At 68.8% G+C, this 56,342-nt stretch carries 53 protein-coding genes (1 of these 53 running past the window's edge); 20 read left to right on the plus strand and 33 right to left on the minus strand.

What is annotated here, in order from left to right:
* Positions 1–136: 136 nt before the first annotated feature.
* Positions 137–1,123 carry a hypothetical protein gene (locus ACWGIC_RS11130; protein WP_452075740.1) on the plus strand — a complete coding sequence of 329 codons (987 nt, stop codon included), beginning with the start codon at positions 137–139 and terminating at the stop codon, positions 1,121–1,123.
* Positions 1,124–1,274: 151 nt separating this feature from the next.
* Here the strand turns inward: ACWGIC_RS11130 and ACWGIC_RS11135 are convergent, their stop codons facing one another.
* Positions 1,275–1,601 carry a hypothetical protein gene (locus ACWGIC_RS11135; RefSeq protein ID WP_452075741.1) on the minus strand — a complete coding sequence of 109 codons (327 nt, stop codon included), beginning with the start codon at positions 1,599–1,601 and terminating at the stop codon, positions 1,275–1,277.
* Between the two features lie 67 nt (positions 1,602–1,668).
* On the opposite strand from ACWGIC_RS11135, the gene ACWGIC_RS11140 reads away from it, so the two are divergent.
* A complete protein-coding gene (locus ACWGIC_RS11140) occupies positions 1,669–3,441 on the plus strand; it encodes an Hsp70 family protein (protein WP_452075742.1) in 1,773 nt (590 codons plus the stop codon).
* A gap of 3 nt (positions 3,442–3,444) precedes the next feature.
* Here the strand turns inward: ACWGIC_RS11140 and pcp are convergent, their stop codons facing one another.
* Together pcp and ACWGIC_RS11150 are read right to left on the minus strand one after the other, a co-directional pair.
* The gene (pcp, locus tag ACWGIC_RS11145; protein ID WP_452075743.1) at positions 3,445–4,050 is read right to left on the minus strand and encodes a pyroglutamyl-peptidase I; all 606 of its coding nucleotides are present in this window, start codon (positions 4,048–4,050) and stop codon (positions 3,445–3,447) included.
* The gene (locus tag ACWGIC_RS11150) at positions 4,047–5,495 is read right to left on the minus strand and encodes a M1 family metallopeptidase (protein ID WP_452075744.1); all 1,449 of its coding nucleotides are present in this window, start codon (positions 5,493–5,495) and stop codon (positions 4,047–4,049) included. Before ACWGIC_RS11150 ends, pcp begins: the two co-directional genes overlap by 4 nt.
* Before the next feature lie 145 nt (positions 5,496–5,640).
* Here ACWGIC_RS11150 and ACWGIC_RS11155 point away from each other — a divergent pair, with 145 nt between their 5' ends.
* Both ACWGIC_RS11155 and ACWGIC_RS11160 read left to right on the plus strand, forming a co-directional pair.
* Positions 5,641–8,805 (plus strand): BTAD domain-containing putative transcriptional regulator, encoded by a 3,165-nt coding sequence (locus tag ACWGIC_RS11155; RefSeq protein WP_452075862.1) that lies wholly within the window; start codon positions 5,641–5,643, stop codon positions 8,803–8,805.
* An 88-nt stretch (positions 8,806–8,893) separates the two neighbouring features.
* Positions 8,894–9,928 carry an amidohydrolase family protein gene (locus ACWGIC_RS11160; RefSeq protein ID WP_452075745.1) on the plus strand — a complete coding sequence of 345 codons (1,035 nt, stop codon included), beginning with the start codon at positions 8,894–8,896 and terminating at the stop codon, positions 9,926–9,928.
* A 56-nt stretch (positions 9,929–9,984) separates the two neighbouring features.
* Here the strand turns inward: ACWGIC_RS11160 and ACWGIC_RS11165 are convergent, their stop codons facing one another.
* From ACWGIC_RS11165 to ACWGIC_RS11175, 3 genes are all read right to left on the minus strand, one after another.
* Complete coding sequence (locus tag ACWGIC_RS11165; protein WP_452075746.1) at positions 9,985–10,245, minus strand: hypothetical protein; 261 nt, start codon at positions 10,243–10,245, stop codon at positions 9,985–9,987.
* 151 nt (positions 10,246–10,396) lie between these two features.
* Positions 10,397–11,197 carry an ABC transporter permease gene (locus ACWGIC_RS11170; RefSeq protein WP_452075747.1) on the minus strand — a complete coding sequence of 267 codons (801 nt, stop codon included), beginning with the start codon at positions 11,195–11,197 and terminating at the stop codon, positions 10,397–10,399.
* Entirely contained in the window at positions 11,194–12,171 is a 978-nt protein-coding gene (locus ACWGIC_RS11175; RefSeq protein ID WP_452075748.1) for an ATP-binding cassette domain-containing protein, read from the minus strand. Before ACWGIC_RS11175 ends, ACWGIC_RS11170 begins: the two co-directional genes overlap by 4 nt.
* Before the next feature lie 110 nt (positions 12,172–12,281).
* Here ACWGIC_RS11175 and ACWGIC_RS11180 point away from each other — a divergent pair, with 110 nt between their 5' ends.
* Together ACWGIC_RS11180 and ACWGIC_RS11185 are read left to right on the plus strand one after the other, a co-directional pair.
* Positions 12,282–13,235, plus strand: a complete 954-nt coding sequence (locus tag ACWGIC_RS11180) for an endonuclease/exonuclease/phosphatase family protein (RefSeq protein ID WP_452075749.1) — start codon at positions 12,282–12,284, stop codon at positions 13,233–13,235.
* On the plus strand, positions 13,232–13,666 hold the full coding sequence (locus ACWGIC_RS11185; RefSeq protein WP_452075750.1) for an acetyltransferase: 435 nt from the start codon (positions 13,232–13,234) through the stop codon (positions 13,664–13,666). Before ACWGIC_RS11180 ends, ACWGIC_RS11185 begins: the two co-directional genes overlap by 4 nt.
* Here the strand turns inward: ACWGIC_RS11185 and ACWGIC_RS11190 are convergent.
* Positions 13,653–14,456 (minus strand): SIR2 family NAD-dependent protein deacylase, encoded by an 804-nt coding sequence (locus ACWGIC_RS11190; protein WP_452075751.1) that lies wholly within the window; start codon positions 14,454–14,456, stop codon positions 13,653–13,655. The two genes, ACWGIC_RS11185 and ACWGIC_RS11190, sit on opposite strands and share 14 nt — an antisense overlap.
* Positions 14,449–14,757 carry an antibiotic biosynthesis monooxygenase family protein gene (locus ACWGIC_RS11195; protein WP_452075752.1) on the minus strand — a complete coding sequence of 103 codons (309 nt, stop codon included), beginning with the start codon at positions 14,755–14,757 and terminating at the stop codon, positions 14,449–14,451. The genes ACWGIC_RS11190 and ACWGIC_RS11195 overlap by 8 nt, the downstream gene beginning before the upstream one ends.
* Positions 14,758–15,015: 258 nt before the next feature.
* On the opposite strand from ACWGIC_RS11195, the gene ACWGIC_RS11200 reads away from it, so the two are divergent.
* Entirely contained in the window at positions 15,016–16,134 is a 1,119-nt protein-coding gene (locus ACWGIC_RS11200) for an AAA family ATPase (RefSeq protein WP_452075753.1), read from the plus strand.
* Here ACWGIC_RS11200 and ACWGIC_RS11205 read toward each other — a convergent pair.
* Complete coding sequence (locus ACWGIC_RS11205) at positions 16,110–17,534, minus strand: M1 family metallopeptidase (protein ID WP_452075754.1); 1,425 nt, start codon at positions 17,532–17,534, stop codon at positions 16,110–16,112. The genes ACWGIC_RS11200 and ACWGIC_RS11205 overlap by 25 nt on opposite strands.
* 57 nt (positions 17,535–17,591) lie before the next feature.
* Between ACWGIC_RS11205 and ACWGIC_RS11210 the strand changes: the two genes are divergently transcribed.
* Positions 17,592–18,344 (plus strand): alpha/beta fold hydrolase, encoded by a 753-nt coding sequence (locus tag ACWGIC_RS11210; RefSeq protein WP_452075755.1) that lies wholly within the window; start codon positions 17,592–17,594, stop codon positions 18,342–18,344.
* A gap of 46 nt (positions 18,345–18,390) precedes the next feature.
* Here the strand turns inward: ACWGIC_RS11210 and ACWGIC_RS11215 are convergent, their stop codons facing one another.
* The 4 genes from ACWGIC_RS11215 to ACWGIC_RS11230 all read right to left on the minus strand — a co-directional run bounded on the left by ACWGIC_RS11215 (position 18,391) and on the right by ACWGIC_RS11230 (position 22,089).
* Complete coding sequence (locus tag ACWGIC_RS11215; protein ID WP_452075756.1) at positions 18,391–19,344, minus strand: peptidoglycan recognition protein family protein; 954 nt, start codon at positions 19,342–19,344, stop codon at positions 18,391–18,393.
* Between the two features lie 90 nt (positions 19,345–19,434).
* A complete protein-coding gene (locus ACWGIC_RS11220) occupies positions 19,435–20,310 on the minus strand; it encodes an A/G-specific adenine glycosylase (RefSeq protein ID WP_452075757.1) in 876 nt (291 codons plus the stop codon).
* A gap of 23 nt (positions 20,311–20,333) precedes the next feature.
* Positions 20,334–20,825: a beta-class carbonic anhydrase gene (locus tag ACWGIC_RS11225; protein ID WP_452075758.1), complete on the minus strand. Its 492-nt coding sequence runs from the start codon at positions 20,823–20,825 to the stop codon at positions 20,334–20,336.
* Between the two features lie 163 nt (positions 20,826–20,988).
* Positions 20,989–22,089, minus strand: a complete 1,101-nt coding sequence (locus ACWGIC_RS11230; RefSeq protein WP_037809317.1) for a LacI family DNA-binding transcriptional regulator — start codon at positions 22,087–22,089, stop codon at positions 20,989–20,991.
* A 178-nt stretch (positions 22,090–22,267) separates the two neighbouring features.
* Here ACWGIC_RS11230 and ACWGIC_RS11235 point away from each other — a divergent pair, with 178 nt between their 5' ends.
* Genes ACWGIC_RS11235 through ACWGIC_RS11245 form a run of 3 tightly spaced genes read left to right on the plus strand, consistent with a single transcriptional unit; the run spans position 22,268 to position 24,906 of the window.
* Positions 22,268–23,182 carry a metal ABC transporter solute-binding protein, Zn/Mn family gene (locus ACWGIC_RS11235; protein WP_452075759.1) on the plus strand — a complete coding sequence of 305 codons (915 nt, stop codon included), beginning with the start codon at positions 22,268–22,270 and terminating at the stop codon, positions 23,180–23,182.
* Positions 23,182–24,018 (plus strand): metal ABC transporter ATP-binding protein, encoded by an 837-nt coding sequence (locus ACWGIC_RS11240; protein ID WP_452075760.1) that lies wholly within the window; start codon positions 23,182–23,184, stop codon positions 24,016–24,018. Before ACWGIC_RS11235 ends, ACWGIC_RS11240 begins: the two co-directional genes overlap by 1 nt.
* A gap of 3 nt (positions 24,019–24,021) precedes the next feature.
* Positions 24,022–24,906 (plus strand): metal ABC transporter permease, encoded by an 885-nt coding sequence (locus ACWGIC_RS11245; protein WP_452075761.1) that lies wholly within the window; start codon positions 24,022–24,024, stop codon positions 24,904–24,906.
* Here the strand turns inward: ACWGIC_RS11245 and ACWGIC_RS11250 are convergent.
* Complete coding sequence (locus ACWGIC_RS11250; RefSeq protein ID WP_452075762.1) at positions 24,903–25,583, minus strand: NAD(P)-dependent oxidoreductase; 681 nt, start codon at positions 25,581–25,583, stop codon at positions 24,903–24,905. The genes ACWGIC_RS11245 and ACWGIC_RS11250 overlap by 4 nt on opposite strands.
* A 58-nt stretch (positions 25,584–25,641) precedes the next feature.
* Between ACWGIC_RS11250 and ACWGIC_RS11255 the strand changes: the two genes are divergently transcribed.
* The gene (locus ACWGIC_RS11255) at positions 25,642–26,046 is read left to right on the plus strand and encodes a winged helix-turn-helix transcriptional regulator (protein ID WP_452075763.1); all 405 of its coding nucleotides are present in this window, start codon (positions 25,642–25,644) and stop codon (positions 26,044–26,046) included.
* On the opposite strand, the gene ACWGIC_RS11260 is transcribed toward ACWGIC_RS11255, so the two are convergent.
* The 4 genes from ACWGIC_RS11260 to ACWGIC_RS11275 all read right to left on the minus strand — a co-directional run bounded on the left by ACWGIC_RS11260 (position 26,000) and on the right by ACWGIC_RS11275 (position 31,167).
* Positions 26,000–27,316 carry an alginate O-acetyltransferase AlgX-related protein gene (locus ACWGIC_RS11260; protein WP_452075764.1) on the minus strand — a complete coding sequence of 439 codons (1,317 nt, stop codon included), beginning with the start codon at positions 27,314–27,316 and terminating at the stop codon, positions 26,000–26,002. The genes ACWGIC_RS11255 and ACWGIC_RS11260 overlap by 47 nt on opposite strands.
* Positions 27,317–27,369: 53 nt before the next feature.
* Positions 27,370–28,593 carry a DUF445 domain-containing protein gene (locus ACWGIC_RS11265; RefSeq protein ID WP_452075765.1) on the minus strand — a complete coding sequence of 408 codons (1,224 nt, stop codon included), beginning with the start codon at positions 28,591–28,593 and terminating at the stop codon, positions 27,370–27,372.
* An 87-nt stretch (positions 28,594–28,680) separates the two neighbouring features.
* On the minus strand, positions 28,681–29,856 hold the full coding sequence (locus ACWGIC_RS11270) for a DUF445 domain-containing protein (protein WP_452075863.1): 1,176 nt from the start codon (positions 29,854–29,856) through the stop codon (positions 28,681–28,683).
* An 81-nt stretch (positions 29,857–29,937) separates the two neighbouring features.
* Positions 29,938–31,167 (minus strand): DUF445 family protein, encoded by a 1,230-nt coding sequence (locus ACWGIC_RS11275; protein WP_452075766.1) that lies wholly within the window; start codon positions 31,165–31,167, stop codon positions 29,938–29,940.
* A gap of 130 nt (positions 31,168–31,297) precedes the next feature.
* Between ACWGIC_RS11275 and ACWGIC_RS11280 the strand changes: the two genes are divergently transcribed.
* Positions 31,298–33,004 (plus strand): hypothetical protein, encoded by a 1,707-nt coding sequence (locus ACWGIC_RS11280; protein WP_452075767.1) that lies wholly within the window; start codon positions 31,298–31,300, stop codon positions 33,002–33,004.
* A gap of 382 nt (positions 33,005–33,386) precedes the next feature.
* On the opposite strand, the gene ACWGIC_RS11285 is transcribed toward ACWGIC_RS11280, so the two are convergent.
* The 4 genes from ACWGIC_RS11285 to ACWGIC_RS11300 form a co-directional block, all read right to left on the minus strand.
* Positions 33,387–34,826, minus strand: coding sequence for an FGGY-family carbohydrate kinase (locus ACWGIC_RS11285; protein ID WP_452075768.1), 1,440 nt, complete (start codon positions 34,824–34,826; stop codon positions 33,387–33,389).
* Positions 34,823–36,154, minus strand: a complete 1,332-nt coding sequence (locus ACWGIC_RS11290; protein ID WP_452075769.1) for an MFS transporter — start codon at positions 36,152–36,154, stop codon at positions 34,823–34,825. The genes ACWGIC_RS11285 and ACWGIC_RS11290 overlap by 4 nt, the downstream gene beginning before the upstream one ends.
* A 76-nt stretch (positions 36,155–36,230) precedes the next feature.
* Positions 36,231–37,025 carry a DeoR/GlpR family DNA-binding transcription regulator gene (locus tag ACWGIC_RS11295; protein ID WP_452075770.1) on the minus strand — a complete coding sequence of 265 codons (795 nt, stop codon included), beginning with the start codon at positions 37,023–37,025 and terminating at the stop codon, positions 36,231–36,233.
* Between the two features lie 7 nt (positions 37,026–37,032).
* The gene (locus ACWGIC_RS11300; protein ID WP_452075771.1) at positions 37,033–37,644 is read right to left on the minus strand and encodes a histidine phosphatase family protein; all 612 of its coding nucleotides are present in this window, start codon (positions 37,642–37,644) and stop codon (positions 37,033–37,035) included.
* 126 nt (positions 37,645–37,770) lie between these two features.
* Between ACWGIC_RS11300 and ACWGIC_RS11305 the strand changes: the two genes are divergently transcribed.
* From ACWGIC_RS11305 to ACWGIC_RS11330, 6 genes are read left to right on the plus strand one after another with little or no spacing between them, the layout of a single operon-like run.
* Positions 37,771–38,454 (plus strand): HAD family hydrolase, encoded by a 684-nt coding sequence (locus tag ACWGIC_RS11305; RefSeq protein ID WP_452075772.1) that lies wholly within the window; start codon positions 37,771–37,773, stop codon positions 38,452–38,454.
* 3 nt (positions 38,455–38,457) lie between these two features.
* The gene (locus ACWGIC_RS11310) at positions 38,458–40,143 is read left to right on the plus strand and encodes a dihydroxyacetone kinase family protein (protein ID WP_452075773.1); all 1,686 of its coding nucleotides are present in this window, start codon (positions 38,458–38,460) and stop codon (positions 40,141–40,143) included.
* Entirely contained in the window at positions 40,143–40,598 is a 456-nt protein-coding gene (locus tag ACWGIC_RS11315; RefSeq protein ID WP_377871126.1) for a ribose-5-phosphate isomerase, read from the plus strand. The genes ACWGIC_RS11310 and ACWGIC_RS11315 overlap by 1 nt, the downstream gene beginning before the upstream one ends.
* Positions 40,599–40,651: 53 nt before the next feature.
* Positions 40,652–41,692, plus strand: coding sequence for a 2-hydroxyacid dehydrogenase (locus ACWGIC_RS11320; RefSeq protein ID WP_452075774.1), 1,041 nt, complete (start codon positions 40,652–40,654; stop codon positions 41,690–41,692).
* A complete protein-coding gene (locus ACWGIC_RS11325; RefSeq protein ID WP_452075775.1) occupies positions 41,689–43,137 on the plus strand; it encodes an FGGY family carbohydrate kinase in 1,449 nt (482 codons plus the stop codon). Before ACWGIC_RS11320 ends, ACWGIC_RS11325 begins: the two co-directional genes overlap by 4 nt.
* Entirely contained in the window at positions 43,138–43,788 is a 651-nt protein-coding gene (locus tag ACWGIC_RS11330) for a class II aldolase/adducin family protein (protein WP_452075776.1), read from the plus strand. It abuts the gene before it with no gap.
* A 5-nt stretch (positions 43,789–43,793) separates the two neighbouring features.
* Here the strand turns inward: ACWGIC_RS11330 and ACWGIC_RS11335 are convergent, their stop codons facing one another.
* From ACWGIC_RS11335 to ACWGIC_RS11385, 11 genes are all read right to left on the minus strand, one after another.
* Positions 43,794–44,159 carry a hypothetical protein gene (locus ACWGIC_RS11335; RefSeq protein WP_452075777.1) on the minus strand — a complete coding sequence of 122 codons (366 nt, stop codon included), beginning with the start codon at positions 44,157–44,159 and terminating at the stop codon, positions 43,794–43,796.
* A gap of 388 nt (positions 44,160–44,547) precedes the next feature.
* The gene (locus ACWGIC_RS11340; protein WP_452075778.1) at positions 44,548–45,981 is read right to left on the minus strand and encodes an MBOAT family O-acyltransferase; all 1,434 of its coding nucleotides are present in this window, start codon (positions 45,979–45,981) and stop codon (positions 44,548–44,550) included.
* Positions 45,982–46,432: 451 nt separating this feature from the next.
* Entirely contained in the window at positions 46,433–47,107 is a 675-nt protein-coding gene (locus ACWGIC_RS11345; protein WP_452075779.1) for a TetR/AcrR family transcriptional regulator, read from the minus strand.
* A gap of 36 nt (positions 47,108–47,143) precedes the next feature.
* Positions 47,144–48,100 (minus strand): 23S rRNA (guanosine(2251)-2'-O)-methyltransferase RlmB, encoded by a 957-nt coding sequence (gene rlmB / locus ACWGIC_RS11350; RefSeq protein ID WP_452075780.1) that lies wholly within the window; start codon positions 48,098–48,100, stop codon positions 47,144–47,146.
* A gap of 30 nt (positions 48,101–48,130) precedes the next feature.
* Positions 48,131–49,516, minus strand: a complete 1,386-nt coding sequence (gene cysS, locus ACWGIC_RS11355) for a cysteine--tRNA ligase (RefSeq protein WP_452075781.1) — start codon at positions 49,514–49,516, stop codon at positions 48,131–48,133.
* A 54-nt stretch (positions 49,517–49,570) separates the two neighbouring features.
* Positions 49,571–50,257: an HAD family hydrolase gene (locus ACWGIC_RS11360; protein WP_452075782.1), complete on the minus strand. Its 687-nt coding sequence runs from the start codon at positions 50,255–50,257 to the stop codon at positions 49,571–49,573.
* A 70-nt stretch (positions 50,258–50,327) separates the two neighbouring features.
* Positions 50,328–51,800, minus strand: a complete 1,473-nt coding sequence (locus ACWGIC_RS11365; RefSeq protein WP_452075783.1) for a hypothetical protein — start codon at positions 51,798–51,800, stop codon at positions 50,328–50,330.
* The gene (locus ACWGIC_RS11370; protein ID WP_452075784.1) at positions 51,797–53,794 is read right to left on the minus strand and encodes a hypothetical protein; all 1,998 of its coding nucleotides are present in this window, start codon (positions 53,792–53,794) and stop codon (positions 51,797–51,799) included. The genes ACWGIC_RS11365 and ACWGIC_RS11370 overlap by 4 nt, the downstream gene beginning before the upstream one ends.
* Before the next feature lie 201 nt (positions 53,795–53,995).
* Entirely contained in the window at positions 53,996–54,460 is a 465-nt protein-coding gene (gene ispF / locus ACWGIC_RS11375) for a 2-C-methyl-D-erythritol 2,4-cyclodiphosphate synthase (RefSeq protein ID WP_452075864.1), read from the minus strand.
* A 5-nt stretch (positions 54,461–54,465) separates the two neighbouring features.
* A complete protein-coding gene (locus ACWGIC_RS11380) occupies positions 54,466–55,122 on the minus strand; it encodes an IspD/TarI family cytidylyltransferase (RefSeq protein ID WP_452075785.1) in 657 nt (218 codons plus the stop codon).
* A 55-nt stretch (positions 55,123–55,177) separates the two neighbouring features.
* On the minus strand, positions 55,178–55,669 hold the full coding sequence (locus tag ACWGIC_RS11385; RefSeq protein ID WP_009084200.1) for a CarD family transcriptional regulator: 492 nt from the start codon (positions 55,667–55,669) through the stop codon (positions 55,178–55,180).
* Positions 55,670–55,943: 274 nt separating this feature from the next.
* Between ACWGIC_RS11385 and ACWGIC_RS11390 the strand changes: the two genes are divergently transcribed.
* Positions 55,944–56,342, plus strand: the 5' portion of a protein-coding gene (locus ACWGIC_RS11390; protein WP_452075786.1) for a hypothetical protein. Its footprint extends 282 nt past the window's final position; 399 of the gene's 681 nt are visible here — the first part of the coding sequence; its start codon is at positions 55,944–55,946; its stop codon lies off the right edge, out of view.

Below are 56,342 nucleotides of genomic sequence, written 5' to 3' on the forward strand. Positions count from 1 at the left end.
CCGACTGAGCGCGGTGCCCCCCCGCCGCTGTTTCAGCTTGGGGCGGGGGAAACCCCGGCCGCCGGCGCGCTTGTGGTAAAACGTGTGGAAGGGGCGGCTCCCACCCGGGAGCCGCCCTTTTCTCTATTGTCGGGTTATGGGGTCTTCGAGAATTTCGCGGCACGCGGCGGCGAGCACCGCGCTTTCGCTGCTGAGCGACCGTCAGCTGATTGAGCGGCTGGAGTCCGCCGAGGTGCTGTCCGAGGGAATCGGCGGCACCGGTGCCCGGCTGGACGTCGACGGGGTGCCGGTATTCGCGAAGCGGGTGCCGCTCACCGAGCTGGAGCGGCAGCATCCGCATTCCACTGCCAATCTCTATGGCCTGCCTGCCTTTTGCCATTACGGCTTGGGTTCGCCGGAGGGTTCGGCGTGGCGAGAGCTCGCGCTGCACGTCATGGCGAACGGCTGGGTCCTCAGTGGTGAGTGCGAGAACTTCCCGTTGCTGCACCACTGGCGAGTGCTGCCGGTCTTAGCGGGCCGGGTGCCGGATCGTCCTTTGGAGGAAGACGTCGAGTACTGGGGCGGCTCTGCTTCGGTTCGGCGGCGGCTCACGGAACTGCGGGACGCTTCGTCGAGCGTCGTTTTTTTCTGCGAGTATTTTCCGACTAATTTGCACCGTTGGCTGCCGGGGCATTTGCCGGAGGTTGAACGTGTGGTGGCGCAGATTGCCGATACGCTCTCGTTCCTTCGGGCACAGGGCGTCTTGCACTTCGACAACCACTTCGAAAACTTCCTGACCGACGGCGATCGGTTTGTGCTGACCGATTTCGGCCTGGCGTTCGCGCACCGGTTCGACCTGACTGAAGAGGAGCTGGCGTTCGCGGAGTTGAACGCGGAGCATGACCGGGCTTATGGGTCGATGTATTTGGTGAACTGGCTGGTGACCGAGGTATGCGGCACGCGGGACCGCGAGAGCCGGCTGGCCGCGGTACGCAAGGCGGCGGCCGGTGGGCTGGCGCTGCCCTCGCCGATCGCCGAGGTGGTGTCCCGGCACGCGTCGGCGGCGGTGGAGATGAACGGCTTTTACGGACGGCTACTGGAGGATCGGGAGACGCCGTTTCCGGCGGGGGTTTTCGCGGGGTAGGGCACGGCTATTCGAGGTCGAGGGCGATCTCGCGGCAGAGGCTGACAACGCAATCCATCGATCCGGTGACCGCCGCTGCGTGGATTTTGGTGAGCTCGGTTCCGGTGGGGCCAGGATTCCGCAAAGGTGCCGCAATGCGGTTCGATTCTGACTATTCCACGCCGAACCGGTCTTCGATCGCGAGCAGTTCGTTCAACGCGTCTCGTTGCTTGCGCAGCCGTTCCCGGCGGAAGGCGAGGACGTCGTCTGCCACGGTCGTGGTGATGATCTCCGGCATCGCGCCGACCGTCACCGTTCCGCCCTCGGCCACGATGGCGATGATCTGACGCAGCAGATCGCGGACCTCGTCTCCCAGTTCAACGCCGCCGAGGGTGACTTGGCCACCTGCTTCGGCGATCAGTTCCGCGGCGGCGTGGGCCTCCTGCTGTGCGCACCGGGTCGCGAACCGCGACGATCTCGCGGCGGTGGGCGGCGTCATGGTCTCTCCGCTATCTGTCACCAGCGCTCGTGAGACGATGCGACGGGGCTTTGGGGAGGGGAACTGCGTGGACGTCCTGTCGATCGACTTCGGCACTTCCAGCACCGTTGGCGTCTTGGCGGCCTTTGGGCGCGGGCCGCGGGCGATTGAGGTCGACGGGTCGGTCACGATGTCTTCCGCGGTTTACGCGGAGGAGGACGGGCGGCTCGTCGTCGGGCAGGACGCGGAGCGGCGGGCTCGGCTGGATCCCAGCCGGTTCGAGCCGAATCCCAAGCGGCGGATCGACGACGGCGAGCTTCTGCTCGGCGATCGGGCGGTGCCGGTGGTCGACGCTTTCGCCGCGGTGCTGCGGCGGATGGGCGAGGAGGCCGAGCGGCAGCTTTCCGGGGTGCCGGACGAGGTGCGGTTGTCGCATCCGGCCGGATGGGGCGCGCAGCGGCAGCAGACTCTTCGCGCGGCTGCGGGCAAAGCTGGGTTCGTCCAGGTGCGGCTGGTGCCGGAGCCGGTCGCGGCGGCCGCGCACTACGCGACTCTGCGTGAGCAGGGTGCGCCTGCCGGGCCGATCGCGGTGTACGACCTTGGCGCGGGCACGTTCGACTGCGCGGTCGTCGGGGCGGGCACCACTGTCCTGGCGGAGGACGGGTTGCCGGATCTCGGCAGCCTGGACATCGACCAAGCCCTTTTGGTCCATATTGGACGGTCGGTGTCGCACGCGGATCCGGCGCAGTGGCAACGGCTTCTCCGTCCGCAGACGACCAGCGACCGGCGGTTGCAGCGGGTGTTGCTCCAGGACGTCCGCGACGCCAAGGAGAGTCTTTCCCGGCATGCGCACACTGAGGTGCCGATGCCGGACCCGTTCGGCGACGTTCTGGTCACCCGTGCCGAATTGGAAGCGTTAGTCCGGCCGAATCTGTTGCGCAGTGCGGAAATGCTCGCGGCGACGATCGCGCGGGCCGGGCTTTCGCCGGATCGGCTCGGCGGTGTGTATCTGGTCGGCGGGCCCAGCCGGATGCCGTTGCTGGCCTCGCTGGTCGGGTCGACGCTTGGCGTGGTGCCGACCACGGAGGATCAGCCGGAGACGGCGGTCGCGTTCGGGTTGCATCACGTCCCGGTGGACGAGCGTCCGGCGGTGCCGAGGCCAGCGGCGCCAATGCCCGCACCGGCGGCGTGGCCGCCCGTCCAGCAACAGCCTGGCCCAGTTCAGCGGCCGCCTGCGCCAATGCCGCCGCCTGGATGGCAGCAACCGCAGAAGAAGAAGTCCCGCAAACCTGTCGTAATAGGTGCGATCGCCTTGACGGTGCTCGTTGTCGCCGGAATCGTGACTGCGGTCCTCGCCACTCGCGGCGACGACAAACCCGCGGCGAATCAGCCAGTAAACCCGCCTGGCACAACGGCCTGCGCCGATTCGCAGCCAGCGCTCCCCGGCGAAAACGGCCTCACGAAGTGCATCCGCCGCCTGGCCGGTCCGACCATCCAAACTCGCGCCACCTGCGCAGACGACCCGGAGCTGGCGAAAGCCCTAGGTGCGCTGCGCACGGCGCTGTGCCGCTTCCCGGACAAGACCACCGTCGCGTTCCACGAGGGGCTTACTCTCGCTCAGGTCGAGCCGGGTGCGCGCAAGGACATGACCGGCCGCATCGAGACCGACACCTGGCGCACCCGCACCGGGCTGAGCGGTCGTTACGTCGCGGGTGTCGGGCCGAAGCTGGGTCTGCTGATCTACCAGGCCTACGGCATCCCCGTGGTCGGCACGGTGATGGACACCAGCCCGTCGCATACGAGCCGCAAGCCGCGGGATCTCGTGCAGTTCTTCGAGCAGACCGTCCAGCCCGGCGAGTAAAGCTCAGTGCAGGGTCCCGGCCGAGGTCGCTGCGTCCTTGCGCACGGTCAGCGCGGTGTCCACCACGATCTCGAGCGCTCGCGCGGTCGAGTCCAGCGGCAGCCGGGCTTCCTCCGGAACGTGCACGAAACCGCCGCGCAGTCCGGGAAATTCCGTCGCGATCAGGTGCATCAGGCCGTAGAAGACTTGATTGCACACATACGTCCCGGCGGTGTACGACACGGCCGCGGGCAGGCCCGCCGACTCGATCGCCGCGACCGCCGCTTTCACCGGCAGCGTGGTGAAGTACGCGGACGGCCCGCCCGCGACCACTGGCACGTCGATGGGCTGCGCGCCGGCGTTGTCCGGGATCCGGGCGTCGATCAGGTTGATCGCCACTCGTTCCGGCGTGACGTGCTCGCGCCCGCCGGCCAGTCCGGCGCAGACGACCAGTTCCGGCCGGTGCGCGGAAATCGCGGCGCGCAGCGCCGGCAGCGACGCGTCGAACTCGCACGGCAGCTCTACCGCCACCGTGTCCGTCCGCCGCGCCGCTGCCAGCGAAGCTGCCTGCCAAGAAGGATTCGTCGCCGCTCCGGCGAACGGCGCGAACCCGGTCAGCAGAACTGTCACTTGGCGGCCGGCTTCAGGTCGCCCGGGTAGAGATATTCGTCAGACGGCTTGCCGTTGCCGTAGATCCACGCGTCGAAGAAGCCCTGCAAGTCCATGTTGGACACCTTCTCACAGTACTTCTGGAACTCCTGCATGCTCGCGTTTCCGTCGTGGTGCTCGGAGTTCCAGGTCTTCAGCACCTGGTCGAACGCGGCCTGTCCCATGTACTTGCTGAGCGCGTGCAGCATGACCGGGCCCTTCGAGTACACATAAGTGAACTCGTGGCCGGGACCCATGTCGTACAGCTTGCCGTTCCAGAACGCGTCGCTCGCCGACGCGACCTCGTTCAGGTAAGTGGCGTCGAGGTCTTCGCCGTTCTTCGCCTGACCCCACAGCCAGGTCGCGTAGGACGCGAAGCATTCGTTGAGGCACACGTCCTTCCAGTGGTCGACGGCCACGGTGTCGCCCCACCACTGGTGCGCGTTCTCGTGCACGATCGTGCCGATGTTTCCGGCGCGGCCGGAGTAGATCGGCCGGCTCATCGTCTCGAGCGAGAACCCGATCGGCTCAGTCAGGTAGATGCCGCCCGCGGCGTCCACCGGGTACTTGCCGAACTTCGATTCGAGAAAGTCGATGACCTCCGGCAACTGCGCGTCGGCCTGCTTCGTGGCGTCCGTGGTACCCGGCGCGTACGCGCTGACGATCGGGGTGCCGTCCGCGCGCTGGCGTTTGTTGAAGGTCCACTTGTCGATCGCGACCGTGGTCATGTACGACGCGGTCGGGGTTTCCTCCGCCCAGACGTGCGTGGTGCCCGCCCGCGTCCGGTACGAACCGACCTCGCGGCCGTTCGCGATTACGCCCCATTCGCTCGGGACGGTGATCGACAGCCGGAACCGCGCCTTGTTGCGCGGGGTGTCGTTGACCGGGTACCAGGTGGTGGCCGACCTCGGCTCGCCCGCCGCGAACGCGCCGCCGGACTTGGTGAACTGCCAGCCGTTCTTGCCGAGGTTCGGGTCGTTGATCGCCACCGGAACGCCGTGGTAGGCGACCTCGGCGGTGAACGGAAGGTCCTTCCACAGCGGCGACTTCGGCGTGATCACGAGTTCGTGGTCGCCGGTGCGGGTGAACTTCGCCGGCACGCCGTTGACCTTGACCGAGTCGACGGTGAGGCCGCGGAGGTCGAGGTCGAACGAACTGAGCGACTGGGTCGCCTTCGCGTGGACCGTCTGGAGGCCGGTGAGCTGGTGGCTGCCCGGCGCGTAGTTGATCTTGAGGTCGTAGTCGGAGACCTCGTACCCGCCGTTGCCGTCCTGCGGGTAGTAGCTGTCTCCGGCGCCGTCTGAACCGGGCGTTGGCTGATCCCAGCCGCCCGGTCCGGCCGACGCGATTCCCGTGCCGAGCGTCAATGCGGTGAGGGTGGCTGCGACGGTCACTGCCGGGCGACGCCAGCGGTGCAGTGCTCTCATGGGCGCTCCTGTGTCTGCGTGTGAATCCTCCGCAACGTAGCGCCGAGAAGGCACGCAGTAACCGCTAGGCGGCAGAATGTCCCAATAGTCCACACTTACGTCGGGCCCCGACACGAGCGGACTGTTGTCTGGAAAGCTGGACGTCATGCGCGTCGCGCTGCTGGGCCCGCTGCGGGCGGAGGGGGAGGACGGCACGCCGATCGACATCGGCGGAGCCCGCCTTCGCATGCTCCTTTCGCGGCTCGCGCTCGACGCCGGTCGCGCGGTTTCCGCCGAGGCGCTGATCGACGGTCTGTGGGGTGCTGAACCACCGGCGGACGCCGCGAATGCGCTTCAGTCGCTCGTCTCGCGGCTGCGTCGCGCGCTTCGGCCCGCGGGGGCGGAATTGGAGTCTGTCAACGGCGGTTACCGGCTCGCGGTGCCGCCGGAAGCGGTGGACCTCCACCGGTTCGAGCAGTTGTCCGCCGAGGGACGCCGGGAGCTTGCCGCTGGCCGGGACGGTACTGCCGTCGAATCGCTCGCTGCCGCGCTCGCGTTGTGGCGCGGACCGGCACTCGCGGACGTGCTGGACGCCCCGTTCGCTGCCGCGCCCGCGACGCTGCTGGAGGAGCGGCGCGCAGAAACCACCGAAGACTGGTTCGAAGCCGAGTTGCGGCTGGGCCGGCACGCGGACGTGCTCGCGGAACTCACCGCTGCCGCGCAGGCGAATCCGCTGCGGGAACGGTTGGCTGGCTTGCGAATCCGTGCGCTTTCCGCCGCTGGACGACAGGCTGACGCACTCGCCGCGTACTCCGCGATCCGTACGACGCTGGCCGACGAGCTGGGCGTGGACCCGTCGGCCGAACTGCAGGAAGTGCACCTGCGTGCGCTGCGCGGCGAGTACACGCCGGTCGCCGCGGTGGTCGACCGGCTGCCGCCGCGGCTGACCAGCTTCATCGGCCGCACCGACGAGCTGAAGCTGCTGGCCGAGTTGCTCGAAGGCTCCCGGCTGGTCACGCTCGTCGGTCCCGGCGGCGCTGGCAAGACGCGGCTGTCCACGGAAGCGGCTTCGCGGCACCCGGCGTACTCGCGCGGCCTGGTGTGGTTCGTGCCGCTGGCTGGCGTGCGGGACGCCGAAGACGTGTTGTCCGCGCTGCTCAACGCGTTGGAGGTGCGCGACCTCAGGACCACGGAAACCGAGGTCCGGCGTCGGCAGGTCGATCCGTTCGAGCACGCGGTCGAGGCGCTCAGCGGCGCGGAAGCGTTGCTGGTGCTGGACAATTGCGAGCACATTGTGGACACCGCTGCGGAGCTGGCCGAGAATTTGCTGCGTCGGCTGCCCGCGCTGCGAGTGCTCGCCACGAGCCGCGAACCGCTGGCGATCACCGGGGAAGCGTTGTGCCCGCTCGGTCCGTTGCCGGTGCCGGACGAAACCGCGTCGCCCGCGGACGTCGGCACGCTCGATTCCGTCCGGCTGTTCCTCGACCGCGCGACGGCGGTACGGCCGGGATTCCGGCTCGACGAGTCCACAGTGGACACGGTGCGGCAGATCTGCCGTCGGCTCGACGGAATGCCGCTCGCGCTCGAACTGGCCGCCGCGCGGTTGCGGTCGATGACCGCCGAGCAGATCGCCGAACGCCTCGACGACCGGTTCCGGCTGCTCACCTCCGGCAGCCGGACGGCGTTGCCCCGGCAGCGCACGCTGCGTGCCGTGGTGGAGTGGAGCTGGGACCTGCTGAGCGAGGCCGAGGTCCGGCTCGCTCGCAGGCTCGCGGTGTTCGCGGCGAGTTTTTCCGAGGAGGCGGTGGAAAACGTCTGCGCGGACGACGAGCTGGCAGCCGGTGACATCGTCTACGTGCTGGGATCGCTGGTCGAGAAGTCCATTGTGGACGTAGTAGGCACGCGGTACCGCCTGCTGGAAACCTTGCGCGCCTACGCGAGCGAGCGGCTCGCCGAATCCGGCGAGCGGGAGCGGATGCGGGCGGCGATGGTCGCCTATTACGCGGAACTGGCCGTCCGCAACGAACCGCTGCTGCGCGGGCGGGATCAGCTCCAGGCGATCGATGTCTACGAGCAGGACAGCGACAACTTCACCTCCGCGTTGCGGGCGGCGATCGAGACGGAGGCCGCGGAATCGGCGGCGCGGCTGCTGTTCGGGCTGTTCTGGTATCTCAACATCGTCGGCTTGAACGAGCGTGCCGCACTGTTCGTGGACGAGGTGCTCGAACTGGGCGGCAAACTGCCGCCGGACACGGCGGCGAGCCTGCGGTTGAGCCAGGTGCTGATGCTGGCCATGTCCGGTCCGCGCGAGAAGGTGAACGTGCCCGAGCTGGTCGACGAATGCGTCCGGACCGGTGCGGCGGAACGTACTCCGTGGCTGTGGGTGGGGTTGCCGATAGTGGCTTACCTCAACGGCGAGCGGGACCTGGCGAAACGCGAAATCCGCCGGGCTGTCGAACGGGACGACGCCTGGAGCCGCGCCGCCGGGCGCTGGGCGGAGAGCTTCGTGCTCGGCGACATGGGCGATCTCGAAGGCGCGGACCGGGCGCGAGACCTTGCCCACCAAGGCTTCGCCGAAGTCGGCGACCGCTGGGGGCTCGGCATGACGCACGGTTTCCGGGCCGCCGCGCAATCGCAGGCCGGCGACCACGAGGCGGCGATCGCGGGGTACACCGAGGGGCTGCGGCTGGTGATGGAGCTGCGGTCCCGTGACGACATCGTGCAGCAGTGGTGGCGGCTGGCGGTCGAACGTTCGCGTGCGGGGGACCAAGAAGGCGCGTGGCGGGACATGGAGGCCGCGGAACGGTACGCGTCTTCCGGCGGCAGCAACGGGTTGCGCCTGATCGTGCTGCTCGGCCGCGCCGAGTTGCTGATCCGTGAGGGCAACGTGGCCAAGGCGCGCGAGGTGTTCCAGGAAATGAGGTCGGCACCGGCGGACTGGCCGGCGCCGGAGGGCTTCGAGGCGGAATGGCTCGGCGCCATCGAAGCCGGGCTGCTGCTCGCCGAGGGTCGCCCGGACGAAGCGGAACAGCCGGTGTTCGCGGTGATCGAGCGGGCGGCCGGGCGATTCGACATGCCTGATCTGGCCAGCATGGTCGAGCTGCTGGCGCGGATCCGGTACCGGCAGGGCCGGCTGGAGGCGTCCGCGCGGATGCTGGCGCTGAGCGCGGTGGTGCGGGGCCGGTTCGATCTGGGGAGCCCGGAGGTCCGGGAGCTGATCGAGAAGCTGACCAGCGAGCTGGGCGCGGAGCGGTACGAGGCGTTCGTCGCCGAGACCGCGCGGATGGACCGGGCCGCAGCGATCGAGGAGGTTCTGGCGGAACGCAGGTAGGTGTTATCGATGATAGCGCGAACTCGATTCCGGTGATATTTCCAGTGATACGCTGATATCGGTATCACTGGAACCCGGAGGAGCTGTCATGCCCGGAAGACTGCGTATCGTCGCCCTTGAAGAACACGTGCTCCTGCCCGTCCTGTCCGACGCCTGGGCGAAGGCCGGGGTCCAGCCGCACGGCTACCCCGACGACCACCCAGTCTCCCGGCGGCTGCGCGAGGTCGGCGACGGACGTCTCGCCGACATGGATGAACAGGGCATCGACGTCGCGGTGCTGTCCCTGTCCACGCCCGGGGTGCAGAACCTTCCGGCGGCCGACGCCGTGCCCGTCGCGCGCGAGGCCAACGACGCGCTCGCCGAGATCGTCGCCGCGAACCCCGAGCGGTTCCAGGCCTTCGCCACCCTCCCGACGTCCTCGCCCGAAGCCGCCGCCGAGGAACTGGAGCGCGCGGTGACCCTCGGCTTCCGCGGCGCGATGCTGTACGGCCGGACTGGCGAAAAACTGGCCGACGCACCGGAATTCGACGACCTCTACGGAACCGCCGAACGACTTCGCGTCCCGCTGCACTTCCACCCGCAAGCTCCCGTCCGGGCAGTGCAGGAGGCGTACTACTCGGGACTGCCCAACGGCGTCGGCGCGGCGCTGGCGACCGCCGGGCTCGGCTGGTACTACGACCTCGGCGTGCAGTACCTGCGGATGATCTTCTCCGGGGTGTTCGACCGGCATCCCGGACTGCAGGTGATCGCCGGGCACTGGGGCGAGGTGATCCTGTTCTACCTCGACCACGTCGGCTTCCTGCAGGAGATGGCCGGGCTGCGGCAGCCGCTGGCCGATTACTTCCGCCAGAACTTCTGGGTGGCGGGGAGCGGGACAGTCAGCGAACGCTATCTGCGCTGGGCGGCCGAGGTCGTCGGGACCGAACGGATGCTGTACTCGACCGACTATCCGTATACGTTCGGCACCCGGCCCGGCGGTTTTCCTTACCTGGACACGAGCCGCGGTGTTGCGCGGTCGTTTCTTGAGAAGGCGCCCTTTGCGGAGGAAGAGAAGGCGGCTATCGGGTCTGGGAACTGGGAACGGTTGACTGGTCACCTCGCGGCCGGTCGACAGCCGCGCTGAATCGGTCGCGGGAGAACCTGCGGCATCCGCACCGTACGGAGGGCTCGGGTATGTGGTCAGCAGCTCACGAAGCCGTCGAACATGAAAACCTGCCACGCTTGCGGGAACTCCTGGACGCCGGGCACGACGTCGAGGACGACAACGGGGACGGCTGGACCCTGCTGCGGCACGCTATCGACGCCGAAGTCGACAGCCACATCCAAACCGGCGAACCGCTGCACGTCGACGTCACCGCCTTCCTCCTCGCCCGCGGAGCCGACCCGCTCCGTCGCCACAAGGGCGTACCGGCCGTCGAGGAGGCGGAGAAGCGAGGTCATTGGCTCGCTGCCGACGTCATGCGCGGCTTTATCAGCCGAAATCGGCAGCCCTGGACCCGGCCGACAAAAAAGTGAGTGCCTGTGCCCGGCTGTGGAACCCGGACACAGACACTCACTCCCCACAGCGTCCACACCCCCGTGCCGGACGCCCTCAGACCCGCTTGCGGTAGGCCCACGTCGCGAGCGGGAAGAACACCACGACCGCCCCGGCCATCCACGCCAGCGCGCCCAGCAGGGAACCGCCGTACGAGCCGCCGTTCAGCAGGCCGCGCATCACGTCGGACATCAGGCTCACCGGGCTGATGTCCGCCCAGGCCTTCAGCCAGCCCGGCATCGTGGCCGTCGGGAGGAACACGTTGCTGCCGAACGTCAGCGGCATGATGAAGACGAGCATCAGGCCCTGCGCCGCGCCCGGGGACCGCATCAGCATTCCGACGAACACCGAACCCCAGCAGAAGCACAGGCCGAACGCGACCGCCAGCAGGATCGCGGCGACGAACTCGGCAGGACCGGTCTGCACGCGGAAGCCCATCACGGTCGCCACGGTCAGCAGCACCGCCAGGCACACCACGTACCGCACGAGGTCGGCCAGCACCGCCCCGACCAACGGGGCCGAACGGGCGATCGGCATGGCCCGGAAGCGGTCGAAGACGCCCTTCGTGATGTCGGTGTTGAGCTGTGTGCCGACCGTCAGCGACGCCTGCAGGACGTTCATCACGATCAGGCCCGGCACGAACGACTGGAGGTAGTTCTCGATCGAACCGCCCAGTGCGTTGCCGAACAGGTAGGTGAACATCAGCAGGAAGATGATCGGCATCAGCGTGACGTCGGCCAGCTGTTCCGGGTTCTTGCGGATCTTCAGGATTCCCCGCCAGGCAAGCGAAAACGCGTGCTTGGTGCCCTGGAGAGGACTGATGTGCCGGGGCGGGGCCACGGCGGTTGCGGTCGTCACGACCGGCTCCCTTCGAGTTCGCGGTCCGGCTTCGGCTCCTCGGCGGCGTGCCCGGTCAACGCCAGGAACACCTCGTCGAGGCTGGGCAGGCGCAGCGCCAGTTCGTCGGAGGTGATGCCTGCCGAGTCGAGGCGGCGCACGAGCGTGGACAGCAGCACCGGGTCGGCCACCGGCGCGGTCAGCAGCCCGGTCGCGTTGTCGCGGACCGGACGGACGCCGGTGAGTTCGGCCAGGATGCGGTCGACCTCGTCGAGGTCGCTCAGCGACGTCGGCCGCACCTGCAGCGTCTGCCCGCCGACCCGCCGCTTCAGCTCGTCGGCACGGCCGTCGGCGACCACGCGGCCGTGGTCGAACACGGTGATCCGGTCGGCCAGCTGGTCGGCTTCCTCCAGGTACTGCGTGGTGAGCAGCACCGTCGCGCCGTCGGCGACGAGGTTGCGGACCACCGCCCACACCTCGTTGCGCGCGTGCGGGTCGAGCCCGGTGGTCGGCTCGTCCAGGTACAGCACGGCGGGACGGCCGACGAGGCTCGCGGCGAGGTCGAGCCTGCGCCGCATGCCGCCGGAATACGTGCGGATCGGCCGCTTGGCCGCGTCGGTCAGCTCGAACTGCTCCAGCAGCTCCGCCGCCCGTACCCGCGCGTCGGCCCGGGACAGGTTCAGCAGCTTGCCGATCAGCACCAGGTTCTCGGTGCCGCTCAGGTCCTCGTCCACTGACGCGTACTGCCCGGTGAGCCCGATCAGGCCGCGCACCCGGACCGGGTCCCGGACCACGTCGTAACCCCCGACCGTGGCGTGGCCCGCGTCCGGTTTCAGCAGGGTCGCCAGGATGCGGACCGCCGTGGTCTTGCCCGCGCCGTTCGGCCCGAGCACCCCGACCACCTTCCCGAACGGGACCTCGAGATCCACCCCGTCCAGCGCCTTCGTCTCCCCGAAATGCTTGACCAGGCCCTCGGCCTGGATCGCGTGCGACATTGTCGCCTCCTCCTGTGTCGCTCCAGCACACAGTGGACGGAGCCGCTGGCAGGCCGCGCACACGGCGCTGACACGGACCTGTCAGCGCGTGCCCGGCATACTCTTCGATCATGGTGATGGAGGCGCGGACGCGAACCCGGCTGGTCACGGGCCTGCTCGTGCTGGTCGGACTGCCGCTGCTGGCGGTGGCTGTGCTGCGCACGATCGGCTGGGACGGCAGCAGCTGGTATCTGACCGCACTGCTGGCGCTGACGCCGTACATCGTCATCTACGGCTTGCTGCTCGCCGCGCTCGCGCTGGTGCTGCGGCGGTGGTGGGTCGGCGGTGTCGCGCTCGCGTTGTCCGCGCTGCTGGCGGTGTACGTCGCGCCGCGGGTGGCGTCGGACGAGCAGCCCGCGGCGCACGGGAAGACGGTGCGCGTGCTGGCCGCGAACCTGTACCTGGGCCAGGCCGATCCGGCGGCGCTCGTGCGGCTGGTCCGGGAACAGCGGATCGACGTGCTGAACCTGGTGGAGATGACGCCCGCCGCGATGTCCGCGCTGGAGAAGGCCGGGTTGTTCCAGACGCTGCCGTATCGCGTGCTGCATCCGGCGTCCGGTGTGGACGGTTCCGGCATCGTGTCGCGTTATCCGCTTGCCGAAGAGGATTACACTGGCGATTCAGTGCAGAAGCAGCCCGGCGCGGCGGCCGATCTCGGCGGTGGGACGACGTTGGAGATCGTGGCGGCGCATCCGCTTTCGCCGGATTCCGGGTATTACCAGTGGGAGCAGGAGATGCGGGACCTGTCGCGCGCGATCGGCGAGCACGGCCTGCGTGTGGTGGCAGGCGATTTCAACGCGACTCTCGACCACGCCGCGCTCCGGACGGTGCTGTCCCGCGGATATGTCGACGCGGCGGAGGCTCGCGGCGATGGGTTGATCCCGACCTGGTCGACGTCGTCGGTTCCGCTCGTGTCGCTGGACCACGTGCTGGTGGACCGCCGGGTCGCGATCCGGGATTACCAGGTGTTCGATGTGCCCGGGAGCGATCACCGGGCGGTTTACGCGGAGGTGCAACTGCCATGACGACCTTGCGGCCAAGCAGCGGGGAAGCCGAGTACCCGCGGCTGCTGGAGATCTGGCGCAGCGCCGTCGAAGCGACGCATGATTTTCTGGCCCCGTCGGACGTCGAGTACTACGCCACGCGCGTCCCGCTCTACTTCCCTGAGGTGGAGCTCACGGTGGCGGAGGTCGACGGAATCGCCGTGGGTTTCTCGGGAATCGCCGAGGGAAAGCTGGAAATGCTGTTCGTGCACGACGATTCCCGCGGACGCGGGGTCGGGACGGCGTTGCTGCGCGCGGCGCTGGACCGCTATCCGGGTCTCACCCTGGACGTGAACGAGCAGAACCCGCAGGCAGTCGGTTTCTATCTGCACCACGGGTTCGAGGTGGTCGGCAGGCAGGAGACCGATTCCGACGGCCGCCCGTTCCCCTTGCTGGAACTCAAACGAGCTTGACCAACGTCTCCAGCGCGCCGGCGGCGATCGAAACCCCGCGTCCGTGCCGGATCCGCGGTTCGCGCGGGTTGATCCGGATCAGCGCACCCGTCGCCGCGCTGGCGAGTTCGGAGTAGCGCCGCACCGTCGGAACCGCTTGTCCGGCACCGATTTCGACCACCACCGCGTCGCGGTTCGCGCGACGCCAAGCGGCTAGCTCGTCCAGCTGTTCCTGGCTGCGGTCGGGGATCCAGTCGAAATCCCCGAACATCAGGATGTTCGGCCGGGCGAGACTGCCGCAGCGCGGACAGGACGGCAACGGCGGGCGGGCGCGCATCGTCGCCTCGTCGATCTCGACCTTGCAGTCCTGCGCCGACCAGATCTCCCGTGAACATCCGGCCAGGCATTGCAGGTGATGGATCGACCCGTGCGCCTCGGCGACGTGCGGAAACCCCGCCTCCTGGAACTGTCCGTCCACATTGGACGTGAAAACCCTTACGCCACCGGATTTCGCCAGCCCGAGTTCGAGCAGCAGGCCGAACCCGCGGTGCGGGACAGTTTTCCGGTACAGGTCGAGCCGGTGCCCGTAAAAACCCCAGGCCAGTTCGGGATCCGAGGCGAAATGCTGCGGGTCGGCCAGCTCTTCGAACCGCAGCCCGAGCCCGGCGTACGGCGGATAGGCTCGCCAAAACCCTTCCCCGCCACGGAAATCGGGCAGTCCGCTGTCGACGCCCATCCCGGCGCCGGCGCACACGAGCAGCGCGCCGGCACCGCGGATCAGCTCGGCGGCGCGGGCGAGCTCGTCACTCACCCGGCTTCGATGCCTGCACGACCTCGAACTCCAGCAGGTTCGCGCCGGTCGACACCGGGTTCTTGCGCTCGCCCGCGTGCGCCTCGCGCGCCGGGCCCTTCGCCCAGGCCTGGTAGTGCTCCTCGGTTTCCCACTTCGTGTACACGAAGTAGCGCGTCTCGCCCGCGATCGGGCGGAGCAGCTCGAAGCCGAGGAACCCCTCCTGGTCGTCAACGGAGTGCAGCCGCGCGGCGAAGCGCTTCTCCAGCTCCGGGCCGGCGCCTTCGGGGACTTCGATTGCGTTGATCTTGACCACTGCCATGACCCCAGGGTACTTACGGCTGGCCCGGTCCAGCGGTTCGTGCCACTCTGCTCACAGTGTTTGATTGCGCCGACTTCGTCGGCGCGGGCGGGATCGCCTTTAGGTCGGCGTCCGACGGAACTACGCACCCGGCCCGGGGGGCCGTGCACGCAGCTCCGTCGGACGCCGACGCGATCCCGCCGTTTCGGGCACGTCGGGATCAGCACCGACTGGTTCGGCATCGCGGGCGGGCTGCGCGGTCACGAGGACCTGGTCGGCATGCTGTTCACGGCCAAACAGCACGGCCACTACGAGCTGGGCTCGGTGGACTACGCGACCGTCGCGGTCGGCCCGGACGAAGCGGCAGACGTCGTCCAGCTCGGCCTGGTCGGCACGGCCGCGCCGGACGGCACCCAGGTGCTCATCGGCGTGCGCGGCACCAATCCGCAGTACGGCCAGCCAAACTGTCGGCTAGAAGTGATCGCCGCGGACCGGCGCGCGGCTACCGAGACCCGTGACCGCATCGAGCAGCTGATGACCGAGCATGACGTACTGCGCGGTCAGGTGATCGCGTTCGGCCTGAGCGAGCACCGCAACAACGAGCTGGTCACCTTCCTGCCGAGGCCAGACCTGACCAGCGAAGACGTGGTGCTGCCGGACGGCATTCTGGAAGCGATCGAGCGGCACACCCTCGGCATCGCGGAACACGGCGCGCGGCTGGCCGCAGCGGGTCAGCATCTGAAGCGCGGCCTGTTGCTGCACGGCCCGCCGGGTACCGGCAAAACACACACCGTCCGGTACCTGATGGGCCAGCTCCCGGACTGCACGGTGGTGATCCTGACCGGCAGCGCGATGCGGTTCATCTCGAAGGCCGCGTCGCTGGCGCGCCGGCTGCAGCCGAGCGTCATGGTGCTGGAGGACGTCGACCTGATCGCCGAGGACCGCGATCTGGCGCACGGCCCGACGCCGCTGCTGTTCAGCCTGCTCGACGCCATGGACGGCGTCGGCGGCGACGCGGACGTCACCTTCCTGCTCACCACCAACCGCGCGAGCAGTCTGGAGAAAGCGCTGGCAGACCGGCCGGGCCGAGTCGACTTGGCGGTGGAAGTGCCGCTGCCGGACGCCGCGGGCCGGGAAGCGTTGCTGCGGCTGTACTCCCGTGGCCTGGAGTTGACGGCTGATCTGGCACCGGTGGTCGAGGCGACGGATGGCGTCACGGCGTCGTTCATGAAGGAGTTGCTCCGCCGGGCGTCGCTGCGCGCGCTGGCGCTTCGGCCCGACGACGAAGTGCGGGTCGGCGACGCCGAGCTAGGCGAGGCGCTGGCCGAGATGAACGACTCTCGCAGCAGCCTGACCAGGTCGTTGCTGGGCAGTCACGGCCGCAGCGGACCCGGGTAGAGATCGGCGTCCGACGGCAGCTTCGTCCCGTGGAACCAGTCCTGGAGGAAGCCGCTCAAATCGCGCCCGGCGACTTGCGACACGAGTTTTTCGAAGCCCGCCCATGTCGCGTTGCTGTTGCGGTGCTGGCTCACCCATTCGTGCAGCACCTTCTCGAACGCGGGTTCGCCTAGCTCCCGGCGGAGTGCGTGCACGGCCAGGATGCCCTTGTCGTACGCGCCCTCGAACAGGTGCTCCGGCCCCATGTCGACGAGCTTCTGGCCCCAGAAATCCGTGCTGCCCTTGGTGATTTCGACGGCCGCGCGGTAGCGGTCGTCCAGGTTCTGGCCCTCTCGCTCGCCCCACATCCACTGCGCGTACGACGCGAAGCACTCGTTCAGGCAGATGTCCGCCCACGAGTTGAGCGACACCGAATCGCCGAACCACTGGTGCGCGTTCTCGTGCACCAAGGTCAGGATTTCCGCCCATTTCGCATAAGTGGGACGGGTTTGCGTTTCCAGGGAGAAGTGGATGTTCTCGTCGAGATAGATCCCGCCGGCCGCGCTCTGCGGGTACCGGCCGAACTTGCTTTCCAGGAACGAGATCACCTCGGGCAGCCGGTCGCCGGTCGCCTCGCGGGCTTCGGCTCCGGGCGCGTAACCGGAAACGATCGGCGTGCCGTCCGGCAGCGTGGACCGCTGCACGGTGAATCTGTCGATCGCGATCGTGGTCAGGTAGCTGGCCACCGGATTCGGATCCGCCCACGTCGTGGTGGTTTTGCCGTCCTTGGCGCTGGTGCCCTGTTCCTTGCCGTTGGACAGCACCGTCCAGCCGGTGGGCACGTGCGCGGTCAGCGTGAAGGTCGCTTTGTCGCGCGGGGTTTCGTTGACCGGGTACCAGAACGACGCCGAATGCGGTTCGCCGACCAGGTACGCGCCGCCGTCCTCGGAGCGGGCCCAGCCGTTCTCCGACCCGCCGTCGTGCGGGGTTTTCGCCGGAACACCCGAATAGTGCACGCGCGTCCGGAACGTCGAACCTGAGCGCAGCGGCTCGGCCGGAGTGACCACCAGCTTGTTCTTTTCCCGGCTGTACTTCGCCGGTTTCCCGTCGATCTCCACCGCGGTGACGTCCAGCCCGCGCAGGTCGAGGTCGAAGCGGCTGAGGTCTTGGGTGGCTTTGGCGGAGACCGTGGTGTCGCCGTCGAGACGGCCGCTCGGCGGGTCGTAGCTGACGTCGACGTGGTAGTCGAGGGCGTCGTACCCGCCGTTGCCGTCCTCCGGGAAATACGGATCGCCCGCGCTGTTCGCGCCCGGTGCCGGATGCATCGGCGGCGGAGGCGGCGCGGCGGGCTCGGCGGGGCTGCACGCGGACAGCGCAAGCACGCCGATAAGGGCGAGGACGGCGGGCTGACGGCTGCGCATTCCTTCACCCTAGGGGCAGATTTGTGATGATGTAGCCGGGAAAACCCGGGAGGATTAATGCGACCAGGCCTGATCGACTTCGGCGGCGACGAACGCTCCGGCGTGTCGATCTTGCTTCTGCACGGGCTGATGGGCCGCGCGCGTACCTGGTGGCCGGTCGCGCAATGGCTCAACCGGTACGGCCGGGTGCGCGCCCTCGACGCCCGCGGCCACGGCCGGGCATCGCACACCGGGCCGTGGACCACCGAGCAATTCGCCGAGGACGTCGCGGACGTGCTCGCCGACCTCGGTCCGTCTGTGCTGATCGGGCACTCGATGGGCGGGCTGCACGCGTGGGCCGCCGCGGCGAAATATCCGGAGCTGGTGCGCGCGGTGGTCAGCGAGGATTTCGCGCCGGACCAGCGCGGACGCACCGTCGAGACCTGGCGCGGCTACTTCGAGAGCTGGCCGGTGCCGTTCGAATCACTGGCCCACGTTCGCGAGTTCTTCGGCGCCGCGGGCGACTACTTCACCGAATGCGTAGAGGAACGCGAGGACGGCTACCACCTGATCGCCGACCTGGAGAACCTGTACGAGATCGCCGCCGAATGGGGCCGCCGGGACTATTGGTCCATTGTGGACGGAATCCGCTGCCCGCTGCTGCTGGTCGAGGGCGAGCACACCGCGATGCCGCCTGGTCAGCAAGCCGAGGTCGCGGCGCGGGTGCCGGGCGCGCGGCACCTGGTCGTGCCCGGTTCGGCGCATTTGCCGCACGCCGAGGCTCCGGAGACTTATCGCGGCGCGGTGGAGGCGTTCCTGTCCGGCCTGTGACGCCTCACGTGTGCCGCCCTCGCTGGCACGCGTGAGGCGTCCCCGGTCAGCGGGCCAGCTCGGTGCGCCACGCGGCGGTCGAGCGGTCCGCCGGCACGATCAACGGCCAGACGTCCGAGCCGAGGTACGCGGATTCGTCGCTGGCCCGGGCCGCGGTGCAGCTGTCGCGGGAAAGCCCGTGCTCGGCCGCCACCGTGGCTACGGCTTCCGCGGTCGCCTTGCCGAACACGCCGTCCGTGGGCACGCCGAACCCGGCCGCGCGCAGGAACCGCTGCGCGGTCATCACCCGCGGTCCGGTGTCGCCCGGTTTGAGCAGCGGCCACTCCGGAACCTCGAGTCGCGCGACCGACAGGCCGAGCTGCTGGCCGACCGCCTTGCGCAGCTCCGGAAGCCGGTCGTAGAGCACCTGGCCGCAGCACTCGGTCGAGTTGAAATCGCGGTGGCCCTTGATGAACTCGGGCGTGATGCCGTACTGGTGCGCGATGTAGGCGATCAGCTGCACGAGCGAATCCCACAGCGCGACCGGCACGTCGACGGTGCTGTAGAGGCCCTCGTTCTCGATGCCGAGACATTCGCTGTTGTGGTTGCCGACGTTCGCGCCCTGCACGTGCTGCGTCCCGCCGCGCAGGATTTCGAGGCTGCGGTGCCGCCCCTCGGTGACGAAGCCGCCGCGGCTGTTCGTGAACTGCTGGCCGGTGTCGATCCAGCCGCGGGTGTCCATGTGGAAGTTCTGGATGTCCCGCGAGATCTGCAGCGCGTGCGCCAGCGAGTAGTCGGTGTTGTTGCCGGGGTCGACGGTGTGGTGCACCACGATGTAGGTGGGCTTGTGGTTCTCCACCACGATCGCGCCCGAGGGCGGCCGGGCGTTCCACTCGGCCGTCGAATGGATGACCGGGGTGGTGACCGCCGACGCGGATCTCGCCGTGGCGAAGCCCAAAGCGCCCGCGGCGGTGACGGTGAGGCCGCCCTTCAAGACGGCACGACGCGTTGCTTCCCCCATGCGGAACTCCTCAGCCCGGAAGTGCGACGGAGGAAAGCTAACCCCGCGCCCCAGGGCTGACAACTTTTTGCCGACTTTCGTCGTAGTGCGTCAGTGTTCCCCGGGCAGGGCGAAGAGCCCGTCGTGGGTTTGCTCCAGCAGACCGTCCACGAGCAGCGAGTCCAGGCACCGGTCGCGCTGGCCGGATTCGTGCCACACCAGGTCCAGCCGGGCCTTCTCGACCGGGCCCTCGCTGCCGCGCAGGACGTCCAGCAACAGCCCGCGCACCTGCCGGTCGGTGCCGGCGAACTTCTGCACCGGCTTGGCCGGGCCCGCGTACTCGGGGCGGCCGTTGTGCTGCCACGCGCATTCGGCGTAAATCGGGCAGTCCGCGCACTTCGGCGACCGGGCGGTGCAGATCAGCGCGCCCAGCTCCATCAACGCCGCGGACAGCTTCGCCGCCGGCGCGTCTTCGGCGGGCAACAAGGCTTCGACATCCGCCATGTCACGGGTATTCGACGCCGGACCAGCGTCGCCCGCGCCATGCACGGCACGGGCGACCACCCGGCGGACGTTCGTGTCCACCACCGGCGCGCGCTTGCCGTACGCGAACGCCGCCACCGCGCGCGCGGTGTACGCGCCGATGCCGGGCAACGCGAGCAGAGTGTCCACATCGGACGGAACGACGTCGCCGTGCTCCTGAGCGATGACGGTGGCGGCGGCGTGCAGCCGAAGCGCGCGACGCGGGTAGCCGAGCTTGCCCCACGCGCGCACGACCTCGCCGGTGGTTTCCGCGGCCAGCGCCGAGGGCACCGGCCAGCGGGCCATCCACTCCAGCCAGATCGGCTGGACGCGCGAGACCGGCGTCTGCTGCAGCATGATTTCGCTGACCAGAACGCCCCACGCCGAGCAGTCCGGTTCCCGCCACGGCAGGTCCCGGCCCACCTCGGCGAACCAATCGATCAGAACCTCTGCGTCTACTGCCACCCCACCATTGAATACGAGGGCGCTTACTTGACCTCGGTCAGGCTCCCGGCCTTCACGTCGTAGACGAATCCGCGCACGTTGTCGTTGTGCAGGAGGAAGTCGCTGCGCCGAGCGCGCTCCATCGAGGTGCGCACGCTGTCCTCGACCTTGCGGAACGCCTCGACCGCCCAGGTCGGCCGCAGCCCGGTGGCGGACTCCAGTTCGTCCTTGAACTCGTCCTCGGTGACCGTGGACAGGCCGCAGTCGGTGTGCTGGACGATCAGCACCTCGCGGGTGCCGAGCTTGCGCTGGCTGAGCGCGAGCGACCGGATCATGTCGTCGGTGACCACCCCGCCCGCGTTGCGCAGCACGTGCGCCTCGCCTTGCAGCAGGCCGAAGATCTCGAACACCCGGATCCGGGCGTCCATGCAGGTCAGGATCGACACCTGCAGCGACGGCCGGGGGGAGGACCGGTCTCCGGGAACGATGTCCCCGATTTCCTGATTACGCTTGAGCAGCACGTCGATGGAGGTCATGGGGCACCTTTCGGCCTGCGCTTCCCCGCGGGACACGGGCGGTTCTGTCCATGGAACCGGCACTCGGCCGCGCACACAATGCGGTGGGCGCGAAATCACGGCAAAGGCTGGGGTGGCTCGTGCGTGCTGAGCACGGTTCTCACCGCGGTAGCCACTCGCGACCTCAGCCGCCGAACCAGGGCTCCTCGACCGTCCGCGGCGGTGCCGACGTCCTCCCGACCCGCAGCTCGGTCGGCAAGGTGATCACCTTCGGCCCGACCCGCTCGGCCGAGCTGAGCAGCAGCCGCCCGGCCACCTTGCCCTTCTCCAGCACCGGCTGGTGCACCGTCGTGAGCCCGGAGCGCTCCGCCTCGGCGATGCCGTCGAAACCGGTCACCGTGAGGTCGAGCGGCACCCGCAGCCCCCGGCGCGCGGCCTCGGCCAGCGCACCGAGTGCGAGGATGTCCGAAGTGCACACCAGTGCGGTGACCTGCGGATACGCGTCCAGCAGCTGACGCGCGGCGGAGGCGCCGTCGTCCACCGTGTGGTCGAATCGCTCGACCACCGGCACGGTCGCCCAGTCGACTCCGGCCGAGGAGAACGCCGTCGCCAGCGCCTCCAGCCGGGTGCGCTGCACGTGGAAATGCGCGCCGCTCTGGCGTTCGGAGGTCACGAAATCGTCGTTGCGCTCGCGGCCGAGCCGCATGCAGAGGACGCCGATCTGCCGGTGGCCGAGCGCCACCAGATGGTCGGCGAGCTGGGTGACCGCGGCCGCGTCGTCCGGGCCGACGCGGTCCACGCCCTCGATGCGCGGCTGGTCGATGATCACCGTCGGCACGGGCCGCTCCAGGACGGCCGCGAGATGCGGGTCGTCGTCCGGCACGGAGTACACGACGAAACCGTCCACGCCCGCGCGGTGCACCGCGGCGAGGTCCTCGCGGCCGGGGCTGGCCGGCACCAGATGCAGGCCGACGCCCGCGTCCTCGCAGGCCAGCGCGAGACCTTCGAGCACGCCGACGGCGGCCGGGTCGCGGAAGGCGTAGGAGAGGTTCTCGGTGAGCAGCAGCCCGACCGCGCCCGCCTTCCGGGTGCGCAGCGAACGCGCGACCGGGTCGGGGCCGGGGTAGCCGAGCCGCCGCGCGGTCTCGAGCACCCTGCGGCGCAGTTCGGGGGACAGCTGATCCGGGCGGTTGTAGGCGTTGGACACGGTGGTCCTGGACACCCCGAGTTCCGCCGCGAGCGACGCCAATGTCGCCTGCCTCCGGGTGCGAATAGGACGGCCCATCCGCAAACCGTAACGGTTCAGATCGTTTTCCAGAAGCGACACCCCTGTGGTGAGCGTCTCGATCCGTTCGGTGATCACGAGGGGGCTCGGCCACCCGGTGGAGTGAGGCTCGCCGTTCGGATGGGGTAAAGTGAATCTGACAACGGTTTCCATTAGCAGTTCGACCCAGGAGTGCCCGATGACTTCCCGCCGCACCACGAGCGTTCTCGCCACCGCGTCGGCTCTGGCTGTGCTCGCGCTCAGCGCGTGCTCCAGCACGTCGTCCTCGACCGGTTCCGGGGCGGGAGGGGGCACGGGCGACCAGGTGAAGGTGGTCGCCTCCACCGATGTCTGGGGCAGTGTCGCGTCCGCCGTCGGCGGCGACAAAGTGCAGGTCAAGTCGATCATTCACGATCCGTCCGCCGACCCGCACTCATACGAGTCCACCGCCGACGACGCGCTCGCCGCGAAGAAGGCGCAGCTGACGCTGGCCAACGGCGGCGGGTACGACGAGTTTTTCACCAAGCTGTCGGCCGAGGCGGCTTCGGCGAAGAAACTGGTCGCCTACGACATCGCCGCGCCGGGCGAGGAGAACGAGCACGTCTGGTACGACCTGCCGGGCGTCGAGAAGGTCGCCGACCAGGTCGCGGCCGCGCTCGGTGAGATCCAGCCCGCGTCGAAGCAGACGTTCGACGACAACGCCAAGACCTTCAAGGGCCAGCTCGAAGGCCTGATCAAGAAGGCGGGCGCGCTGGGAACCGCGCACCCGGACACGAAGGTCGTCGTCACCGAACCGGTCGCGCACTACCTGCTGAAGACCGCGAAGATCGGCGACGCCACCCCGAAGGCCTTCTCCGACGCGATCGAGAACGAGACCGACGTGCCCGCCGCGGCGGCCTCCGAGTTCACCAAGCTGATCAAGGAGAAGCAGGTGAAGGCACTGGTCAACAACGTGCAGACGGTGACCCCGCTGACCAAGCAGGCAGTCGCCGACGCGAAGGCGTCCGGGGTCGCGGTGGTCGACGTATCCGAGACGCTCCCGGCGAACGTCACGGGCTACATTGACTGGATGACCAAGGATGTGGACGCGCTGTCGGGGGCTCTGAACAGCTGATGTCCGTCCAGCTTCCCGATGCCGGCCCCGCGGTCCGCGTGCGCGGGGCCGGGCTCGCCTTCGGCGACCGCACCCTCTGGTCCGGTTTGGACCTGGACGTCGAGCCGGGCGAGTTCCTGGCCGTCCTCGGCCCGAACGGTTCCGGCAAAAGCAGCTTCCTGAAGGCGCTGCTGGGCATGCAGTCGCTGTCGGCGGGCACGGTGGAAATCGCCGGCGGTCGCCCGGGCGGGGCGAACCGCAAGGTCGGCTACATCCCGCAGCAGCGCGCGATCGACGATTCGCTCACGCTGCGCGGCGTCGACCTGGTCGGCCTCGGCTTGGACGGCCACCGCTGGGGTCCGGGGCTGGCTGGGATGCGCGCGCGGAAACGACGGGTGGCGTCGGTGATCGAATCGGTCGGCGGCACGCGCTACGCGAAGCAGCCGGTCGGCAAGCTGTCCGGCGGCGAGCAGCAACGGCTGCGGGTCGCGCAGGCGCTGGTCGGCGACCCGACGGTGCTGTTGTGCGACGAACCGCTGCTGTCGCTGGACCTGGCGCACCAGCGCGCGGTGAGCGAACTGATCGACGCGCGACGGCGTGAAGCCGGGTCCGCGGTGCTGTTCGTGACGCACGAGATCAACCCGGTGCTGCAGTTCGTCGACCGCGTGCTGTACCTGGTGAACGGCCAGTTCCGGATCGGCAAGCCGGACGAGGTGATGACCTCGGAGACGCTGTCGGACCTGTACGGAACGAAGATCGAGGTGCTGCGCGTCGGCGGGCAGATCCACATCGCCGGTGCGCAAAGCGCGCTGTGCGAGGACGAACCGCATCACCACGAGCAGGAAGCAGTGGGCTGAGCCTTGGACGGCATGTTCGACTTCGCCAAGACGTGGGAGCTGATCGCGGAACTGGACAGCGTCCGGATCGCGTTGATCGCGGCCGCGGTGCTCGGCTTGCTGGCCGGGGTGCTCGGTCCGCTGATCGTGATGCGCCGGATGTCCTTCGCCGTGCACGGCACGTCAGAACTGGCGTTCACCGGCGCGGCCGGCGCGCTGCTGCTGGGCGTCGGGGTGGAATACGGCGCGCTGGCCGGCGCGGTGGCGGCGGCTCTGCTGCTGGGAATCCTCGGCATCCGCGACGCCGACCGGGATTCGGTCATCGGCGTGATCCTGTCCTTCGGGCTGGGCATGGGCGTACTGCTGCTGTCGTTCTACAAAGGACGGTCAGCGAACAAATTCGGCATCCTGACCGGCCAGATCATCACGGTGGACACCACGAACCTGACGGCACTGGTGATCTCGGCGGCGGCGGTCCTCGCGGTGCTGGCGATGATCTACCGCCCGCTGCTGTTCGCGAGCGTCGACCGCTCGGTGGCCGAGGCGCGCGGGGTGCCGGTCAAGACGCTGACGGTGCTGTTTTCCCTGCTGGTCGGGGTCGCGACGGCGTTGAGCGTGCAGGTGGTCGGGTCGCTGCTGGTGGTCGCATTGATGGTGACGCCCGCCGCGGCCGCTGCCCGCGTGACGGCCAGTCCGCTGCGTGCGACGGTGTTGTCGGTGGTGTTCGCGGAGGTCGCCGCGCTGGGCGGGATCGTCCTGTCGCTGGCCCCGGGGCTGCCGGTAAGCGCGTTCGTGACTTCGATTTCGTTCTTGATCTACCTGGTGTGCCGTGTGATCGCGTGGGTCCGCGACCGCCGGCGCGGGGTGCGGACCAGTCCGGTGGAGACGGCGGCGGTTCCGGTCGGTTAGCGGTACACGGTCACCTGCTGGCGAGACAACGTCGGCAGGTCGATCTGGTCGAGGACGGCCATCGCGAGATCCGCGTAGGACAACGGGATTGACGCTGCCTGGGCGTCGAGCACGTCTCCGGCGAGCCGGTACTCGCCGGTCGCCGGTGCTTCGAGCGACAGCCCGGGCGGCGGCGTGACGACGAGCCAGTCCACCGCTTGTTCCCGCCAGGAGGCCAGGCCCTTCATCCGGGCTTCGGCGAAGGGACGCAAGAAAGCGGGGAAGGTCGTGGGGTCCTCGAACACTCGGCCGCTGGCGGTGCGCAGAGTCGCGGCGAGACCGATTTCGATCACCCTGGATCCTCGCGCGACCCGAGCGAGGTTCTCGATCAGCCGCACGTAGTAGTCGGGATCGAAGTCTTCGAACGACTCAGGCGGGGCGGTAAACGGCGTCACCGCGTTCACCAACGCCGCGACTTCCCCAGGCAACACGGCCGCGACGCTGTCCGAGTCGGTCAGATCTCCCGCGACGACCGTGACGCCATCCCCCAGCGCGGCCAGTTTTTCGTGCCTGGCGGGGTCGCGGACCACTCCGAGCACGGGGCGTCGGCGACGCAGCGCCTCGGCGGCGATCGCGAGCCCGGCCCGGTCGCCCGCACCGAAAACCACGATCGGACTGTTTCGCTGTTCAGTGGCCACGGACGGGACGTTATCTTCGGAAAACTGGTTACTTCAACGAAACCGGAGGTCAGCGGACATGGCTGTCGACGCCCGGCGCGGCACCCGGATGGACCCGGCGTGCCCGATGGCCGCCTTCCCTTTCCAGGTCGGCGGGAAGTGGACCGGAATGGTCGTCGTCGCGTTGCTGGACGGGCCACTGCGCTTCGGCCGCCTCCGGCAAATCCTGGGTGCCAGCAGCGCCAAAGTCCTCGCTGAAACCCTGCGCGACATGACCCGCGACGGTCTGGTCACCCGCACCGACCACCAGGCCAATCCGCCCCACGTCACCTATGAGCTGACTGACCTCGGCCGTAGCCTCCTGCCGGTCATCGACGCCATGCGCGAGTGGAGCGACCAGCACTTAGCCGATCTCCTGGCGCACCGCCGCCTCTCCGCTACCGGATCGGATGCTGCGCAAGCGCGCTCTTCACCGCCGCGATGAACCCCTCGTCGGTAAACGGCACCAGCCCGCCGGAGACATTCCGCTCCACCGCCTGCAACACCACCACGTGCGAGTTCACGAACTGGTCCACCGCCTGCGACTGCGGCGTCTTGTCCGTCGAATACGCGAGGTAGGTCAGGTTCGTGAACGCCGCCTCCAGATACCGCGACGACGCGAGGCTGAACGAGTCGCCGTAGACCAGGGTCGGCTGGTCGATCGTTCCGACCATGGGCGGAGCCGAACGGTGCACCGGCTGGTCGATGCTGCCGACGAACTCGCCCGCGCGGTTGGTGACGCCGTCCGGGCGCAGGTCGTACCGGGTGTTCGATTTGACGCCGGTCTGGCCGAGCAGCAGCGGCAGGTCCGCGACCGCGTCGTACTGGCCGTCCGGGGCGCTCAGCCAGTTGGTCGTGGTGCCCGGCTTGATCTTTTCGGCGAGTGCGCGGGTGAGCACGAGGCCGCCTTCGTCGCGCCAGTGCGTGTCGTTGGGGGCGTAGATCGGGTGCCCGACCCGGGCCGCTTCGGCGGCGAGTTGCGGGCGCAGGTCGAGCGAGTGGCCTTCGGTGGTGATCTTGTACCAGTCGTTCGGCGAGGCGGCCTGCGAACATTCCTTGCCCGGGTAGCTAGCGGGCAGGTACTGCGGCACCATCGTCGTCTTGTCCGGCGTCACCACGAACACGAACTTCCGGCCGGACGCCTCGACCGCCGAGCGCAGTTCCTCGACCCGCTTCATCGTGGTGTCGATGTCCTGGGTCGGCGTGCACTTCGCTTCGGAGTCGTAGCCGTAGTACAGCCAGCCTTCGGATCCCTGGACCACCTTGCGGTATCCGGCTTGGCTGGAACCCGGTCCGCTCGGCAGCGTGGGGCCCGTGTTCGGTGCGCCCGGCTGCTGCAGCGGCGGTGCCGGGATCGGGCCGGTGTTCGACGCCGAACCCTGGTCGAGCGGGGCGGTTTCGCCGAAGACGCCCTCGCTGATCCCGTTCGCCGCGTTGATCGCGCCCGCCCGGAACGACAGCTGATCGGTCGCCCATTTGGGCAGGTTGGTGAAGAACCCGAACCCTTCGGCGAGGCTGGGGAATCCGGCGAGCTTGTGGTTTTCGATCTCGCTCGGGCGGACCCCGACGACCCACAGCATCGTGGGTGTCACGAAGAACAACAGCGCGCTGACCAGTGCGGTCAGCTGCCGTTTGCCGTGCCGCGGGCGATGCAGCGCGTGCTCGCGGGGCAGATAGGCCTCGTGGACTGCGGGCAGCTGCGGTGGCTCGGACACGCTCATGAGATTAGTCAGTTCGAGTGAGCCCGGCGCGAACAACCGCCGAAAAGTCAGCCGAGCATGAGGAGGACTTGCAGTTCGCCGACGATGAACCCGATCACGCCGCCGACGGCGATCAGCTTCCATTCGTCCTGCCGGAACGCCGGCCGGAGCAAGCCTTCGAACTCCAGCGGCGTCAGCGCGAGCATCCGCTGCTCCACCATCTTCGCCACGTCCATCGCCTCGGTCAGGTACCCCTCGGCGTAGCGCGCGGTCAGCGGCATCTCGGCCAGCGCCCGCTGTGCCGCGGCGTGCTTCATCTCCTGCAGCCGCTGCGCCCCGACGGTGAGCGCGACCACCGGTTTCGCGGCGCTGACCTGCGCGTCCACCGCGTGCCCGACGGCGCGTTCGACCATCGCCACGAGCCGGTCCGACTTCGGGCCGCGCAGCAGGGCGTCGAGCAGATTCGGGACGGTCAGCACCTCGTTGGCGACCAGTTCGCCGTACTGCCGGGCCACTTCGGCGCGCCGCCGCTGGAACTTGCCCTGCAGGATGACCCGGCCCAGCCGGACCGGTTCGCGCGGCAGGAAGATCATCTTGATCGCCAGCCAGTCGGTGAACAGCCCGATCGCACCGCCGAAGATCGGCAGCACGAGCGGTTGCCGGGTCAGCGCCCACACCAGCGCCTGGACCAGGCCGAGCACGAAGCCGAATACGATGCCGGCGCGCGCGATGAACGTCATCTCCGGCCGGGACGTTTCGCGGATCAGCCGCACCAGCAGCGCCCGGTCGCGGGTGAGCTGTTCGACCGTCATGTGCCGGACGTCGAGCACCTCGTCCAGGTTGTCGCGGACCTCGTCCAGGAATTCCCGCACCAGCTGCGGCGTGCTGGCCTGCACCTGTTTGATCAGCAGTTCCTGGGCGAGCGTCGGCATGACCTCCCACAGCCGAGGATGATGCTGTTCGAGCACGTCGCGGGCGATCCCGTCGACCGCGCGCAGCAGCGGCTGTTCGAGTTCGCGGGTGATGATCACCGGGTCGACGCGGGCGAAGACCTCTTTGATGTCGAGCAGGTTCGCGGTGAGCAGTTCGGTAGCGATCGCGGCCATCCGGCCGCCGTGCTTCGGCACCACGCCCTGCCAGCCGAGGAAGGGGCGGATGCCGATGAATTCGAGCGGGCGGAACATCATTTCGATCGCGACGCGCTTGGTGACGTAGCCGATCAGCGCGGCGACGAACGGCATCGAGACGTACACCGGCCAGTGCCGCGCGAGATCGTCCAGCACCGCGTCCACCCGGGTCTCCCTCCCCCGTTTCGGAAGGAAACCGTATCGCGCGATCACTCCGCGTCTTTCCCGCCACCACCTTCAACGGCGGCGCGATCACCCCAGGAGCAGCAACGCCTGCAGTTCGCCGACCAGCCCGCCGATCACCGCGCCGACCGCGATCAGCTTCCATTCGTCCTGCCGGAACGCCGGCCGCAGCAGCTGCTCGAATTCGAGCGGGCTGAGCCGGCGCATCCGGTCCACGATCGTGTTGCGGACGTCGAGCGCGTTCACCGCGTACGTCTCCGCGTGCCGGATGGTGTCCGGCACGCGCTCAGCGGCTTTCGCGGCGGCGACCTGCTTCATTTCCTGGAACCGTTTCGTGCCCACCGCGATCGCGACGAACGGCTTCACGACGCTCGCCTGCGCGTCGATCGTCTTCTGCACCTCGCGGCTGATCAGGGAGAACAGCCGGTCGGATTTCGGCCCGCGCAGCACGCCTTCCAGCAGATTCGGCACGGTGATGATCTCGCGCGCGATCATGTCGCCGTAGTCGGCGGCCACCTCGTCGCGGCGCTTCTGGAACACGCCCTGCCAGGTGTAAAAGCCGAAGAACCGTTTCGGCTCACGCGGCAGGAAGATCATTTTGAGCGCGAGCCAGTCGGTCAGCCAGCCGATCCCGAGCCCGAACAGCGGCAGCACGATCGGCGACCTCGTCAGTGTCCAGACCAGCAGCTGCACGCAGCCGAGAATGAACCCGAACCAGATGCCCGACCGGGCGATGAACCGCATTTCCGGCCGCGAGATGTCGCGGATCAGCCGGTTCAGCAAAGCCTTGTCGCGCACCAGGTTCGTGACGACCATGTGCTTGAGGTCGAGCACGTCCTCGATGTTCTGGGAAATCTCGCGCATGATCTTCGTGATCGCCCGCGGCGCCTCCGCCTGCACGCGTTTCAGCAGCAGTTGCTGCGCACCGGACGGCAGCATTTCCCACAGCCTCGGCTGATAGGTCTCCATCACCTCGCGGGTGACGTCCTCGACCACGCGCAGCAGCGGCTGTTCGATCTCCTTCGCGACCTGCTCCGGGTCGAGCCGGGCGAAGATCTCCTTCGGATCGACGAGGTTCGTGGTGAGCATTTCGGTCGCGGTGGTCGCCATCCGCTCGGCGTTCGCGGGCAGCACGCCCTGCCAGCCGAGGAAGGGGCGGAGGCCGACGAATTCGAGCGGCCGGAACATCATCTCGATGGCGACGCGCTTGGTGACGTAGCCGATCAGCGCCGCGATGAACGGCATGGAGACGTACACCGGCCAGTGCTCGGCGAAAGTGTGCACGCGCGTCCCCTCCGTGTCGCTCACGGAACGGTAACCCGCGCGTCAGTGGAGTAAGAGCAGCACCTGCAGTTCGCCGACGAGTCCGCCGATGACCGCGCCCACGGCGATCAGCTTCCACTCGTCCTGTTTGAACGCCGGACGGAGAATCCCCTCGAACTCCAGCGGCGTCAGCTGCTGCATCTTGTCGACGATGGTGTTGCGGACGTCGAGCGCGTCGGTCGCGTAACTCTCGACGTGCTTCACGGTTTCCGGCAGATACGCGATGGCTTTCTCCGCGGCGGCCTGCTTCATCTGCTGGTACTCGCGCCCGCCGACAGCCAGCGCGACCAGCGGCTTCGCCAGACCGGCCTGCGCGTCGACGGTCCGCTGAACCTCCCGCGTGACAAGCGCGAACAGCTTGTCCGCCCGCGGCCCGGTCAGCACGGCCTCCAGCACATTCCCCGCGGTGAGGACTTCCTCCGCGATCAATGCACCGTAGTCCGCGGCGACCTGCGCGCGGCGTTTCTGGAACATGCCCTGCCAGGTGAAGAACAGGAACCGGCGCGGCTGACGCGGGTAGAAGATCATTTTGAGCGCGAGCCAGTCCGTGACGAAGCCCGTGACGAAACCGAAGATCGGCATGATCACCGGTTGTTTCGTGAGCGCCCACGCGATGAGCTGGACGAGCCCGATCACGAAGCCGAAGCCGATCCCGCTGCGCGCGATGAAGCGGAACTCGGGCGCGGCGACCTCGCGGATCAGCCGGCAGGTGAGCGATTTGTCCCGGACCATCGCGTTGATCAGCATGTCGTTGACGTCGAGCACTTCGTCCACGTTCGACGACACTTCCCGCATCAGCCGTTTGACGACCGCGGGAGCCTGCGCGCGGACGCGGTCCACGAGCAGTTGCTGGGCGCGGGCGGGCAGCATTTCCCACAGCCGCGGCTGGTAGGTCTCGAAGACTTCGCGGGTGACCTCGTCGACCGCTTTCAGCAGTGGTTCTTCCAGTTGCGCGACCATTTCCTCGGGGTCGAGCCGGGCGAAGACCTCGCGCGGGTCGAGGAGGTTCTTGGTCAGCAGGTCGACCGCGGTGGTGGCCATTCGCCGGGAGTTGGCCGGGATGACGCCCTGCCAGCCGAGGAAGGGCCGGATGCCGCGGAATTCGAGCGGCCGGAACATCATTTCGATGGCGACGCGTTTGGTCAGGTAGCCGATGAGCGCCGCGATGAACGGCATGGTCGCGTACACGTGCCAGTGCGCGGCCAGGTCGGCGGCGATGGCGGAAAAGTCCATGCGTCTGCCCCGTTCGCCCGCGCGGTACGTCGAGGAGACAGGATGCCATGCGTGACGTCGGGTTTCGCGCTTCGTAATACAGCCGTTTGGCGGTACGTGCCGCGGGTGCCCCGCTCACTAAGGTAGCCCGATGGTCGCGCCCGAAAAGCCGCAGCACCCCGCCTTTGCTGTTACCCGGAAGGGATACGACCCCCACCAGGTCGACGCCCGCCTCGCCCAGCTGACCAGCGAACTCAGGACGACCTCCCACGGCCGCGACGAGGCGGTGGCCACGGCTGGCGAACTCACGAAGGCTCTGACGACAGCCCAGACAGAGCTGTCCGAGGCGAAGGCCGCGCTGGTCCGCGTCACCTCGAGCCCGGCAGGCGCCGGCGCGATTTCCGAGCGCGTGCGGATGATGGTGCAGCTGGCCGAGGAGGAAATCGCCGACCTGCGCCGCTCCGCGGAAGCGGACGCGACCTCAACGCGCGCCGAAGCGGACCGCTACGCACACGAAACCCAACGGGCAGCGGACAAAGCGGCCAAAGAAGCGGAAGCGGAACGCCAGCGGTTGCTCGCGGAGACCAACGCTGAGTTGGCTGCGCGCTCGGAGGCTCTCGACGCCCGGATCGCGGCCGCGGAGAAGGACTTGGCTGCGCGACAGGCAGATCTGGAGTCCCGGATCGCCGCGGCCGAAGCGGACATCGCGACTCGGACTGCTGCCGCGGACGAGGAGATCGCGACCCGCCTGGCGGACTTGGAAGCCCGGCTCAAAGCGGGCAACGAAGACATCGCCACGCGCACGGCTGCCGCCGACGAGGACATCGCCACCCGTACTGCGGCGGCTCTTTCGGAGATCGCGACCCGCCTGGCAACGGCTGACGAAGACATCGCCACGCGCACCACCGCGGCCAACGAGGACATCGCGACCCGTACTGCGGCGGCTAATGAGGACATCGCCACTCGCACGGCTGCAGCCGACGCGGAGATCGCCTCTCGCGCCGAAGCCGCCGACCGGGCCCGAGCCGAAGCCGACCAAGCTGCCGCGACCGCCCGAGCCGAGGCAGACCAGGCTGCCCTGACCGCCCGCACCCAGGCCGACGAAGCCGCCGCCGAAGCCCGAGCCAAGGCAGACGCCGAATCCCAGCACGCCCGCCTGGCCGCAGACGCCGAAGCCCGCCGCATCCGCGACGAGAAGGACGCCGAAGCCCTCCGCGTCCGCACCGAAGCCGACGAAGCCGCCGCCCAAGCCCGAGCCGAGGCAGACGCCGCGGCCGAAGCCGCCCGCCTGGCCGCCGACGAAGAATCAGCCCGAGTCCGAGCCGAAACCGACGCCGCCGCGGAAGCAGCGGCCGCCAAAGCCCGCGACGAGGCCGACCGTCGAGCGTCGGAAGAAATCGCCATCAAGAAGGCCCAAGCGGAAACCGCCCTCGCCGACGCTCTCCAAAAACAAACCGAAGCCACCGAATCGCGCACCCTCGCGCTGGACTTGCGAACCAAGGTCGCCGACCGGATCGCCGCCACGAACGAGGCGGTCCAGGAGGCGTTGCGGTTCCTCGGTACCCAGGAAGAGGAAGTCGCCGCTTCTCCCGCCGCTGCTTCTCCCGCTGCCGTGCCTTCGCCGACCGACGCACCTCCGCAGGCTTCGGCTGCCTCGCAGACGGAAGCGCCTTCTCCGACTGGCTCGTCCGCACCTGCCTTGCCGCAACCGACCCCGCGCCCGACTGCGTCCGCGGCTTCGGACCCGCAGCCACCCGCAGACGCGCAGCAACCCGCGAAGTCCGCCGAACAACCGACACCGCGCACTGGCAACGGCAACGGCCGCCGCCCCGGACGTCCCCGCGCGGGCCGCTCGTAACCGCCTCACCTCGGACGGCTTCTCTTTGCCGGGCCAGCTTGCTTTGATCTCGTAAGCCTCGCGACTCGCCCGGTTCACTTAGCTGGCTCTGGTTCCGCTGCTTCGTGCCCGTTTAGCCCGCCCTGGTCGAACGAGCTTGCCTTGGTCTCGCAAGCCTCGCGGCTCGTCCAGTTCGCCTAGCTCGCCCTGGTTCCGCAGCCTCATGCCCGCCTAGCTCGCCCTGGCCGCACAAGCTTGGCGGTCCGCCCTGGCCACGAAAGCCCTCGTGCCGCGCCCAGATCACCTTGGCGCGGCAAGCATCGCGACTCACCTACCCCGCCCAGCTTGGCTAGCTCCTCAACCGCCGCCGACTAGCGGCACAACATCAAATCCCCGCCCCACCTCACCCCGCCGCCACCGCGAACAACTCATCGTCAATCCAGCCACGATCCCGCAACTCCCGGCAAAACCGCCGATACGAAGCCAACATCGCCGCCGACTCACCAGGCTGTGGCTCAACAAGCGATCCCGTCGGCATCCCCTTGCACACCGCACTCAACCCGCCCGGCGTACACCCCGCCGCCGCAAGAAGCGCCGCGCCGTATCCCGTTTCCGCCTGCGGGGCCACCTGCAATCCGAGCCCGCTCACCGTAGCCCGGATCTGAGTCCACAAAGGACTCTTACTGCCGCCGCCCGCCGCGAGGAGCGGTTCGCGGACCGGGACCCCCAATCGCCGCAGATGGTCCAACGCGAGTCGTTCCAGGAAGGCGACTCCTTCTAGTCGCGCCCGATGCAGCTCGACCTCGTCGGCTGGGCTGCCGAGGAGAAAACCTTCCGCGTCGCCGCGTGCGAAGGGGAACCGTTCTCCCTTGCGCCGTAACGGGAAAGCCACCACCTCAGCCGGGCCGCGGGCAGCGGCGGCGGCATCCAGCTCGGCCAGCCGCGGACTGTCCGAAACGGATTCGCCGCCGGTATTCGACGCGCCGCCGGGCAGCCACCAGCCGTCTGGATGCCGGTGGCTGTACATGACGCCAGCAGGATCCGGCACCAGCGACTCCGTGACCCCCTTCAGGACGTACGTGGTCCCGAGAATCCCCACGAACCGCCCTGGTTCGACCGCACCCGCGGCCAGTTGTCCCGCACATCCGTCCGTCATGCCCGCCACCACGAGACATCCGGCAGGCAATCCGGCAGACGGCACCGGAATCTCGCCGAGCACGCTCGTCGGCGCGACTACCGGCGGCAGCATCCCTTCCGGCACACCTAAACCAGCGAACACCTCGGACGGCCATTCTTCAGCCAACGGGTCGTAGCCGCTTTTGAGCGCGTGCGACCAATCCGCCGCGACCGGATGTCCGGTCAGTTTCGCCGCGATCATTTCCGGCGTGTGCCGGACGGCGACCGCCTCGGTGTGCTCGGCCAGCCAGGCGATCCGGCCGAGCGCGGCCGTCGGCGAGACGCCCGAACCCAGTTTCCGCCACCGTCCGGCACCGAGTTCCGCGGCTTTCGCGTTGTAACCCGCGCCGCGCCGGTCGTCGTACATCAACGCGGGCGTCACCGGTTCGCCCGCGGCGTCGACTCCGACGATCGTTCCGGACGTCGCCGCGATCGCCACCGCCGAGACTTCCGCGCCGCGTCCGGGCAGCGCGGCAGTGACCTCGCTCAGCACCGAACCGACCGCGGGCCACCACGCCGACGGATCCTGTTCGCTGTGGCCACCGCCCGCGCGCACCGGCGCCGGCAACGACGCCGATGCGGTGGCGAGGACCGATCCGTCGCGCACCGCGAAGGCGCGAACCCCCGCGGTGGCGACGTCGATGCCGACCGAGACCTGCTCGTTCACGCCGTGCTGACCCTCTCTTCGACATCTTGCAGGCTGCCGTCGTTCGCGAGTGCTTTCTCGGTTGCCTCAGGCAGCTTCAGGAAGCGCACCAGCACCGCGGCCACCAGGTACAGCGCGGCGAAGATGATGACCACTCCGGCGGCACCGGCCGGCCCGAGGAACAACGACACGATCGCCGGCCCGACGAAGGCCGCCGCGCCCGCGCCGAGGTTCAGCAGAGCCATCGCGCCACCCTTGTGCTCCGGAGCCAGCGACGGCAGCAGCGCGGAGATGGGCACGAACCCGGCGAGCGTCGCGCCGTAGAGCGCGCCGACGATCAGCGCGAGCCAGTAATACTGTTCGCCCATCGCGACCGGCACGAAGTACAGCAGCAGGATCGAGATCGCGCAGCCGATCGCGCCGAACCAGAAGATCGTGGTGCGCCAGCCGATCCGATCGCTCAGTACGCCGAAGATCAGGTTGAAGAAGATGTTCGTCCCGTAGATCACCGACACGAGCAGCAGCCAGCGGCTCTCCCCGAACCCGATCTGGGAGATGAAGATCGTCGGGAAGAACACCAGCATGCCGAATTCGGGAGCGGTGTTGATGATCCGCACGATCATGCCGATGCCGACCCTCGGCTTCTTCCACGCGATCGAGACGCTGGAAACCAGGCTCTGCACCGGTTTCACCTCGGGCGGCGCGAGCCTGCGGTAACCCGTGCGCTGCCGGACGCCGAGCACCGCCACGAGTCCGCCGACGCCGAGCAGCACGACCGCGACCCACAACGTGCCGTAGTGGCCGAACAGCGGATTGGTGAAGCTCGCGACGAGCGCGCCGAGCGTGGGAAGACCGCCGGTGAAGGCGAAGTAGAACCAGCCGACCGCCGCGCCGAGCCGGGCGACCGGAGCCACCGCGGTGATCCACACCAGGAAACCGAACGCGAACATCGGATAGCCGAATCCGCGGATGCCGTAGCAGATCAGCATCGCCGCGTAGTTCCCGCTGGCGAGGCCGAGTGTCAGGAACAGCGCGTCGAACACGAGCCAGATGACCAGCCCGATGATCATCACCCGGCGCGGTCCCCACAGTTCGGACAGCGCGCCCGAGAGCCACGACGCCAGCATTACGGCGACGCCGTACACGGTGATCACGTACGACGCCTTGATTTCCGTGCCCGCGCCGTTGTCCGCCATGTACGGCGCGATGAAGCCGGACTCCACCCCGTCGCCGATCATGAACAGGAGCAGCCCGACATAGCCGAGGAACAGGGGCGCGGGCAGCCCCCATTTCGTAAGCAAGCGCCCGAAGCCCGACTTGGGCAACTCCGCTGTTGCCGACTCGTTCATACACGCCTCCATGACGTCGAGATCGAACGTATCATGGACCGTGTGAACTTCGCACGCAAGAGTGTTATTAAGTCGATCAGTTGTCGGGATCTTCGGCGACCTGCACTTCGACCCGGCTGCGCAGCTCGTCGACGTAGTGCGGGTCCGCTCCCTCGTCCACGATCAGCAGGTCGTAGTCGTCCAGCGGCGCGAGCCGGTGCAGTGCCGTGCGTTTCATCTTGCTGTGGTCCATCAGCAGCACCTTGTGCCGCGCGCTGGCCAGCATCGCCCGTTTGATCATCACGATCTCGGGCTCCTGGTGGAAGCTCATCGACGTGCTCATCGCCGAGGTGGACACGAACGCGATGTCCACCGAGAGCCGCTCTATCGACTCGATGCTCTGCATGCCGAGGAACGAGTCGTGAGTGGGCGAGTAGTCCCCGCCGATGCAGATCAGCCGCAGTTCGTGCACGTTCTTGAGCACGTCGATCGCGGCGAGGTAGTTCGTGGCCACGGTCAGCGGCGTCACGTCGACCAGGAGCCTGGCCAGCGCGAGCGCGCTCGTGGAATCGTCGAGCAGCACCGACATGCCCGGCTCGACCTGCTCCACCGCGTGCATCGCGATCACGCGCTTGGCGTCGACGTGCGCGTTCATCCGGTACTCGGCGTTGCTCTCGAACACTGTCGACGGCATCGCCGAGACGCCGCCGCGGTACTTCCGGACCAGGCCGCGCCGGGACAGCTCGTCGATGTCCCGGTGCACCGTCATCATGCTGACGCCGAGCAGGTCGACCAGCTCGCCGATGGTCGCCGAACCCTGCCGGAACACGTGCTCGGTCAGCTTCTGCTGACGGTTCTCTCGGGGATGGGCGGCAGGCTTTTCGCTCGACATGCCGTGATTATCGCGGTTCCACTGGGAGGTTGAAGCGCACCAGGGCAGTTCGGTCACCGCTCACCTCCAGTTCGGTGACGGCGGCGTTGTCCAGGCGCGGAAACACGCTGCGATAGCGGGACAGCGGGATGCCGAGCAGCTGGCAGAGCGTGAGCCGCAGCAGCGTGTTGTGGGCGACGACCAATGCGGTTCCGCTGGTCGCGGCGGCGATGGCCCGGATCGCGCGAGCCCCGCGCTCGGCCGCTTCGGCTGGATCGTCGGCACCGGGGAACGCGCCGGCGATCGGATCGGCGAGGAAGCGTTCGACCGCGCCGGGATCGGTTTCGCGCACCTCGTCGCGAGTACGGCCCTCGGCGATTCCGAAATAGGTTTCCCGCAGGTCGGTGACGATTTCCGGGACCAGCCCAAGGGCTTCGGCCGCCGGTTCGATCGTGCGCCGGGCGCGTCGTTGCGGGGAGCAGAACAGCCCGTCCGGTTTCACCCGGCGGGCGTACGCGGCCAGCGCGTCCGCCTGGCGGATCCCCTCCTCGGTCAGCGCCACCTCGCTGGTGCCCGCGTACCGGTTCTCCGCGTGCCATTCGGTCTGCCCGTGCCTGGCCAGCAGCAGCCGTGCGCTCACTCGCGCCCTCCTTGGGTGCCCTGTCGGGTGCCATGTCGTGTGAACACCCTTGCGAACTTCTCAATCTCGCTGTTAACTTAACATTGCTCGTGTGAAACGGGCTCGCTCTCTGAAGGGATCTGGTGGATGACGCTCGACGCGGTGGTGTTCGACCTCGACGGTGTCCTGGTGGAAAGTGAACACCTCTGGGAGGAGAACTGGGTCGCTTTCGCCGCTCGCCACCAGGTCGAGTGGACGGCGGAGGACACGGCCTCGGTGCAAGGCATGAGCGCGCCCGAATGGGCTGGCTATCTCGCCCGGCGGTGCGGGGTGCCGGACCAGGCGGACGAGGTGGAACGCGCGGTGGTCGACGGCATGATCGCCTCGATCGACGCGGGCGAGGCCCCGTTGCTTCCCGGTGCCGGTGCGATGGTGCGCGAGGTCAGCGAGCGGGTCCCGGTCGCGCTCGCGTCGTCGGCCGCCCGCCGGGTGATCGACGCGGTGCTCGAAAAACACCAGCTCACCGGCGAGTTCACCGCGACGGTGTCCAGCGCCGAGGTCGCGCGGGGCAAGCCGAACCCGGACGTGTACCTGGAGGCGGCGGCCCGGCTCGGCAAAACGGGCAGCGAATGCCTCGGGGTCGAGGACTCCAGCAACGGCATCCGGGCGGCGGCCGCGGCCGGGCTCACCGTGATCGCGCTGCCCAACCCGACGTACCCGCCGAAGCCGGACGCGCTGGAGCTGGCCAGCGCGGTGGCCGAAAGCAACGACGACGTCCGACTGAAGCTCCTGGCCTATCTGGCCGGCGAGCCGGTGGCTGCGAAGGACTGAACCATGACGACCTTGGGTTCCCCGGACACGTTCAAGCGGCAGTGGCTGGACGGGTTCGTCACCGCGTACGGCCGCACGGTCCAGAAGGTGCCGGACGCCTACGGCGTCGTCCGCCGCGAGGCTCCGGCGAGCCCGAAGGTCGCGGTCGTGATCGGCGGCGGTTGCGGGCACTACCCGGCGTTCGCCGGTCTCGTCGGCCCTGGCCTGGCGGACGGCGCGGTCGTCGGCGATGTGTTCACGAGCCCGAGCGCCGAGCAGGTCTACCGCACGGCGCGGGCGGCGGACAACGGCGCTGGCGTCCTTTTCGGTTTCGGCAATTACCAAGGCGATGTGCTCCACTTCGGACTCGCGGCCCGCAGGCTGGCGGCGGAGGGCATCCCGAGCCGCACCATCCTGGTCACCGACGACATCGCGAGCGGTCCGGCGACGGAACCGGAGCGGCGGCGCGGCGTGGCGGGCGACTTCCTGGTCTTCAAGATCGCGGGTGCGGCGGCGGAGCGCGGGTACAGCCTGGACGCGGTCCACGAGGTCGCGGCGAAGGCGAATGCTCGCACGCGGACGTTCGGCGTGGCGTTCGGCGGCTGCACGCTGCCTGGCGCGGACGCGCCCCTGTTCACTGTCGCGGACCAGGAAATGGAGCTGGGCCTCGGAATTCACGGCGAACCGGGCGTGCGCACGGTCGGCCGGTTGTCCGCGGCGGAGCTGGCGGACGAACTGGTCGACGGCCTCCTGCCGGAGCTGCCCGACGGCGACGGCCGGGTGGTCGTGCTGGTGAACGGGCTCGGCCGCACCAAATACGAGGAAATGTTCGTCACCTACACCCGGGTGCACGAACGGCTTGCCCAGGCCGGGCTCAGCCCAGTGCATTCCGAGGTCGGGGAGTTCGTCACGTCGCTCGACATGGCCGGGGTTTCGCTGTCGATCCTGGTGCTGGACGACGAATTGGCCGAGCTGTACGCCGCGCCGTGCGACACCCCCGGTTACCGCACCAGCGGCGCCCAGCTGACCACGGTCGACCTTGAGTCCACTGTGGACGAACTGCTGACCGAGGAGGAACCGGGGACCAGCGTGGTCGACCGGGTTCTCACCGCGGCTTTGCGCAGTATCGAAGAGAACGAGGCCGAGCTGGGCAGGCTCGACGCGGTGGCCGCGGACGGAGACCACGGGCTTGGCATGACCCGCGGGATGCGCGCTGCCGTCGCCGCCGCGCGGCGTGAGCCGGACACGGTTTCCGGTGCGCTGCTGGCTGCCGGCACCGCGTTCGCCGACGCGGCTGGCGGGGCGTCCGGCGCGTTGTACGGGGTGCTGCTGGCGGAAACCGGCGCTGGCCTGAGCGGGACTGCCGTCGAGGACATCACCACGGCGATGCTCGCCGACGCGGTCGACGGTGCGGTTCGTGCGTTCTGCGAGCTGGGCAAGGCCGAACTGGGCGACAAGACAATGCTCGACGCGATCGAGCCGTTCCGGGCCACGCTGCGGGAGCAGGTGGGCTCGGAGGTAGTGCAGGCATGGCGGAAAGCCGCCGGGGCCGCGGCCGTCGCCGCGCAGGAGACCGCGCACTTGCGTCCGGCGAAGGGGCGTGCGGCGCGGCTCGCGCAACGGAGCGAGGGCCATTCGGATCCAGGTGCGGTGTCGTTCTCGCTGCTGGTCACGGCTGTCGGCGAGGAGCTGGAAAGGAGCGCGGACTGATGCGCATCGTGGTGGCGGCGGACAACGCCGGGGTCGAACTGAAGAATCAGCTGCGCGATCTGCTGCGGGCCGACGAACGGGTCGCCGAGGTGACCGACCTCGGCGTGCCCGACGCGGCGGACGACCGGGCGTACCCGTTGCTGGGGCTGGCCGCGGCGGAAGCGATCGCCCGCGGCGAAGCGGACCGCGGCGTCCTTGTCTGCGGCACCGGCATCGGCATGGCGATCTCGGCGAACAAGGTTCCCGGCGTGCGGGCGACGGTCGCGCACGATTCGTACTCCGCCGAGCGGTCGATCAAATCGAACGACTGCCAGGTGATCACCTTCGGAGCGCGCGCGATCGGCCCTGAGGTGGCGAAGAAGATCGTGGCCGAATGGGTCGGGTACCGCTTCGACCCGGCGTCGGCCAGCGCGACCAAGGTCGCGCACATCACCGAATACGAGAACGCCCACTGACCAAGACGCCCGTCGTGGCGCACAATCGGCACAGAGCGAGTGAGGGAGCAGAGTTGCACATTCTCGCTGCGGGAGACCACTTCGTCAGCCCCGGCCTGCTGGCCGGAGCCGTCCGCGCGGAACTCGGCGGCGACCACGAGGTCGCCGAGCTGACGCTGCCGTGGCCGGTCGAGCCGTTCGGGCCGGTCGGCAACGTGCTGGAGGCCAGCGGTACCGAAGACCAGGTGATCGAGGCACTCGCCGGTGCCGAGGCCGTCGTCACGCAGATGGCCCCGTTCACCAAGAAGGTCTTCGCCGCCGCTCCGGCGCTCAAGCTCGTGTCGGTATGCCGGGGCGGGCCGGTGAACGTCGACCTCGCCGCCGCCACCGAGGCCGGGGTCGCTGTCACCTACGCGCCGGGACGCAACGCGGGCGCGGCGGCCGAGTTCGCGGTCGGCATGATCCTGGCCGCGATGCGGCGGATCTCGACGTCCTCGGCCGAACTGCTCGCCGGCGCCTGGCGCGGCGACTACTACGCCTACGACCAGGCCGGACTGGAGCTGGGCGGCACCACGGTCGGACTCGTCGGGTACGGCGCGATCGGGTCCCGGGTGACCAAGGTGCTCGTCGCGTTCGGTGCGAACGTCCTGGTGGCCGACCCCTATGCCGACCGGGCCGCGGTAGCGGCTGACGGCGCCCAGCTCGTCGAGCTTGACGACCTGCTCCGGCAAAGCCGGGTCGTGAGCTTGCACGCGCGGCTCACCGAGGAAACCCGGCACCTCATCGACGCGAGCAAACTCGACCTCCTGCCGGAGGGCGCGGTCCTCGTGAACACCGCTCGCGGCGGCCTGCTCGACTACGCGCCGTTGCCCGATGCCCTGCGCTCCGGCCGGCTAGGTGCGCTCGCTCTCGACGTTTACGACGTCGAACCGCCGCCGGCGGACTGGGCGCTGCGCGACGCCCCGAACGTGGTCGCGACCCCGCATCTCGCCGGTGCCAGCAAGCAGACGGCTGAACGCGCGGCCGCGATCGTCGCCGCGGAAGTCGGCCGCTACGCCCGCGGCGAGCAGCTCGCCAACCTCGCGAATCCTGAGGTGCTGGAGCGACGGCCGTGATAGTCGGGGTCGACATCGGGACGTCGCTCACCAAGGCCGTGGTGTTCGACGAAGACGGCAGTTCCATCGCGAGCGCGTGCACCCCGTCCGAGGTGCACCACCTCCCGGGCGGCCGGGTCGAGCAGGATCTCGACCAGGTCGTCGGCACGGTCGCGACGGTCGTGCGCGAGGTCGCGGCCGCGCTGCCCGAGCCGGTTTCCGCGTTGGCGTTGACCGGACAGGGCGACGGGCTCTGGCTCCGGGACGAGGCGGGCACCGCGGTGCACCCGGCCATCTCGTGGCTGGACGGCCGGGCGAACACCGTGCTCGCGAAATGGCAGGCCGACGGCGTGACCGCGGAAGTCTTCCGCCGCACCGGTTCCGGCATGTTCCCCGGCTGCACCGCGGCCATCATGTCCTATTTGGACACTCATCGGCCCGAGGTGCTCGACCGCGCCGCGGTGGCCGGATATTGCGTGGACGCGGTATTGCAGCGGCTCACCGGCGAGATCACGGTCGACGTTTCGGACGCGTCGCTGCCGTTCCTGAACCCGGCCACCCGCAGCTACGACGACGGCGCGATCGAGGCCTGCGGGCTGGGGCATCGCCGGTCCCTGCTCGCGAAACCAGCCCCGGCGAAGTCGGTGTTCCGGCTCGACCGGCGCGGTGCCGAACTGCTCGGACTGCCCGCGGGACTGCCGGTCACCGCAGGGCCTTTCGACCTGCCCGCCAGTGCGATCGGTGCTGGCGTGCGGAAACCGGGCGACGGCATTCTCACCGCCGGGACCACCCTCGCCTGCCAGGTGCTCACCTCCGATCCCGTTTTCGATCCCGACGCGGAACCGGCGGGCATGTTCCTGTGCACGCCCGACGAACACGAGTACCTGCACGCGATGCCAGCGATGGTCGGCACGGCAGGCATCGATTGGGCCTGCGAGTTGCTGGGCATCAGCGTCGAGGAGATCGATCCGCTGCTGGCCAGCAGCAAGCCCGGCGCTCGCGGGGTGCGCGCGCTGCCGTTCCTCTCGGTGTCCGGCGAACGCGCGCCGTTCGTCGACGCCGGAGCGCGGGCACAGTTCTCCGGGCTGAGCCTGGAAACCGGCCGGGCCGACCTGGTCCGGGCACTCTGCGAGTCGATCGCTTACGCCGCACGGCATTGCTTTGAAGCAGCCGGTCTGTCCGGCCAGCTCTACGCCTGTGGCGGCGGAGTCCGCTCGCCCGAATGGCTGCAGATTTTCGCCGATGTACTCGGCCGTCCGGTCGTGATCCCGAGCGACCCCGGCGTCGGAGCCCGCGGTGCCGTGCTCACCGCCGCGGCCGCACTGGGGACGCCGTACGATCGGGATCGCTGGGCCGCGAACTCGCGAACGGTCGAGGTCCGGTCCGAGAATGTGGCTGACTACGAGCGCGGTTACGCCGACTACCAGACTTCCTTGTCTGCCGCGCGCGGACTGTGGAGGCTGTGAATGATCCTGGAGAACGAGCGCGCCGCAGTGTGCGAGTACGCCCGCCGCCTGACCGCGGACGGCTTGGTCGTCGGCACGTCAGGCAACGTGTCGGCACGGGCGGGCGACCTGGTCGCCGTAACCCCGACCGGCGTCGACTACGCCGCCCTCACGCCCGCCGACATCCCTGTGGTTGACCTGGACGGCAAGCTCGCGGACGGTGCCCTGAAGCCGACGAGCGAACTCCCGATGCACCTGGCCGTGTACACCCGGGCTAAGGACCCAGAGTCCGCCCCGGTGAACGCGGTCGTGCACACACATTCCGTGCACGCCACCGCAGTGTCCACTTTGGTCACCGAAGTCCCGCCGATCCACTACATGCTCGCGGCGATCGGCCCCACGGCCCGAGTAGCCCCGTACGCGACCTACGGCACCACCGAACTCGCCGACGCCATGCTGCAAGCCTTGGACGCCCGCCGAGGCTGTCTCTTGGCGAACCACGGCACGATCACCTTCGGCGACTCGCTGTCGAGTGCGTACAGCCGCGCGCAGCAATTGGAATGGGTCTGCCAGGTGTGGCTGCTGGCTCGCTCCGCCGGTACCCCGGGTCTGTTGCCGCCAGCGGAAATCGAGCACGTCGTGGAGAAACTGAAGGGATACGGTCAACGCTGAATCCCTTACGGCAGCGGGACAAGCGCCCCCATGCCTTCCCGCGCGAACTGCGTCGCCAGGCGCTGCGGCAGCGGATTCGGGTACAAAATAATCGACGCGAACGGTGACGGCGTGAACCCGGCCCCGCCGTTGCTCTGCAGATGCACACTGACGTGCACGTTGCGGTCAGCGGGAATCTCGAACGAAACGGCGCCCCAGGAGACGACGTACTGCCGACCGTCGATCCCCGCGAACGGGACGTACGCGCCCGGGCGGAAAATGTGCGGGGAAATGTCGATCGTGAGCAACCGTCGAGGCCCGTCATGCGGGTCGACGTACGGAATCACATTCGGGGTCGAAGCCAGCTCAGGCGGCTCGGTCGGGTCGGTCATCGTTCCGGGCCTCCCGTCAGGGCGATGAGCGAAGCTTACCCTCGACGGGTCGGCCGTCGGGTCTCGAAGACCGGAGAGTCGCTCGCATCCGGGCGATGCGGCGCAAGATCCGTTCGCGGTTCTTCGCGGCCTTCAGCCAGGCGGGAAGCGTGGCGAGCATGGTCATGCGGGGTTGCTGTTGCTGCTCCCGAAGCCGAGCGGCGACATAGGCAGGCAGCGGCGTGCCTGGTACGACGACGACTTTCGCGCAGTGCTCACAACGAGAGCAACGAACCAGCGCGTCATCGTCGGTGAACCCCACGCCCACAGCTGCTGGTCACGAAACCGCTCCCCGCCGTCGCGGCTGGCCGCCAACCCCATCCGTCAACCAGAATAAACAGTTCCGCGATCAGAACTGGTAGTACAGGAACGGGCTGAAAGTCCCGGTAGCCACCAAGATCGCCGCGTAAATCAGCCCCACCGTCATGACCCCGATCCGCAGTGCGGTCGCTCCGCGGCTTCGGGACGATTCCAGCAGCGGGCCGGTCACCGGATGCGCCGGGAGGATGAACACGATCAGCGCCAGCAGCAGGATCACCATCCGCTGGTTCGTCAGCGCGCTCTCCACGACGTCGCCCAAACCGCCGAAGTCCGGGATCAGCATGTGGCCGATCATCGACAGCGCGTGGCCGAGGTCGGCTGCCCGGAAGAAGACCCAGCCGAACACCACGAGGATCAGCGTGAGCAGCCGACGGGCGATGCGGGCTGCCGGGCTGGCCGGGGCGTCGCCGAGGTTGAAGCGGCGTTCGATGACCAAGAGCGCGCCGTGGTAGCAGCCCCAGATCAGGAACGTCCATTGCGCTCCGTGCCAGAAACCCGTCAGCACGAACACGATCGACAGGTTCCGGTACGTCTTTCCGGCGCCTGAACGGTTGCCGCCCAGCGGGATGTAGACGTAGTCGCGGAACCAGCGCGACAGGGACATGTGCCAGCGGCGCCAGAACTCCGTGATCGTCACCGACGAATACGGGCGGGCAAAGTTCTCCGGCAGCCGGAAACCGAGCATGCGGCCGAGGCCGATCGCCATGTCCGAGTAGCCGGAGAAGTCGAAGAACAACTGCAGGGTGTAGCCGATCGCGCCGAGCCAGGCCGTCGTGAACGTCATCTGGTTCGCCGGGGTCGAGAAGCAGGCTTCGACCATCGGGCTGAGCGAGTCGGCGATGATCGACTTCTTGCACAGGCCGAGCGCGAACCTCGGAAAGCCCGCCGCGATGTCGTCCAGCCGGTGCGAACGCCGCTGCGGAAGCTGGTCGGCGATCTCCCGGTACCGCACGATGGGACCCGCCACCAGCTGCGGGAACATCGCGATGTACGCGGCGAACGACACCGGGTTGCGCAGCGCGTGCCGCTCGCCGCGGTAGATGTCCACCACGTACGAGATGTGGTGGAAGGTGTAGAAGGAAATGCCGATCGGCACCACGATGTTCGCGACGCCCAGGTCCCCGCCGAACCAGTGCGCGACGGCGGCGATCTGCTGCGTCGCGAAACCGGCGTACTTCCAGATGACGAGCACGAGGACGTCGAGCGTGATGACGCCGATCAGGATCCGCTTCCGGCGCGTGCCGCGAACGTCCCACGGACTGGGTTCCAGCGCCGGTCCGGCCAGGAAGTTCACCGCCATGCAGAGCAGCAGCAGGAACAGGTACGGGCCGGCCCCGATCGTGTAGAACAGCAGGCTCGCGACCGCGACGATGCCGTTGCGCCAGCTGCGCGGGCACGCCAGGACCGCGATCAGCACCGCGGGCATGAAGTACCACAAGAACAGCGGCGAAACGAACGACATCGGTGACGGACCCCCTCGGTTCCGGAGGAGACCTTAGCCCGAGCGGGTGTCTCCGCGGGGCGATGCCCGACGGATCACAGCACGAATCACCGAGGGTGACGGATTTGGGTGGATTCCGCCCCTCACGGTGGTGGAGGTGAAGGGCGGGGTTCCTGTGGGTGCCAGCGATGTCGGAGCTGTGGGCTGGGGCTGAGGCGCTGGGGGGAGAGGACGAGGACGCCAGCGGGCTGGGGTGGCGGCGAGGAGGGCGAGGTCCGGCGGGCCGGGATGGCGAGAGCTGGGGCGGCCCGGCGCGACCGAGAAACCCGGCAGGCCGGGACAGCGGAGGGCGGAGTTGCGGCGGCGCGGCCGAGGAATCCCGGCGGGTTGGGGTGGCGGAGGACAAGAGCTGCGGCAACGCAATGCCGGTCAGACGGCAGGGGCGAAGACGGCAGAGTTGAGGACGCAGAGGTCAGGAATCAGCGATCCGATCCAGCCATTCCCCCATCAACGCCTTCTCCGCCGCACTCAACCCCGACACCTGCGGCAACACCGCACGCAAAGCCGTAGCCGCCGCAGCGGGCCCCGGCGTGCGGGACACCGGCCGGTCCGTGCTGATCGCGGCGATGACCGCTTCCCGGGCCGCGATCGACACCGCCAGGTCCCGGGAATCCGGCGGAGTACCGAGCAGGCTCAGCGTCGCCCCGGATCCCGCGGCGTGCACCAAAGCCGCAGCGAGGGGTTCCGGCACCCGGAGACGTCCGGCCTCGGCGACGCGGCTGATTCGCGTCGCGAGGATCTCCAGGGACTTCTCCAACGCCGCGGAACGGCCGGGCCGGGTGGTCATCAGCTGGTACAGCGCGGGGTTGGCCAAGCCGAAGTCCACGTGCTGGTCCCAGCCCCGCCGCAGGTCCTCCAGCGGGTCGTCGGCCGGGGGCTGGGCGGTTTTCGCCTCCAGGTAATCGGCGTAGCCCTGCACGGTGATGGCGTCGAGCAGGCCGTCCTTGTCTCCGAACAGTCGATAAATCGTCGGAGGCTGGACGCCTGCCTCGGCGCTCACCGCACGGGTCGACACCGCGTCCGGGCCGCCGCTGGTCAGCAGGTCCAGTGCGGCCGTGATGATGCGGGCGCGGGCGTCGTCGGGCATGTTATCGACGATAACAGGCCGGTGATTCCAGTGAAATCAGACGCGTCCGGCGATCCGGCGGCGGCGGGCGACCTCGGCCAGCAGCACTCCGGCGGCGACCGAGGCGTTCAGCGACTCCACGCCGGCCGCCATCGGGATCGACACCGTCGCGTCACAGGTCTCGCGGACCAGCCGGGAAAGGCCGCGGCCTTCCGAGCCGAGCACGACGACCAGCGGGTCGGCGGCCAGTTCGAGCGCGTCGATGTCGACCGTGCCGTCGGCGTCGAGGCCGACGATCATCAGGCCCTTCGAAGCCCACGCGCGCAGCTGGCGGGTGAGGTTCGTGGCGACCGCGATCGGCAGCTTCGCCGCGGTGCCGGCACTCGTGCGCCACGCGACCGCGGTCATTCCGGCGCTGCGGCGTTCCGGCAGCAGCACGCCGTGGGCGCCGAACGCCGCCGCGGACCGGATCACCGCGCCGAGGTTGCGCGGGTCGGTGACGCCGTCGAGCGCGACGAACAGCGGGGTGTTGCCCGAGTCGCGCGCGGCCTGCATCAGGTCGTCCGGGTGCGCGTACTCGAACGGCGGCACCTGCAGGCCGAGGCCCTGGTGCATCGCCCGGTTGGTCTTGCGGTCCAGTTCCTCGCGCGGGATCTCCAGGATCGAGATGCCCTTGTCGCCCGCCAGCCGGACGGCCTCGTTGACCCGGTCGTCGATGTCGATGTTGAGCGCGACGTACAGCGCCGTGCCGGGCACGTCCGCGCGCAGCGCCTCGACGACCGGGTTGCGGCCGGCGATCAGCTCCGGGCGGTCGGCCTTCTTCTGCCGGGCCTGGTCACGCTTGGTGGCGGCGTTGGCAGCGCGGTACGCCTTGTGCCCGGGCCGGTCCTCGGCCTTCGGCGTCGGGCCCTTGCCCTCGAGCGCCTTGCGCCGCTGCCCGCCCGAACCGACGACGGCACCCTTCTTGGTGCCGGTCTTGCGGATGGCACCTTTGCGCTGTGAGTTGCCTGCCATGAATCCTCAATCTCTGCTGCCGCGAGGAGGTCAGGAGTTCCTGACCGTCCACTGCGGACCGTTCGGGGTGTCTTCCACCGCGATCCCCGCCGCCACGAGACGGTCGCGGGCGGCGTCCGCGCGGGCGAAGTCCTTCGCCGCACGGGCCTCCTGGCGTTCGGCCAGCAGGGCTTCCACGAGCGTGCCCAGCGCATCGCGGACGGGAGTGTCCGAGCCGCCGTCCGCCCAGTCCGGCGACAGCGGGTCGAGACCGAGCACGCCGGTCATCCCGCGGACCGTGCCGGCCAATTCGAGCGCCTTCGTGGTGTCGCCGCCGTCGAGGGCGGCGTTACCGTCACGGACCGTGTTGTGCACCACGGCGAACGCGGCCGGGGTCGCCAGGTCGTCGTCCATCGCCGCGGCGAATTCCGGGGAGACCGGGCCGGCGTCCACCGAACCGGCCGACTCCGCCCGGCTCAGGAACGCCTCGATCCGCCGGTATCCCTGAGCGGCTTCGGAAACCGCGCCGTCGGAGTATTCGACCGTGGACCGGTAGTGCGGCTGCACCAGGTAGTAGCGCAGCTCCGGCGCGCGGTAGCGCTCCAGCATCGCCGGGATCGAGACCGTGTTGCCCAGCGACTTCGACATCTTCTCGCCGGACATGGTCACCCACGCGTTGTGCAGCCAGTAGCGGGCGAACCCGTCGCCGGCCGCGTTCGACTGCGCGCGCTCGTTCTCGTGGTGCGGGAACACCAGGTCGACGCCGCCGCCGTGGATGTCGAACTCGGCGCCGAGGTAGTTGGTCGCCATCGCCGAGCACTCCAGATGCCAGCCCGGCCGGCCGTCGCCCCACGGCGTCGGCCACGACGGCTCGCCCGGCTTCGCGCTCTTCCACAGCGTGAAATCGCGCGAATCACGCTTGCCGCGGGTGGGAGTCTCGCCCTGCTGGACCTCGTCGAGCTGCTGGCCCGACAGCGAGCCGTACTCCGGGAACGACTTCACCGAGAAGTACACGTCGCCGTCGACGGCGTACGCGTGCCCGGCTTCGATCAGCCGCTCCATCAGCTCGACCATCTGCGTGACGTGCCCGGTCGCGCGCGGCGTGACCGACGGCGGGAGGCAGCCGAGATCCTCGTAGGCCTTTTCGAACGCCCGCTCGTGCGTCGCCGCCCATTCCCACCACGGCCGTCCGGCGTCGGCGGCCTTGGTGAGGATCTTGTCGTCGATGTCGGTGACGTTGCGGACCAGCAGCACGTCAAGTCCACTGTGGAGGAGCCAGCGGCGGAGCACGTCGTAATTCAGCATGCCGCGGACGTGCCCGATATGCGGTACTCCCTGCACGGTGGCGCCACACACGTAGATCGACGCCGTTCCGCTGCGGACGGGAGAGAACTCCCGAGGGGCACGGGTCGCGGTGTCGTACAGGTGCAAAGCCACGACGTAAAGGGTACCGGGGCCCGTCGAGGCCATTGTGGGAGACGTCGCAGGACGTCAGAGCACGCCGTGCTCCCGCAGCACGCCCAGCAGCGCGTCCGGCCGCTCCGCGGTGGGCAGCGGGTCGACCAGCGCGAACCGGCAGCCCAGCGCCCGGGCGCCGCCGTCGGCCTCTTCGCTGTCGCCGACCATCAGCGTCTCCTCGGCGCGCACCCCGAGCTGCTCGATCGCCGTCTGGAAGATCTCCGGCTCCGGCTTCACCGCTCCGACCTCGAAGGACAGCGTGAATTCGGAGACGTGCGAATCCCAGCCGCGCTGGCCGAACGCGGGGCGGATGTCGAACGCGATGTTGCTCAGCACGCCCGCCTTGCGCCCGCTGCTCGCGACCGCCTTGAGCGCGGCCTCGGTGTCCGGGTACGGCGTCCACTGGTCCGGGGCGATGAGCTGGGAGTACAGCGCCTCGGCCTGGTCGCGCCGGGGCACGCCGGACAGCCGCAGCACCTCCAGGTACACCTTCCGGTGCAGCTCCGGGTCGCGGTCGCGGTTGTGCCAGGCGTGCAGGTGCTCGTCGTCCAGTTCGACGGACTGCTCGACCGGCGCGGTCATCCGCCGCATCAGCTCGGTCTGCGCTTCGACGTCGAGCGTCTCGCCGTCGTCGTCACGGACGTCGTTGAGCCAGCCGTCCTGCTGCTCAAGGCGGAAAAGAGTGCCGGAGAAGTCGAACAACACCGCGTTGATGGCCACGTGCCAACCTTATCCAGCTTTCGGGGTTCGGTGCCGCCCGTTTGTGGTGCCCGGCTCACCCCGGCCGGGTTCAGCCCGCCGGGACGTACAGCTCCACGAACTCCGGCGTCGCGTCGAGGCGGACCTTCAGGATCGGCACCGCTTTGTTCACCGGGTCGCCGCGGTCGTCGAAGGAGATCATGCCGCTCGCTCCGGGGACCGCGGACTGGCCGTGCAGCCGGTTCTTGGCCTGCAGCACGTCCTGTGCGGTGACCTGCTCCGGAGCCACCCTCGGGATGCCCCGGATGGCCCAGACCACGGTCAGCACCGCGTCGTGCGCCAGGATCGCGATGCCGTCGTCCATCCGTTCCCGGGGGAAGACCGCCGTGAAACAGCCGTTGCAGGACGGTTCCTCGAAGCTCGCGACGGCCGCCTTGTTGAACGACTCCGGATGGTCGCGCCAGGCCTGCGGGTGCGCGAGGCCGGGCGCGAGCACACTGACGTTCGCCTGGAGACCGCGGCGCATCTCCGGGCCGGGCGGGCCGACCTGGGCGAGATCGCCGGTCAGCACGGCCAGGTGCTTGTCGAGGCAGGGCCGCTGGGCGAGCTGGGCGACGAACGACTTCAGGTGGTCCTCGCGGCCGGCGAAGTACACGACGTCCGGGTTGTCGCCGCAGATGTTCGGCATCATCTGCAGAAACGTGTTCTCGATCCCGGGCAGGCTGGAGTTGTAGAACTCGGTGCGCCCGACGATCCGGTGCGTGGCGTCGGCGAAGGTCGAGGTGAACGCCGTGGCCAGCGTCTTCGGGTACAGGTCGCCGGGATTCTGGTCCTGCACGACGGTCGCGGTGCGCGCGGTCGGCCGCACGTAGCCCGCCATCGAACTGCCGTACGTGGAGCTGGTCGGGGACACCCGCAGGAACCCGGGGATCTGCGAGAACTCGTCGGCGGCCAGATGCGAGGCGACGACCGGGATGCTGTGGTCGGACAGTTTCTGGATGGCGCTGCGCGCGGTGCCGAGGCTCAGTCCGATCCCGGTCACGCCCACGATCCGGTCGGTTCCGGAGCGGCCGATGAGGTCGTCGACCACCGGCTCCCACTGTTTGAGCTGGCTGCCCGGGTTCGCGAGCAGCAGCCGGATCAGCGGCACGCTGCCCCACGACTGCGTTTTGTTCGCCCGGTGCTGCGCGACGTACGCCCCTTCGAGCTGATGGCGCACCCATTCGGGGGAAAGGATGTCGTGATCGGTGAGCGTCATCGGCAGGAGCACCGCGATCGTCACGTACGGCTTTCCGGAAGCGACGGTTTCGGTATTTTCCTGATGAATTCTGTTTTCCACATCCGTGAGGTCGGGTGAGAACACGAATTCGCCGTCAGTAGTGCCGACGCATTCGGAATTCTCACCGCGCTCCTGAACGCCGGCGGCGCAGGTGTGGTTCGCCCGCACGACCGCGGGCACGACGAAGAACGCCACCGCGAGGACGACCGCGGCCAGCACCACCGCGCCGCCGCCCCACATCCACTTCGCCCAGGTCGGCCGCGGCGGCCTGATCCGTTGCGTCATCGGTAGCGCTCCGCTCGTTCGTGCAGCAGCATCGATCCTCGTCCCCGGCCTTGCGCCAGATGATGGAAGCCGCTCTCGATGGTGGAGTTGAGGGTGCCGCCCGGGTCACCGAGCGGATCGCGCGCGAGCCACAGCGAAACGACCAGCCACGCCACGGTGGTCTCCAGTTCGCCTTCCCAATCCCCGACCCGCTGCTGCACCTGCGTGTACGGATCCGCGTTCTCCACCAGTCGGTTGGGCGCGGCGGTGATCGTGTCCAGTTCGGCGAGCCAGGCTTCCGCGGTGGGCACGTCGAACTCGGCGTGCGGCGCGATGAGCGGCTTGCACAGATGCGTCACCACCGCGTCGACGTTCTCGAGCGCCAGGTCGTGGTAGCGAGCGGCGGCGACGCGGCCGTTCTTCTCGTAGAAATCGCGGCAGCGGGTGTGCACTTTCTCCCAGCTCAGCGGGTGATCGTCGGCGCGCGTAGCCAGCTTTCGCAACAGCAGCCGGCGCAGCCACGGGTGCAGCACATAGCGCGACGGATCGTCCGGATCCGCCCGCAGCCACAGCTGATCGGCGAGCTGCTTGAACAGCGGCCCCTCGCCCATCGGATTGCGCAGATCGAGAATTTCCTTGTGGAACAACATTTCCACGTCCACCGCGGCGCTCGCGGTGACGAGTTCCTGGCGGCTCGCGGTCGAAAAGTCCTGCAGCAGGTAGTCGCACATCTCGTCGAGCAAGGTGGACTCGCTGCCGTCGGCCGTGATCACCTTGGTGTACAAGGCTTCCCGCAAGGTGTTCGGATTGGACGGCTCGTACCTGCCCGCGACAGTCTTGAGCACTTCCCGCACCGCGCCGGGGTGCCCGTCGGTGAGCCGGGACAGGAACCGCGGCAGCCGCGACGTCGGATGCACGTCGTGCGCGGCGGCGACATCGACGACGTCGCCGCTGGAAAGCGTGCCGAGTTCCAGCAGGTACCACGGGGCCCAGCGGTTGTCCGGCTGACCGGGGATCCAATCGGTTTCCACGTGCGCGGGCAGCCGCGGCACCGGCCATTCGAGACCGCTGGTCCGGTGCTCTGGGTTCCGGCGGACCTCCCGGTCGCTTCCGGGATGCGCGGTGATCATCGACCAGCTTTCGCCCCAGTCCGGATTCCACGTCCGGCTCGTGGCGATCACCACCAGCGGATCGGGCTCGTCCGGGGTGTGCCTGCGCGATTCGGCGAGCGCGCGCAGGAAGTCCTGTCCGCCCTTCGTATGCGCGTTGTCCAGCAATACCAGGCAATTCATCGTCCGGCGGGTGCCGGAGATGCCGGAGTACGCGCGGCGCAGGTCGGCGAGGAACGCGTCGCAGATGATCGCGTCCACCGCGGCCCGGTCCTCCTCGTCGCCGTGCGCGTGCTTGGCGATCTCGATCAGGAAGTCCTGGTGATTGCCGTGCCCGGTCGGCATGGCTTTGACCTTGCCCATCAGCCGCCGCCGGTCGTACCAGCTGAGCCCGCGCAGCAGCAGTTCGGTGGCCTCGTTCCAGCCGGGAAGGTTGTTGCCGGACGTGACCCCGCCGACGAGCTTGACGACGTCCACGATCGTGTCGCGGTTGCGTTCCAGCGGCTGGTTTTTCGCGATCAGATCCCGGAGCTTGCGCAGCGCGTCCCGGCGGTCGCCGAGTTCGACCGGCGCGCTGAGCACCAGCATGCACAGCCACAGCCGGGGAAACGCGATACGGCCGAATTGCCGCCATTGCCTGCCGAGATCAAAAGCCAAGTGCCCCAGCAGTTCCCGAGGTTGAATGTGCTCCCAGTCCCGCCGCTCGAAATCGACGAGCGCGTGCGGGATGTCCGCGCATCTGGTGCGCAATTCCTCCAGCAGCGCCGACTTCCCCGAGCCGCGCACGCCAAGCGCCACCGCGATCGGCAGCGGTCTGCTCTGCCCTCCCGGGCGGGTCAGCAGTTCTTCGACCAGCCTTCCGGTGATCGACCTTACTCCGGACAATCGATGCGCATCGACGGGCATCGTCCCCCTTTGGCCGGGCGGCACCGCTCCCTGCCGCCGCAAACGTCGCGGAATAACTATAATGAGCCGAGGGGGCCCGTGCAGAAGTTAACGAAGATCTGTACCCGGCCGGTGAAGATCGTTTTACTCAGGCCGTCTGGTTCGTGCTGGTCAGGTATCGGAGAAATGGAATATCACGATTTCCCGACGAGTGTATTTCGCTCAGGCGCGCACCAGGAGCGCGGTCGCGACCGCCGCGATGCCCTCGCCGCGGCCGGTGAGCCCGAGCCCGTCCGACGTCGTCCCCGAAACGCTCACCGGCCCGCCGACCGCGTCGCTCAGCACCTGCTGCGCCTCGTCGCGCCGCTTCCCGATCCGGGGGTGGTTGCCGATGACCTGGACGGTCGCGTTGGCCACCTGCCAGCCTTCGGCCCGCAGCAACGCGCGCACCTCGACGAGCATGTCGGTGCCGCGCGCGCCGTCCATGCGCGGATCGCCGGTGCCGAACACCGCGCCGAGGTCGCCGAGGCCGGCAGCGGACAGCAGGGCGTCGCACAGCGCGTGCGCCGCGACATCGCCGTCCGAGTGGCCCGCGCAGCCGTCGACTCCTGGCCACCGCAATCCGGCCATCCAGCATTCGCGGCCCGGCTCGATCGGATGGACGTCGACACCGTTGCCTACCCGCAGATCGGTCACAGGGGATCCTCTCGGTCCCCGCCGGCGACGAGCGCCTCGGCGAGGGTGAGTTCGAAGGCGCTCGCGACGCGCATCGCGTCCGGATCGCCGGGGACGGTGGCGGCGCCCGCGGTGTCGGCGATACCGGGGTCAGCGGAATCGGCGAGCGCGGAGCGGAAAGCGGACAGGGAAAAACCAACCGGGGTTTGCGCGCTGCGAAGACCGTCGCGATCCACGGTGGCAGTGACAATTCCGGTCTCGTCGGTGGTTTTCACCGTGTCGGACATCGGCAGCACCGGCACCGCGACGGGCGCGCCGTCCCGGACCGCGGCCAGCACCTGCCGGACCGTCCGTTGTGGAGTGAACGCCCGCAGCGCGTCGTGCACGAGCACGACGGCGTCCGGGGAAAGAAGCGGCTCGACGGCGGAGAACACCTGCCGGAGCGACGCGCCGGGAACGACCCGGCATTCGAGGCCGCGCAACGCCTCGGAAAACGACTTCGCACACCGCTCGGGGGCTGCGGCGACCACCAGATCGATCTCCGGTGTGCCGAGCAGCCCCCGCACGGTGTGCGTGAGTAGTGCTGCACCACCGACCGCCGTGAGCGCGAGCTCGGGATCGGCCGGACGGTGCGCGACAGTCACGAACGCGACACTGAGCACCTGTGGGTTCATCAGGTCGTGATCGTAGGGAACCGGTTGCCGTCGCGGCGAACCGGAGGACCCGGGGTCAGACCGTCGCGGTCTCCAGAACCTCGTCGAGGAGCGTTTCCGCCTTGCCCTCGTCGGTGCCCTCCGCGAGCGCGAGCTCGCTGACCAGGATTTGCCGTGCTTTCGCCAGCATGCGTTTCTCGCCGGCTGAAAGTCCGCGGTCCTTTTCTCGCCGCCAGAGGTCGCGCACCACTTCGGCCACCTTGTTCACATCGCCCGAGGCGAGTTTCTCCAGGTTGGCCTTGTACCGACGAGACCAGTTCGTGGGCTCTTCGGTGTGCGGAGCACGCAGAACATCGAAGACCTTGTCCAGTCCTTCTTGCCCGACGACATCGCGCACGCCGACGATCTCGGCGTTGTCAGCGGGCACGCGAACCGTAAGATCCCCTTGCGCGACTTTGAGGACGAGGTACTTCTTTTCCTCGCCCTTGATCACGCGGGTCTCGATGGCTTCGATGAGTGCGGCACCGTGGTGCGGGTAGACGACGGTCTCTCCGACCTTGAAAACCATGTGTCCTCTGCCCCTTTCGCTGACTCCATCCTATCACGGCTGTTCGGCGGCCACCTAGCGACCCGGGATCGTCGTCGCAGGTCAGCGGCCTGAGCGGGGCTTGACAAACCGGTTTTCGCCGTGCTCATGCAGGTGAGCCGACAAGGTCTTGACCAGTGCCGTGAGATCCTTTGTGGACAGTCGATCGGCCGGGAACGCACACCGGTTCCGCGCGCGGAGAACCGCCCGGCTAGTCTTCGGGAAGGACGAGGCCGTGAAAGGGAAGGACTCTGACGTGAGGCTGCAGAATCGCCGCGTGCTCGGCGCAGGCGTGTCGGCGCTCGGCGCCGCACTCGTGCTCGCCGGTTGCGGAGCCGGTCAGATCACCCAGACCGACAGCCAGCAGCCCGCCGTCAACGGCACCTACGCCCAGGTGAAGACGATCGTGCTGCGCAACGTCGCGGTGCAGTACCCGGCGCAGGGCCCCGGCTACGCCGCCGGTTCGCCCGCCCCGCTCACGCTCACGATCGTCAACCAGGGCCAGAAGGACGACAAGCTCGTCTCGGTGACGTCGGACGCGACCTCCGGCCCCGCGCAGATCTCCGGGGACTCGGCGATCGTCGCCGGGCACTCGCTCGTGATCGGCCCGGCCGACGCGGTCGAGCAGGGCGCTCCGGCGCAGTCCGAATCGGCG

This window comes from Amycolatopsis sp. NPDC054798 (assembly GCF_053611505.1).

Bases quoted from the DNA above. Each gene is read 5' to 3' on its own strand.
- ACWGIC_RS11175 (WP_452075748.1), bottom strand. From the start codon at position 12,171: ATGTCGCACGCGATCCAGGCCGAGGGCCTGGTCAAGCATTTCGGGGAG.
- ACWGIC_RS11335 (WP_452075777.1), bottom strand. From the start codon at position 44,159: ATGACCGACCCGACCGAGCCGCCTGAGCTGGCTTCGACCCCGAATGTG.
- ACWGIC_RS11195 (WP_452075752.1), bottom strand. From the start codon at position 14,757: ATGGCAGTGGTCAAGATCAACGCAATCGAAGTCCCCGAAGGCGCCGGC.
- ACWGIC_RS11380 (WP_452075785.1), bottom strand. From the start codon at position 55,122: ATGAACCCACAGGTGCTCAGTGTCGCGTTCGTGACTGTCGCGCACCGT.
- ACWGIC_RS11180 (WP_452075749.1), top strand. From the start codon at position 12,282: ATGGTGATGGAGGCGCGGACGCGAACCCGGCTGGTCACGGGCCTGCTC.
- ACWGIC_RS11275 (WP_452075766.1), bottom strand. From the start codon at position 31,167: ATGGACTTTTCCGCCATCGCCGCCGACCTGGCCGCGCACTGGCACGTG.
- ACWGIC_RS11305 (WP_452075772.1), top strand. From the start codon at position 37,771: ATGACGCTCGACGCGGTGGTGTTCGACCTCGACGGTGTCCTGGTGGAA.
- ACWGIC_RS11315 (WP_377871126.1), top strand. From the start codon at position 40,143: ATGCGCATCGTGGTGGCGGCGGACAACGCCGGGGTCGAACTGAAGAAT.
- ACWGIC_RS11280 (WP_452075767.1), top strand. From the start codon at position 31,298: ATGGTCGCGCCCGAAAAGCCGCAGCACCCCGCCTTTGCTGTTACCCGG.
- ACWGIC_RS11385 (WP_009084200.1), bottom strand. From the start codon at position 55,669: ATGGTTTTCAAGGTCGGAGAGACCGTCGTCTACCCGCACCACGGTGCC.
- ACWGIC_RS11205 (WP_452075754.1), bottom strand. From the start codon at position 17,534: ATGCGCAGCCGTCAGCCCGCCGTCCTCGCCCTTATCGGCGTGCTTGCG.
- ACWGIC_RS11345 (WP_452075779.1), bottom strand. From the start codon at position 47,107: ATGCCCGACGACGCCCGCGCCCGCATCATCACGGCCGCACTGGACCTG.
- ACWGIC_RS11340 (WP_452075778.1), bottom strand. From the start codon at position 45,981: ATGTCGTTCGTTTCGCCGCTGTTCTTGTGGTACTTCATGCCCGCGGTG.
- ACWGIC_RS11255 (WP_452075763.1), top strand. From the start codon at position 25,642: ATGGCTGTCGACGCCCGGCGCGGCACCCGGATGGACCCGGCGTGCCCG.
- ACWGIC_RS11310 (WP_452075773.1), top strand. From the start codon at position 38,458: ATGACGACCTTGGGTTCCCCGGACACGTTCAAGCGGCAGTGGCTGGAC.
- ACWGIC_RS11135 (WP_452075741.1), bottom strand. From the start codon at position 1,601: ATGACGCCGCCCACCGCCGCGAGATCGTCGCGGTTCGCGACCCGGTGC.
- ACWGIC_RS11165 (WP_452075746.1), bottom strand. From the start codon at position 10,245: ATGACCTCGCTTCTCCGCCTCCTCGACGGCCGGTACGCCCTTGTGGCG.
- ACWGIC_RS11185 (WP_452075750.1), top strand. From the start codon at position 13,232: ATGACGACCTTGCGGCCAAGCAGCGGGGAAGCCGAGTACCCGCGGCTG.
- rlmB (WP_452075780.1), bottom strand. From the start codon at position 48,100: ATGGCAGGCAACTCACAGCGCAAAGGTGCCATCCGCAAGACCGGCACC.
- ACWGIC_RS11210 (WP_452075755.1), top strand. From the start codon at position 17,592: ATGCGACCAGGCCTGATCGACTTCGGCGGCGACGAACGCTCCGGCGTG.
- ACWGIC_RS11235 (WP_452075759.1), top strand. From the start codon at position 22,268: ATGACTTCCCGCCGCACCACGAGCGTTCTCGCCACCGCGTCGGCTCTG.
- ACWGIC_RS11295 (WP_452075770.1), bottom strand. From the start codon at position 37,025: ATGTCGAGCGAAAAGCCTGCCGCCCATCCCCGAGAGAACCGTCAGCAG.
- ACWGIC_RS11215 (WP_452075756.1), bottom strand. From the start codon at position 19,344: ATGGGGGAAGCAACGCGTCGTGCCGTCTTGAAGGGCGGCCTCACCGTC.
- ACWGIC_RS11155 (WP_452075862.1), top strand. From the start codon at position 5,641: ATGCGCGTCGCGCTGCTGGGCCCGCTGCGGGCGGAGGGGGAGGACGGC.
- ACWGIC_RS11365 (WP_452075783.1), bottom strand. From the start codon at position 51,800: ATGACGCAACGGATCAGGCCGCCGCGGCCGACCTGGGCGAAGTGGATG.
- ACWGIC_RS11150 (WP_452075744.1), bottom strand. From the start codon at position 5,495: ATGAGAGCACTGCACCGCTGGCGTCGCCCGGCAGTGACCGTCGCAGCC.
- ACWGIC_RS11160 (WP_452075745.1), top strand. From the start codon at position 8,894: ATGCCCGGAAGACTGCGTATCGTCGCCCTTGAAGAACACGTGCTCCTG.
- ACWGIC_RS11230 (WP_037809317.1), bottom strand. From the start codon at position 22,089: ATGGGCCGTCCTATTCGCACCCGGAGGCAGGCGACATTGGCGTCGCTC.
- ACWGIC_RS11240 (WP_452075760.1), top strand. From the start codon at position 23,182: ATGTCCGTCCAGCTTCCCGATGCCGGCCCCGCGGTCCGCGTGCGCGGG.
- ACWGIC_RS11290 (WP_452075769.1), bottom strand. From the start codon at position 36,154: ATGAACGAGTCGGCAACAGCGGAGTTGCCCAAGTCGGGCTTCGGGCGC.
- ACWGIC_RS11225 (WP_452075758.1), bottom strand. From the start codon at position 20,825: ATGACCTCCATCGACGTGCTGCTCAAGCGTAATCAGGAAATCGGGGAC.
- ACWGIC_RS11270 (WP_452075863.1), bottom strand. From the start codon at position 29,856: ATGCCGTTCATCGCGGCGCTGATCGGCTACGTCACCAAGCGCGTCGCC.
- ACWGIC_RS11330 (WP_452075776.1), top strand. From the start codon at position 43,138: ATGATCCTGGAGAACGAGCGCGCCGCAGTGTGCGAGTACGCCCGCCGC.
- ACWGIC_RS11130 (WP_452075740.1), top strand. From the start codon at position 137: ATGGGGTCTTCGAGAATTTCGCGGCACGCGGCGGCGAGCACCGCGCTT.
- ACWGIC_RS11370 (WP_452075784.1), bottom strand. From the start codon at position 53,794: ATGCCCGTCGATGCGCATCGATTGTCCGGAGTAAGGTCGATCACCGGA.
- ACWGIC_RS11200 (WP_452075753.1), top strand. From the start codon at position 15,016: ATGCTGTTCACGGCCAAACAGCACGGCCACTACGAGCTGGGCTCGGTG.